56 protein-coding genes, 2 tRNA genes and 2 riboswitches (2 of these 60 cut by a window edge) are annotated in these 57671 nt (G+C 54.2%); of the genes, 30 read left to right on the top strand and 28 right to left on the bottom strand.

Annotation, left to right across the window (positions count from 1 at the left end; all coding sequences use genetic code 11):
* Together Z948_RS0108700 and Z948_RS0108690 are read right to left on the bottom strand one after the other, a co-directional pair.
* Positions 1 to 677, bottom strand: partial view of a hypothetical protein gene (locus Z948_RS0108700; protein WP_156023462.1) — the 5' portion only. The gene continues 64 nt to the left of window position 1, outside the view; 677 of the gene's 741 nt are visible here — the first part of the coding sequence; the start codon lies at positions 675 to 677; its stop codon lies beyond the left edge, outside the window.
* Between the two features lie 259 nt (positions 678 to 936).
* A complete protein-coding gene (locus Z948_RS0108690; protein ID WP_025059176.1) occupies positions 937 to 2031 on the bottom strand; it encodes a tyrosine-type recombinase/integrase in 1095 nt (364 codons plus the stop codon).
* Between the two features lie 365 nt (positions 2032 to 2396).
* On the opposite strand from Z948_RS0108690, the gene Z948_RS0108685 reads away from it, so the two are divergent.
* The 6 genes from Z948_RS0108685 (at position 2397) to Z948_RS0108655 (ending at position 10879) form a co-directional block, all read left to right on the top strand.
* Positions 2397 to 2819, top strand: coding sequence for a helix-turn-helix domain-containing protein (locus Z948_RS0108685; protein ID WP_025059175.1), 423 nt, complete (start codon positions 2397 to 2399; stop codon positions 2817 to 2819).
* 330 nt (positions 2820 to 3149) lie between these two features.
* Positions 3150 to 4235, top strand: coding sequence for an SH3 domain-containing protein (locus Z948_RS19330; RefSeq protein WP_081784041.1), 1086 nt, complete (start codon positions 3150 to 3152; stop codon positions 4233 to 4235).
* Between the two features lie 71 nt (positions 4236 to 4306).
* A complete protein-coding gene (locus Z948_RS0108670) occupies positions 4307 to 7246 on the top strand; it encodes a hypothetical protein (RefSeq protein WP_162171775.1) in 2940 nt (979 codons plus the stop codon).
* Positions 7243 to 7689, top strand: a complete 447-nt coding sequence (locus tag Z948_RS0108665) for a response regulator (RefSeq protein WP_025059171.1) — start codon at positions 7243 to 7245, stop codon at positions 7687 to 7689. Before Z948_RS0108670 ends, Z948_RS0108665 begins: the two co-directional genes overlap by 4 nt.
* Complete coding sequence (locus Z948_RS0108660; protein ID WP_025059170.1) at positions 7686 to 8840, top strand: phosphorylase family protein; 1155 nt, start codon at positions 7686 to 7688, stop codon at positions 8838 to 8840. Before Z948_RS0108665 ends, Z948_RS0108660 begins: the two co-directional genes overlap by 4 nt.
* A 65-nt stretch (positions 8841 to 8905) precedes the next feature.
* On the top strand, positions 8906 to 10879 hold the full coding sequence (locus tag Z948_RS0108655) for a DUF2075 domain-containing protein (RefSeq protein WP_025059169.1): 1974 nt from the start codon (positions 8906 to 8908) through the stop codon (positions 10877 to 10879).
* On the opposite strand, the gene Z948_RS0108650 is transcribed toward Z948_RS0108655, so the two are convergent.
* From Z948_RS0108650 to Z948_RS0108630, 5 genes are all read right to left on the bottom strand, one after another.
* Positions 10872 to 11174: a hypothetical protein gene (locus Z948_RS0108650; protein WP_025059168.1), complete on the bottom strand. Its 303-nt coding sequence runs from the start codon at positions 11172 to 11174 to the stop codon at positions 10872 to 10874. The two genes, Z948_RS0108655 and Z948_RS0108650, sit on opposite strands and share 8 nt — an antisense overlap.
* Before the next feature lie 29 nt (positions 11175 to 11203).
* On the bottom strand, positions 11204 to 12772 hold the full coding sequence (locus Z948_RS0108645; RefSeq protein WP_025059167.1) for a relaxase family protein: 1569 nt from the start codon (positions 12770 to 12772) through the stop codon (positions 11204 to 11206).
* Positions 12769 to 13239, bottom strand: a complete 471-nt coding sequence (locus Z948_RS19200) for a plasmid mobilization protein (protein WP_245604566.1) — start codon at positions 13237 to 13239, stop codon at positions 12769 to 12771. The genes Z948_RS0108645 and Z948_RS19200 overlap by 4 nt, the downstream gene beginning before the upstream one ends.
* Positions 13236 to 14093, bottom strand: coding sequence for a hypothetical protein (locus tag Z948_RS0108635; RefSeq protein WP_025059165.1), 858 nt, complete (start codon positions 14091 to 14093; stop codon positions 13236 to 13238). Before Z948_RS0108635 ends, Z948_RS19200 begins: the two co-directional genes overlap by 4 nt.
* Positions 14094 to 14248: 155 nt before the next feature.
* A tRNA-Arg gene (locus tag Z948_RS0108630) sits at positions 14249 to 14325 on the bottom strand.
* A 333-nt stretch (positions 14326 to 14658) separates the two neighbouring features.
* On the opposite strand from Z948_RS0108630, the gene Z948_RS0108625 reads away from it, so the two are divergent.
* The 7 genes from Z948_RS0108625 to Z948_RS0108595 all read left to right on the top strand — a co-directional run bounded on the left by Z948_RS0108625 (position 14659) and on the right by Z948_RS0108595 (position 22228).
* The gene (locus Z948_RS0108625) at positions 14659 to 15687 is read left to right on the top strand and encodes a LacI family DNA-binding transcriptional regulator (RefSeq protein WP_425427151.1); all 1029 of its coding nucleotides are present in this window, start codon (positions 14659 to 14661) and stop codon (positions 15685 to 15687) included.
* Positions 15684 to 16910, top strand: a complete 1227-nt coding sequence (locus tag Z948_RS0108620) for a winged helix-turn-helix domain-containing protein (protein WP_025059163.1) — start codon at positions 15684 to 15686, stop codon at positions 16908 to 16910. Before Z948_RS0108625 ends, Z948_RS0108620 begins: the two co-directional genes overlap by 4 nt.
* 153 nt (positions 16911 to 17063) lie before the next feature.
* On the top strand, positions 17064 to 18665 hold the full coding sequence (locus Z948_RS0108615; RefSeq protein WP_025059162.1) for a GMC family oxidoreductase: 1602 nt from the start codon (positions 17064 to 17066) through the stop codon (positions 18663 to 18665).
* Between the two features lie 324 nt (positions 18666 to 18989).
* Positions 18990 to 19706 (top strand): hypothetical protein, encoded by a 717-nt coding sequence (locus Z948_RS0108610; protein ID WP_245604565.1) that lies wholly within the window; start codon positions 18990 to 18992, stop codon positions 19704 to 19706.
* Positions 19696 to 20436, top strand: a complete 741-nt coding sequence (locus tag Z948_RS0108605; RefSeq protein WP_025059160.1) for a 5-oxoprolinase subunit B family protein — start codon at positions 19696 to 19698, stop codon at positions 20434 to 20436. Before Z948_RS0108610 ends, Z948_RS0108605 begins: the two co-directional genes overlap by 11 nt.
* Positions 20433 to 21461 carry a 5-oxoprolinase subunit C family protein gene (locus Z948_RS0108600; RefSeq protein WP_025059159.1) on the top strand — a complete coding sequence of 343 codons (1029 nt, stop codon included), beginning with the start codon at positions 20433 to 20435 and terminating at the stop codon, positions 21459 to 21461. Before Z948_RS0108605 ends, Z948_RS0108600 begins: the two co-directional genes overlap by 4 nt.
* Positions 21461 to 22228 (top strand): LamB/YcsF family protein, encoded by a 768-nt coding sequence (locus tag Z948_RS0108595; RefSeq protein WP_025059158.1) that lies wholly within the window; start codon positions 21461 to 21463, stop codon positions 22226 to 22228. Before Z948_RS0108600 ends, Z948_RS0108595 begins: the two co-directional genes overlap by 1 nt.
* Positions 22229 to 22278: 50 nt before the next feature.
* Here Z948_RS0108595 and Z948_RS0108590 read toward each other — a convergent pair whose 3' ends face one another.
* From Z948_RS0108590 to Z948_RS0108565, 6 genes are all read right to left on the bottom strand, one after another.
* Positions 22279 to 23991, bottom strand: a complete 1713-nt coding sequence (locus Z948_RS0108590) for a SulP family inorganic anion transporter (RefSeq protein WP_037951411.1) — start codon at positions 23989 to 23991, stop codon at positions 22279 to 22281.
* 53 nt (positions 23992 to 24044) lie between these two features.
* On the bottom strand, positions 24045 to 25718 hold the full coding sequence (locus Z948_RS0108585; RefSeq protein ID WP_025059156.1) for a bifunctional protein tyrosine phosphatase family protein/NAD(P)/FAD-dependent oxidoreductase: 1674 nt from the start codon (positions 25716 to 25718) through the stop codon (positions 24045 to 24047).
* Between the two features lie 15 nt (positions 25719 to 25733).
* Positions 25734 to 26615: an MBL fold metallo-hydrolase gene (locus tag Z948_RS0108580; protein WP_025059155.1), complete on the bottom strand. Its 882-nt coding sequence runs from the start codon at positions 26613 to 26615 to the stop codon at positions 25734 to 25736.
* A 223-nt stretch (positions 26616 to 26838) separates the two neighbouring features.
* A complete protein-coding gene (locus Z948_RS0108575) occupies positions 26839 to 27051 on the bottom strand; it encodes a YgaP family membrane protein (protein ID WP_025059154.1) in 213 nt (70 codons plus the stop codon).
* An 87-nt stretch (positions 27052 to 27138) separates the two neighbouring features.
* Complete coding sequence (locus Z948_RS0108570; RefSeq protein ID WP_025059153.1) at positions 27139 to 27810, bottom strand: Crp/Fnr family transcriptional regulator; 672 nt, start codon at positions 27808 to 27810, stop codon at positions 27139 to 27141.
* The gene (locus tag Z948_RS0108565) at positions 27807 to 28271 is read right to left on the bottom strand and encodes an RrF2 family transcriptional regulator (protein WP_025059152.1); all 465 of its coding nucleotides are present in this window, start codon (positions 28269 to 28271) and stop codon (positions 27807 to 27809) included. The genes Z948_RS0108570 and Z948_RS0108565 overlap by 4 nt, the downstream gene beginning before the upstream one ends.
* A gap of 103 nt (positions 28272 to 28374) precedes the next feature.
* Between Z948_RS0108565 and Z948_RS0108560 the strand changes: the two genes are divergently transcribed.
* The 6 genes from Z948_RS0108560 to Z948_RS0108535 all read left to right on the top strand — a co-directional run bounded on the left by Z948_RS0108560 (position 28375) and on the right by Z948_RS0108535 (position 33757).
* The gene (locus tag Z948_RS0108560; protein WP_025059151.1) at positions 28375 to 29001 is read left to right on the top strand and encodes a peroxiredoxin; all 627 of its coding nucleotides are present in this window, start codon (positions 28375 to 28377) and stop codon (positions 28999 to 29001) included.
* A gap of 43 nt (positions 29002 to 29044) precedes the next feature.
* Entirely contained in the window at positions 29045 to 30460 is a 1416-nt protein-coding gene (locus Z948_RS0108555) for a cytochrome ubiquinol oxidase subunit I (protein ID WP_025059150.1), read from the top strand.
* Positions 30453 to 31454, top strand: a complete 1002-nt coding sequence (gene cydB / locus Z948_RS0108550; RefSeq protein WP_025059149.1) for a cytochrome d ubiquinol oxidase subunit II — start codon at positions 30453 to 30455, stop codon at positions 31452 to 31454. The genes Z948_RS0108555 and cydB overlap by 8 nt, the downstream gene beginning before the upstream one ends.
* Positions 31454 to 31564, top strand: coding sequence for a DUF2474 family protein (locus Z948_RS18725; protein WP_081784040.1), 111 nt, complete (start codon positions 31454 to 31456; stop codon positions 31562 to 31564). Before cydB ends, Z948_RS18725 begins: the two co-directional genes overlap by 1 nt.
* 103 nt (positions 31565 to 31667) lie before the next feature.
* Positions 31668 to 32669, top strand: coding sequence for a sterol desaturase family protein (locus Z948_RS18425; RefSeq protein ID WP_025059148.1), 1002 nt, complete (start codon positions 31668 to 31670; stop codon positions 32667 to 32669).
* Positions 32666 to 33757, top strand: coding sequence for an acyltransferase family protein (locus Z948_RS0108535; protein ID WP_025059147.1), 1092 nt, complete (start codon positions 32666 to 32668; stop codon positions 33755 to 33757). Before Z948_RS18425 ends, Z948_RS0108535 begins: the two co-directional genes overlap by 4 nt.
* Before the next feature lie 70 nt (positions 33758 to 33827).
* Here Z948_RS0108535 and Z948_RS0108530 read toward each other — a convergent pair.
* Positions 33828 to 33903, bottom strand: a tRNA-Lys gene (locus Z948_RS0108530).
* A gap of 106 nt (positions 33904 to 34009) precedes the next feature.
* Between Z948_RS0108530 and dapF the strand changes: the two genes are divergently transcribed.
* Positions 34010 to 34843, top strand: coding sequence for a diaminopimelate epimerase (gene dapF / locus Z948_RS0108525; protein ID WP_156023460.1), 834 nt, complete (start codon positions 34010 to 34012; stop codon positions 34841 to 34843).
* Positions 34840 to 36093 (top strand): tRNA (N(6)-L-threonylcarbamoyladenosine(37)-C(2))-methylthiotransferase MtaB, encoded by a 1254-nt coding sequence (mtaB, locus tag Z948_RS0108520; protein ID WP_025059145.1) that lies wholly within the window; start codon positions 34840 to 34842, stop codon positions 36091 to 36093. The genes dapF and mtaB overlap by 4 nt, the downstream gene beginning before the upstream one ends.
* Before the next feature lie 77 nt (positions 36094 to 36170).
* On the opposite strand, the gene Z948_RS0108515 is transcribed toward mtaB, so the two are convergent.
* From Z948_RS0108515 to Z948_RS0108495, 5 genes are all read right to left on the bottom strand, one after another.
* Positions 36171 to 36953, bottom strand: coding sequence for a cytochrome c1 (locus Z948_RS0108515; protein WP_025059144.1), 783 nt, complete (start codon positions 36951 to 36953; stop codon positions 36171 to 36173).
* 12 nt (positions 36954 to 36965) lie between these two features.
* Positions 36966 to 38309, bottom strand: a complete 1344-nt coding sequence (gene petB / locus Z948_RS0108510) for a cytochrome b (RefSeq protein WP_025059143.1) — start codon at positions 38307 to 38309, stop codon at positions 36966 to 36968.
* A gap of 12 nt (positions 38310 to 38321) precedes the next feature.
* Positions 38322 to 38909: a ubiquinol-cytochrome c reductase iron-sulfur subunit gene (petA, locus tag Z948_RS0108505; protein ID WP_025059142.1), complete on the bottom strand. Its 588-nt coding sequence runs from the start codon at positions 38907 to 38909 to the stop codon at positions 38322 to 38324.
* Between the two features lie 181 nt (positions 38910 to 39090).
* Positions 39091 to 39702 carry a glutathione S-transferase gene (locus Z948_RS0108500; RefSeq protein ID WP_025059141.1) on the bottom strand — a complete coding sequence of 204 codons (612 nt, stop codon included), beginning with the start codon at positions 39700 to 39702 and terminating at the stop codon, positions 39091 to 39093.
* A gap of 69 nt (positions 39703 to 39771) precedes the next feature.
* Entirely contained in the window at positions 39772 to 40395 is a 624-nt protein-coding gene (locus tag Z948_RS0108495) for an FMN-binding negative transcriptional regulator (RefSeq protein WP_025059140.1), read from the bottom strand.
* A 64-nt stretch (positions 40396 to 40459) separates the two neighbouring features.
* Positions 40460 to 40616, top strand: a riboswitch (FMN riboswitch).
* Between the two features lie 81 nt (positions 40617 to 40697).
* On the opposite strand from Z948_RS0108495, the gene Z948_RS0108490 reads away from it, so the two are divergent.
* Complete coding sequence (locus tag Z948_RS0108490; RefSeq protein ID WP_025059139.1) at positions 40698 to 41120, top strand: 6,7-dimethyl-8-ribityllumazine synthase; 423 nt, start codon at positions 40698 to 40700, stop codon at positions 41118 to 41120.
* Here Z948_RS0108490 and Z948_RS0108485 read toward each other — a convergent pair.
* The 3 genes from Z948_RS0108485 to Z948_RS0108475 are packed head-to-tail and all read right to left on the bottom strand — an operon-like array spanning position 41117 to position 44311.
* The gene (locus Z948_RS0108485) at positions 41117 to 41809 is read right to left on the bottom strand and encodes a thiamine ABC transporter ATP-binding protein (protein WP_025059138.1); all 693 of its coding nucleotides are present in this window, start codon (positions 41807 to 41809) and stop codon (positions 41117 to 41119) included. The genes Z948_RS0108490 and Z948_RS0108485 overlap by 4 nt on opposite strands.
* Positions 41796 to 43352 (bottom strand): thiamine/thiamine pyrophosphate ABC transporter permease ThiP, encoded by a 1557-nt coding sequence (locus Z948_RS0108480; RefSeq protein WP_025059137.1) that lies wholly within the window; start codon positions 43350 to 43352, stop codon positions 41796 to 41798. Before Z948_RS0108480 ends, Z948_RS0108485 begins: the two co-directional genes overlap by 14 nt.
* On the bottom strand, positions 43328 to 44311 hold the full coding sequence (locus Z948_RS0108475) for a thiamine ABC transporter substrate-binding protein (RefSeq protein ID WP_025059136.1): 984 nt from the start codon (positions 44309 to 44311) through the stop codon (positions 43328 to 43330). The genes Z948_RS0108480 and Z948_RS0108475 overlap by 25 nt, the downstream gene beginning before the upstream one ends.
* A 32-nt stretch (positions 44312 to 44343) precedes the next feature.
* Positions 44344 to 44443: riboswitch (TPP riboswitch) on the bottom strand.
* A 92-nt stretch (positions 44444 to 44535) separates the two neighbouring features.
* On the opposite strand from Z948_RS0108475, the gene aroC reads away from it, so the two are divergent.
* The 3 genes from aroC (at position 44536) to cobO (ending at position 47298) form a co-directional block, all read left to right on the top strand.
* Positions 44536 to 45639 carry a chorismate synthase gene (aroC, locus tag Z948_RS0108470; RefSeq protein ID WP_025059135.1) on the top strand — a complete coding sequence of 368 codons (1104 nt, stop codon included), beginning with the start codon at positions 44536 to 44538 and terminating at the stop codon, positions 45637 to 45639.
* 81 nt (positions 45640 to 45720) lie between these two features.
* Positions 45721 to 46695: a DMT family transporter gene (locus Z948_RS0108465; RefSeq protein ID WP_025059134.1), complete on the top strand. Its 975-nt coding sequence runs from the start codon at positions 45721 to 45723 to the stop codon at positions 46693 to 46695.
* 9 nt (positions 46696 to 46704) lie between these two features.
* Complete coding sequence (cobO, locus tag Z948_RS0108460; RefSeq protein ID WP_211250470.1) at positions 46705 to 47298, top strand: cob(I)yrinic acid a,c-diamide adenosyltransferase; 594 nt, start codon at positions 46705 to 46707, stop codon at positions 47296 to 47298.
* Between the two features lie 82 nt (positions 47299 to 47380).
* On the opposite strand, the gene Z948_RS0108455 is transcribed toward cobO, so the two are convergent.
* Positions 47381 to 48250 (bottom strand): branched-chain amino acid aminotransferase, encoded by an 870-nt coding sequence (locus Z948_RS0108455; protein WP_025059132.1) that lies wholly within the window; start codon positions 48248 to 48250, stop codon positions 47381 to 47383.
* A gap of 162 nt (positions 48251 to 48412) precedes the next feature.
* Between Z948_RS0108455 and Z948_RS0108450 the strand changes: the two genes are divergently transcribed.
* From Z948_RS0108450 to dxs, 5 genes are all read left to right on the top strand, one after another.
* Positions 48413 to 48922 carry a MarR family winged helix-turn-helix transcriptional regulator gene (locus Z948_RS0108450; RefSeq protein ID WP_025059131.1) on the top strand — a complete coding sequence of 170 codons (510 nt, stop codon included), beginning with the start codon at positions 48413 to 48415 and terminating at the stop codon, positions 48920 to 48922.
* Positions 48919 to 49620 (top strand): response regulator, encoded by a 702-nt coding sequence (locus Z948_RS0108445; RefSeq protein WP_025059130.1) that lies wholly within the window; start codon positions 48919 to 48921, stop codon positions 49618 to 49620. The genes Z948_RS0108450 and Z948_RS0108445 overlap by 4 nt, the downstream gene beginning before the upstream one ends.
* Before the next feature lie 118 nt (positions 49621 to 49738).
* Entirely contained in the window at positions 49739 to 49981 is a 243-nt protein-coding gene (locus Z948_RS0108440; protein ID WP_025059129.1) for an exodeoxyribonuclease VII small subunit, read from the top strand.
* A 2-nt stretch (positions 49982 to 49983) separates the two neighbouring features.
* Complete coding sequence (locus tag Z948_RS0108435) at positions 49984 to 50850, top strand: polyprenyl synthetase family protein (protein ID WP_025059128.1); 867 nt, start codon at positions 49984 to 49986, stop codon at positions 50848 to 50850.
* Positions 50851 to 50860: 10 nt separating this feature from the next.
* On the top strand, positions 50861 to 52789 hold the full coding sequence (gene dxs / locus Z948_RS0108430) for a 1-deoxy-D-xylulose-5-phosphate synthase (RefSeq protein WP_025059127.1): 1929 nt from the start codon (positions 50861 to 50863) through the stop codon (positions 52787 to 52789).
* Here dxs and Z948_RS0108425 read toward each other — a convergent pair.
* The 5 genes from Z948_RS0108425 to Z948_RS0108405 form a co-directional block, all read right to left on the bottom strand.
* Positions 52786 to 53574, bottom strand: a complete 789-nt coding sequence (locus Z948_RS0108425) for an ion transporter (RefSeq protein WP_025059126.1) — start codon at positions 53572 to 53574, stop codon at positions 52786 to 52788. The two genes, dxs and Z948_RS0108425, sit on opposite strands and share 4 nt — an antisense overlap.
* A gap of 66 nt (positions 53575 to 53640) precedes the next feature.
* The gene (locus Z948_RS0108420) at positions 53641 to 54495 is read right to left on the bottom strand and encodes an SDR family oxidoreductase (RefSeq protein WP_025059125.1); all 855 of its coding nucleotides are present in this window, start codon (positions 54493 to 54495) and stop codon (positions 53641 to 53643) included.
* A gap of 89 nt (positions 54496 to 54584) precedes the next feature.
* On the bottom strand, positions 54585 to 54827 hold the full coding sequence (locus Z948_RS0108415; RefSeq protein WP_025059124.1) for a hypothetical protein: 243 nt from the start codon (positions 54825 to 54827) through the stop codon (positions 54585 to 54587).
* Between the two features lie 142 nt (positions 54828 to 54969).
* Entirely contained in the window at positions 54970 to 55674 is a 705-nt protein-coding gene (locus Z948_RS0108410) for a YjbF family lipoprotein (protein WP_025059123.1), read from the bottom strand.
* Positions 55671 to 57671: the 3' portion of a YjbH domain-containing protein gene (locus Z948_RS0108405; RefSeq protein ID WP_052033044.1), read on the bottom strand. It continues 165 nt past the right edge of the window; only the last 2001 of its 2166 coding nucleotides appear in the window; its start codon lies beyond the right edge, outside the window; its stop codon occupies positions 55671 to 55673. Before Z948_RS0108405 ends, Z948_RS0108410 begins: the two co-directional genes overlap by 4 nt.

Below are 57671 nucleotides of genomic sequence, written 5' to 3'. Positions count from 1 at the left end.
TCGGGTTTCCTAACCTTCATAATTGTGCCCAGCGGTCCTTCGTCCGGCCCAGCCTGTTTCGGCGCTGCCATCGGAAGCGCATCTGGGCGATGGATCTCCAGCATCCTTTGATCAACACCGTCGGCGAACTTGAAGTATGCGCGTGCAATCGACACCCCCGTCCCGCTAAGGTGACATGCAATGAAAAACAACAGCCGATCTGGCGCCTCCACATCGTATTCAAGCAAAAGCGGCTGCTGTTCGATGTCACAAACAGCTACGTCCGATTTCGCGAACTGATGCTTTTTCTTGGTTGTGCCGCCGCGCGGCCCGGAAAGGTGAAGCTCTAAGCTGACTTTATAAGTACTTCCGGCAATTTCGATCTCACCCGACAACTTGTTGCACTGCCCGTTTCGGCAATAGGTCACCTCAAGGTCTTGATCACCCAAACCTGCCGCAAGGGATGCGCTTGGAAGAGCACAATTCAAAACCGATCCAACCGCTCTTGGGCAGCTAATATCCACGTGAGGCGTCCCTGCGAGAGATGAGAGTGATTTTTCCAACTCTTCAATAAGCCCCCACACTGGGGCCTCAAGTTGCTCACGGGTAGCTTGCAATGCAGCGTCACGGTTCAATTTTGATTCGCCTTTTATCCAGTGCCTCAAGATGGTTATGGCAGGTATAGGAACGAGTTGCAAGAAATATTCAAAAAATATTCAACTCTTGAATATTTTCCTCTCTTAATGCGTAGAGGCGCTGTGATGGCAGCGGTCAGGCGATCATAGGCGTCACATGCGATCGGGAATTTGAACCGTTTTAGAAAGTTCGCGGAGCCAAGTTTTCCTGCGCTCGAACCGTTCACAGTTTTGGAAATTGGCAAGGCAGACAGTGAGAAATGGCGACTCCGGCAGGACTTGAACCTGCAACCTATCCCTTAGGAGGGATGCGTTCATAGCGCTATTCCTTTTGTGATTTCTTACTGTTGGGTGTTTGTACAGTGTCCGTCTGTACGTGGTTTGTACGAAAACGGGCCCTAATGTCGGCCTCATCGGTTTCTGCGTGGGCATAAATGCGCATGGGCAAATTGGGGTCTGACCAGCGCCCCGCCTTGGCTGCCGTGACTGGATCTACGCCTTGGCGCACAACAAGCTCCGTGAAGAACCCGTGCCGCCCTGCTGGGTGGGCTGAAAGATACGGTATGCCCGCGCGCTTGCAGATCGTCTTCCAGCGCGTGTTGTACCCTGTCGAGCTGCCATAGCCGAAGATGCGGGCTTTCATCAGCTTGCCGGTCTTGCGGTTCTTGGGGCGTTTGGGCGGCAACGCGAGAAGCTCGTCCATCATCTGAGGTGAGATAGCGATCCATCTCTCTGGGTGGCCCTTCTGCGCCTTCACTCGGACTTTGTTCTCGTGCGGCCGAAGGTCATCCGGCTCCAGCGATACGGCCTGATCAATCCGTGCAGCCGTCTCAAACATGAAACGGACCAGCGCGGCGTTGTACGGATCGGCGACACGGCAAAACGCCTCGATCCATTCCTTGTCGGCTGGCGTGCGCTCTACGCGGCTGAGCTTCCCACGCCGCTTGTCCTGAGCGATCCGCTCGAACTTGTCGTAGGGCTTCACGCGGATCAGAGGCGTCCCCTTCAGCTCGTGGGCGTTGTTGATCACAGCACAAGCGGGTGTCACGATTTCTCTCCACCAGGTATCGGTCGACGCCTTGGGTTTCAGCTTTGGCCCAAGGCTCTTCAATAGTGCACCAGAAATTGCGCCCAGCGACAGGTCGCCGATTGCTTCGACAATCGGGATCAACTGCTTCGCTGCTTTTGGGGACGCGTTGTAGAGCATAATTGCATCGGAGAACGTCTTGCTCGGTTCGTCGCCCACGACATAGCGACGGATCTGCCGTTCGGTCTCATGGTTTATCCAGTCCCGTGCGCCCTCTTCTGTAGATGCCTTAGTGCTTCGCCGGTATGGGCCGGCGATTGGCCTGCCGTTGTATTCAATCCACCCCTTGGCCCAGTAGACACGGCCCCTCTTGTAAATTTGGAGCGGCATGACTGGCCTCCTTCAAAAATCGTATCAATCTGCGCGGGCGTGATGAGCATTGTCCGACCAAGGCGATAGAATGCGCCCGTCTCATTAGCGCGTTCGCGCAATGTACGTTCTGAAATATCGATCCCCATCCCGGCCATGACTTCGACCCATTGAGCGGGCGTCTTTCCAAGCCCCAGGATCTGTGAGCTGTCTGAATAGTTGGTCTCTGCCATTTCAGTCGTCCTTGTCCGCTTAAGTTGAATCGGCGACACGCATGGAATCGCTTGTTCTGCACCTTCTGACGTGGTCAGATGGGATTAATTGGAATTTTATGTCATATTGTGCAGTTTCGCGCAATTTGACAGTCACGTCAATGGGAACCTTGCATGGCGCGGGATTTGAAGGCTGTCTTCTCGGCAATGGGTGCGCGTCTTGCGATCGCGCGCAACGAAGTCGGCTTGACGCAAACCGCTATGGCGGACGCCATCGGCGTCTCACACCGCGCATATCACAGCTACGAAAAAGGCCAGCGCGGCCTTCCTGTTGAGGCCTTGGTCGCGATTGCCGACAAGTTCGAAGTAGACGCAGCATGGATACTCTTGGGCACAAAGTCCGTCAGAGCTGCGCATGATTTCGAGGCGCTAAAGCGGATCGAGATTTCGCTGGATCAACACCTCACTGAAGAAAACATCAAAATTAAGAGCGAGAAACGCGGAGCAATCGTAGCTCGTTGGTATCAGTCACACGTCGAAGGCCGTGAAGTCAGTGACGATGATGTGCACACGTGGATTGAATTGGTAAGGGATTAAGATTGTGAAGCATGCGAGCAAAAATTGGCGCCAAGTCAGACGTGCTACGTTGGAACGGACGCAAAGAAGCATTGTCCACCCTTTGCTGTCTATCCAGACCGCCTTTTTGGTTGCTATCTCAATTTATTTCGGCGGGCTTCTTCGCTTCTCAATCTTTTACACTGGCCCTTCCGAGTTTTTCTTGTTCGATGTTTTTCAGGCTGTCACTTTGGTGGCTGCTTCGATCGCAATCATGCTTTTGCTCGGTCCCGTCGTTATTCTAGGTATGCTTTCTCGACGCTTTGAGCGCCTTCTCGGGGAACAGTAGGATCCGCAAAAAGCACGTCTCAGATGCCATTCTCAAAAGAGCGAACAGAACTCATACTGTCCCGCATTAGGGGCAAGCTAGACTCAGATTCAGTAAATGATTGGGAACAATCATTCCTTCAAAACATGGAGGCGCTGTTCTTGCGGCATGGGCCCAAGACCAATCTGAGCAAGGCGCAATTCTCGAAGCTCCACAAAATTCTGAAGCTGGAACGCCCAAAGAGCGACGACAAATCCACTGCTGCAACGCCTCAACAGGTTGGGAAACCAAACGACCCTTCGGCGCAAATGCCAGCTGTTAGAACCGTACAACAACGATCTCGGCCACGGAAACGGACTGAGTCACCGGCCCAAATCATCTATGCGCCCAAACGGGCAATTCGTAGAGCCCAACGAAAGCTGTTTTTCCCCGTCATCCTCGTTATGGGGATTTTGGGCCTGCTAAGCGCATTGTTTGATAGTGGGTCATCCAGCGTTCAAACTCGCCCAGCCGATAGTTCGACATACGCGATTGTAACCGGGAGCAGCGTCAATCAACGTGAAGGCCCTTCAACCAACAATCGGGTGATGGGCCAGCTGGCAGAGGGCGCAAGAGTACGTGTTCTCACCGATCAGAACGGCTGGTCGCAGATCACCTCTCCACTCGGGACGGGCTGGATGTCATCCAACTACCTAGCTGCATCAGGAAGACGCGTTCCCGCGCCAACAAATAATCCAAGCAGCAGAACGGTCAGCGCATCTGAAGTTCGCGTCATTGACGGCGATACCGTAGCAATAAGAGGTCAGCAGGCAAACGTTCGGTTGGTTGGGTTTAATGCCCCAGAAACCGGCTCTCCTGCATGCAACGCTGAGCTCCAGCGCGGGCGGCAGGCGACAAATCGTTTGCGAATCCTATTACAGGAAGCTGGATCTATTCAATTCCAAAGGGTGGCTTGTGCTTGCCGCCCCGGGACTGAAGGAACTCGTGATTGCAACTATGGAAGGCAATGTGGTTTGCTTTCCGTTGATGGCATGGATGTGGGAAGAATTCTGATTGGTGAAGGCCTAGCTGTCCCTTACCGTTGCGGCGCTACAAGCTGCCCGCCGCGGCCAGGAAATTGGTGTAGATAATCGGCATAAGGATAGAAATTGAAGAATTTTCAGTGGGAATACCTGCAGTGGGCGTGAAGAAAGACCGGAAAATGGAAAGTGATATTGGTATCGGGATTGCCCCCACAAAAAAGGCAAAAAACTTACTTCGGGGTCTTTTGGATCGAAAGATACAAGAGGATCGCCCAGGCGTTTTCCCTTCAGTGATTTCAAAGATCTACAAATCTAAGGATACGGAAGCCATACGCTGGTCCGATTTTCAACTTCGATACAACAACCAGTACTCACATGTGCAAATACCTAGAGATTTTCCGCACTCACCAGACCCGTTTCGTGAGACAATTCTACTTAAAATGACGAACCCAACAGTTCGTGCACGTACAATAGTTGACCGTGGAAATCGAAACGCATCAAAAGTTGTTCGATCCTTTAAGAAGCTAAAAGATATCAATCGCGCAATCGCCGACCACAACCACACCCAAATACTAGCCAATATGACGGAGTACCTAGATGAGTTTGGGTTCTCCCATATTTTGCTGCGGAAAGCGGCATTTATCGCGTCCACGACCAATGAGAAGGATCGATCCGAAGAGTTCAAATCACTGATTGATAGACTCGAATTTTCAAAGCGCGATGTGATCAGACCAAGCCTTCTAGATGCCTACAACCGAAAAAGGCAGTATTTGGGTGTGGTTTCGAACATCATGAATATTTCAGGTCAAAGTGAGCGGAGCAGTTTTAGAAAGGCTATTTCAAAATTCACTGTTAGACCAATTTGCTACAGCGAAAGAGAATTTAGCGAAACCTTAGAGGCTTTTTCAAACTATTCGCTTGTAGACGCTCTTCACTTTCTCTCACTTCACATCGAAACACAGACCGATCTCAATATTTGGCCTGAGCTATCAAGGATTTGGTCGGATCTTGATGATGAAGTTCGGGACGTAATGTTTTGCGACTTGGTCAATCAAGAAACTTTGCAACCCTTTTACGCCGACACGGACGAAGAAGGGGAAAAAACTGATATATCAAGCTATCGCCACCTTTCAGCGTTTCTTGAGTGTCAAAGTCACGTCAAATTGCGCGCTGTCGGAGACTTCTATTTCGCATACAAACCGGAAACATCTAGTGAACCCTCGTTTGTTGGTATGCTGAGAGAAGAACGTTACGGGCAGGCAATTTCGTGGCAAGGCTTAACTTGTAAGGAAACGACTAAAGGGACACTACTAGTAGGCCAGGCGTCAGGCAGCCTGAGCACGCTCGAACGAACGCTAGCGATGGCGATATTCTTCGCTAGGCAACCCCTGCCAGAAAGTACTGGCGCAGACGAAATACTATGTTTGATGAACGAAACTACATTTGCGGATCGAGTAATTTCCAAGAGAGTGTTGAACCAACTTTACGATCAAGCTCGAGCTTCCGGCGACCAATTGTTTCAGATAATTCCTCTTTGCCTACTTGCTGTCGATCCACAAAACACTCGGGATGAGTTTCGATTGAGGCGTGTTTTGCAAGACTATGTGCGTGAAAACTTTGCTTCTGACTATGTCAGCTTCATTGACGACGTACATGAGCAAGCGCCTCAGGTTGGTATCTATCTATATCAAGTCTCAACAGATGAGTTTTTATTACAATTTTATCATTTGTTCGACGAGTCCTCCCAGGCAGTTGAATGCCGTGCGAAACTTCACGAACTAATGTACAAACACTACGGAGACCGGCGGTTCCAAGATCTCGCCGATAGCCTAAGGTTGTCTGCAAAAATTTCTAAAGCACGAGAAGAGCTTGATGACTCGCGTATATATGTCGACTTAACCAGGTTTGGAAATTGGCTTAAGGACCATCAACTCGAACGGATGTTGACACTAATTCGTTCTGGCGCCCTGCAGAAAGATACTCTTGAGAGCCTCAATATTTCAACGATTAACAGCTCCCAGGGCAATGAGTCCGAATTCATGAAAATACTTGGGGAATGCTATAGGGAGTTTTGTGAAAATCGCATCTTTGGGATTGCGTCCTTTCTTGGGCGGCGCATCCGGCATGGAACACTTAGAGGGACGCTATTGCAAGACTTTGAACGTTCAGTCGATGAGCGCTTTCCACAATTCTTTCGCACCGAACCATGCAGGGAGTATTTCGACCAATGGAAAGACGACTTCGAAAGATACATCAAAAAAATTGGATCAGATTACTTTCATATTAGGTCTCAGCAAAAAACTAAGGGAATGATAAACCCAGAGATTACTGAGGGGCGAAAATTCGGATACCTAAAAGCAGGCGCCAATTCGATCCTGGATGCCTTTGAAGACTACGAAGACCCAGAGTATTTTATACGTATAATAAGCGAAACCTGCTGGCAAATAGCCACTACGGACCTGCAAAATGCGCAACAAGTTATTGCGTCTTGCAAGGCAACCAGGCGGATTGTGTCTATACCTGAGCCCGCGAAGGCTGGACTCGGCCCCAACCATGTTGAGTTTATTAAGCATATGAACGCAAAACTCGACGAGAAGTTTGGTCTTATTGCATCATGGTTCAACCGGCCGCGAATTACTGTTCCTAGTGTGGATTTACCCACGCTTCTTCGAGTGGTTCAAAGCGAAGTAAGTGAAGAGTTTAACAGCTACGAAGGTGCAACTACTGATGAGAGCCAAACAAGAATAGAGTTGACCGGATCCTCCTACCACATAGTGTACGATTTCCTGTTTGTGACCCTAAAGAATGCAGCAGAACATGGGAAGCCCGGAGGAAACGTAAGCATCGACGTTAGTGCTGCTTTTCAGGATGCCATGGTCACGCAACTCGTGCTGAAAATTTCTTCCGAGTACAAAGAACAAGAGGACGCATCGACAGTGAATGAGCAGGTAAATCTCTGCCGCTTGGATGCTTTGGACCTCGCTTACGTCGAGGAGGGCAAGAGTGGGTTGCGTAAGATAAAACGACTAGAGAGGGATTGGAATGAAGTATCTGAAGTGTCCATAGATGCCGCCGAGGATGGGTTTCATGTGACGATGACGCTGGATTTGATACGTTGAATATACTGATAGTTGAAGACGATGAGTTCAAGTTGAACGCACTACAACGGCTTGTAACTGACGTACGCGATGACATAAAAATCGAGATCTGCAAAAGTGTAAAAGCAGCCGTCAAAGCCGTTTCAGAGCGAGATCACGACCTCTTAGTCTTAGATATGTCGCTCCCCTCTCATGACTTGGAACTAGCTGAAGGCTTGGGCATACCTCGACTGTCTGGGGGCATCGAAGTTCTCTTTGAGGTGCAGTATCAGGCAAAGAAAATGCCGACCATTATAGTTACTCAATATCCTGAGATTGAGCTGGAAAACCGGATGGTGCCGATTTCTGAAGTAAGAAAATACTTGATTGACGCATTCGAAATTGAAGTCGACACATGTCTATTTTTTGACCTGGAAGACATGACTTGGTCAGAAGAACTTAGAAGGGTTTTAGCCGCGAGATGAAGATACTTATTGTCGAAGATTCGATTGAAAAATTTGAAGAAATTCGCTCGGTAATCACCGATAATTTTGACTGGTGTTCAATTGAGTTTCACTGTGCTGGAAGTGTTCATGAGTATTGCAAGGTGATCAATTCTCAAAAGTTTGATCTGATTATCTTGGACATCCTTCTACCCCGGAGGTCCGGTGAGGACGCGATTGATGTTTCCAACGAACTTATGCAAGAGCGCGTGGGTACACTCAATCAAGAATCCTTTGCTGTAGCCTTAACGGCAATGACATCACCAGAGTATGATACGCTGCTGTGCTTCAATGAGTGCTCAGTACCTGTCCTGATGCATGGACACTCAGATTCCGCATGGAAACCCCAGCTCTCAAAAATCGTAAACGGCCTATCCGATGTCTCGATGCTCGATTTTGCAATATGTTGTGCACTCGAAAAAGAAGCCGACGCTTTCGAAGAAACTGATGCCACGCTTAAACCATGGAAATCTGATTTAGGTGCCCTGAGGTGGCGGCCAATTCAAGTAGGGGATCAGAAGGGGGCGATTTTTGTCTTTCCACAGATGGGTGTTACACAGTCCGCCCTGTACACATCCAGAGTGCTAGAGGCATTTCAGCCAAAAGTAGTCGCTATGTCTGGAATATGTGCCGGTCTTAAAGATGAATGCAATTTGGCGGACATCGTCGTCGCCACCATGGCGTGGGACCATCAGGTAGGCAAGATGACTGACGAAGGCTTCAAGCAAGAGATTAATTTGGAAAATGTGGATCCGGATGTAATTGGTCGACTAAAGCACGTACAGAAGACGCGCCCAACGACTTTCAATCTCCTCGCCAATGGAGAGCATTCGACCAAGAACTACTCTCCAAAAATCGTTTTCGGACCGGTCGCATCTGGCTCTGTGGTAGTTGCAAGCACAAAGGAAATTGCGCGTATTGAGGCGCAGCAGCGCAAGGTAGTCGGAGTCGAAATGGAAATAGCGGCCTTCCTTGCTGCATGCAGCTACAGCCGTGTTAAACCCAAAGCCTTTGCTGCGAAATCAGTTGTCGATTTCGCCGACGCAGATAAAGATGATGACGTTCATAGCATTGCATCAATAGCATCTGCTCAATATGTGGTAAGCGTGTTGCCGGACATCTGCACAATGTAGTCTGGCAATACGATACACATCGGGAGCCTTTGGAATTCCTAGAACAATCAGAAACAGAGCGCACCTTGGAAAAAGCTTACTACCAAGAAAAATTTGCAGCGTTCTGCTGTGAAAATGGTTCCTCAGTTCTGGGAATCTTGACTGCTCACCATCGGCATGACCTAGAACACTTGCAACGCAATGCCTGGATCGAGCAAATCCAATATCTAAAGGGCTCTCTGCCTCCTACTTCGCCAGGCATGTTGTTCTTCGAGTTCATCATACCTCGCATGGGCAAGCGCGCCGATTGCATTCTCGTTACAGGAGGGATCGTCTTTGTTATTGAATTCAAAGTTGGCTCGTCGACCTTCGATCGGCATGCCATCGAACAAGTCCATGACTATGCCTTGGACCTAAAGAACTTTCATGAAGGTAGCCACGCCTCCACAATCATTCCTGTTTTGATTGCCACGAAATCTGACAAAAGCGAATTCGTTCTGGACCTTGGCCCAGATGGGGTAGCAGCTCCAATCTGCATAGGACGGTCAGGCCTCGACGACCTTCTCGCTCAAGCTTCTGGCATACCGCGTGAGCAATCTGTTTCATCACCCAGTTGGGAGGCATCCGGATACAAACCGACACCGACCATAATCGAGGCCGCACAGGCTCTCTACAAATCGCACGATGTCACCGAAATTTCCCGTTCAGACGCGAGCGCTAAGAACCTGAAGGCGACCTCTGACCGCATCGCGGAAATCATCGAAACTTCCAAACGAGAACACAAGAAATCAATTTGCTTCGTAACTGGTGTACCGGGCGCCGGCAAAACGCTCGCAGGGCTAAACATCGCGGCAAGTCGTGCTGAAAGGCATGAGAACGAAAACGCAGTTTTCCTATCTGGCAACGGTCCTTTGGTCACAGTATTGCGAGAAGCTTTGGCTCGGGACAAGGTTGAGCAAGGAAAGGTAAGCGGTGAAAAGATCTCAAAGAAGGATGCTGAGCGGGAAGTAAGCCTCTTTGTTCAGAATATTCACCACTTTAGAGACCACTACCTAAACGATCCAGACGAACCTTTTGAGCATGTGGTCGTCTTTGATGAGGCCCAACGCGCATGGACAACAGATCAAGCCTCAAAATTCATGCAAGCAAAGCGGGGGGTGGCGGACTTCGATCAATCTGAGCCAGAATTCTTGATTGGAGTCATGGATCGCCACTCCGAATGGTGCACGATCGTTTGCCTTATCGGTGGTGGCCAGGAGATCAATACTGGCGAAGCAGGCCTTGGAGAATGGTTGAGAGCGGTCGAGAACCGCTTCTCTGATTGGGAAGTGCACGCGTCGACCCTCTTGGACGATCCACACTATACGGTTTCTCAGGATGCTGTAGAGCTTCTGCGCTCGCCGAAGATTTCAAAGCACGAAGATCTCCATTTGTCGGTTTCGATGCGATCATTTCGCGCGGAAAAACTTTCTTCTTTTGTGTCATCTGTATTGGATGGCGATGTATCGTCGGCCTCTGAGGCTCTGGCTAGCTTGGGCGACAGGTACCCGATACTCCTTACGCGTGACCTTGCCTCTGCCAAGAATTGGTTGAACGGCATGGCGCGCGGGAGTGAGCGGACAGGCCTGGTGGCATCTTCAGGCGCCCATCGTCTGCGCCCCGAAGGGATACATATCAAGTCTGCGATTGATCCCAAAAGCTGGTTCCTGAACGACAGCCAAGACGTGAGATCCTCTTACTATTTGGAAGATGTCGCAACAGAATTTGACATCCAAGGCCTTGAGCTGGATTGGGCAGGCATGTGCTGGGATGCAGATCTCAGAATGGTGGATGGCTCCTGGCAATTCAATGCATTCAAAGGAAGCAAGTGGCAGTCTGTGAATTCTTCAACGCGGCAGGTGTATTTGCTCAATGCCTACCGGGTTCTTCTGACAAGAGCCCGCCAAGGCATGATCATTTTTGTCCCGAATGGCGATGCTAAGGATCCAACTCGCCCACCGGCTTTTTATGATCAAACCTATGATTTCTTGCGTGGGTGTGGAATTCCTGAACTCATGTAGAACGACAGTCTTTAAGTACGACAAGCACCTGCCCGACCTGTAACTCCTTTGCGTTCAAATCTAGCTCACGGATCACGTACCGGCCGGCACGGCCTGAAATGTGGCGGCGGTAGGTTTGACCATCCGGATCAATGAACAGACAGCGTATGTCGCTGTAGTCGCCCCAGACACCTGCGATGGCCATTAGCGGGATGCCTTCGGGCAAGCGATCGACTTTTTGATAGTCGCGATAGTCGATGCCGTGATCTAAGGCTTGGCGGAAACCGAGCGTGAATTGAATGTGTTCGAACTGCATGTGTTGCCTTTCTGCGGCTTGGAAACTCGTCAAAGCGAGTGACCGGAGCTGCGGTGACTGTCTCTCCCGTCTAGCTCTCGTTCAGCCGTTTCTCGGCGTCTTTCGCTAGTTTCCAGCTGTTCTCTAATCCCGCCTGAAGCGTGTCGTAATTCTGCTCCTCGCGCAGCAAGGCGGCCAATGTGGTGACGGACGTGAGATGTGATTTCATCAATAGCGCCACGCAATGCGCCAAGCCATTCACCTTGAATTCGATCCTGCTGGTCGAGCGTTTCTCCAAGGCGTGCAATTCCTTGGCTGAGCTCTCGCAGGCCGTCACCAACCGTTCGACGGATGCGAGCAATTCGCGCTCCAATGCTGTCAGGGGTGTTGTCGGTGGAATGGTCATCTAAGGCTCCTTGATCTCGATGCAGCTGATGGGCGTACCCGCCATCGTGCAGGTCTTCAACTCGGTCCGGTCGGGGTCCAGCGTCACCCATATCTGACCGCCCTGTTCGATCCGCGTCAGACCCAGCTCCTTCAATTCCGAGCGCGTGATCAAACCCATCCAGAACCAACTCGCCAGCAGCACCGTCACGACCCAGGCTGAGATCATTCCCACGATCACCCAGGGCGAGATCGTCAGCCAACGCCTGATCGTCTCGCTGCGCCTCTCCAACTCGCTCTTGCTGTCGCTCAGAAGGAACCTGATATCTGTCTCGATTGTATGCAGCGCGCTGGTCGCAATTTTGCTGAAATCGCTCCTGAAGCTCTCCAGTTGAGATGCCATCAAGGCGGCGTGGTCGCTCCGGATCGCCTCCAGGTCCGCGTTCAATTTCTCGGCGAGGCGGTTCGGCTTGCCAGTCGTCATGGAAAATCTCTCCTTTCAATCGCCAGCGCTCGCCGGTGTCGGGGTCTTGGGCAGTGATGTAATTCTTGCTGGCACGGGGGATCTCGAATCCCGCGTCAGTCAGTGCGTGGCTCATGCTGGCACGGTCAGTGATGATGCCGATGCTGATCTGATCCAGGATCCAGTCGTGAAGCGCTTCGCGACCTTGCGCCCGCGTCGGCGCTTCAATCGTCGCCCTCACTTCGCGGGCGCGTTCTGGATCTAAAGGGTCTGCCCAACCGTGCGTCTTGTTCAAAAGATCGCGCAGGCTGGCAAAGGCGTTCTCATGCCCTGGCGGTGCGATGTTCAACGCCTTGCCCGTGCTCAGCTCAAGGCGTGGCGCGCAGAAGTGCAGTTCGACGTTGCCCTCGTGCGTATGGCGCACCCAAAGGCAGTCGTATTGATCCCTGTCCAGCCCAGCAAAGGCCAGAGCCTCAAATAGCTCAATGGCCTCTTGCTGTGCGTCGGGACTGGGATCATCGCTGTCGGCAAAGCTGATGACGCCTGCCGTGTAGCTCCACTTGTTGGGGCTTGCATCGATCAGGTCGCGGGTCTGGTTTGGGTTTCCGTGCAGCACCTCGGGCAGCGGGTCGCGGATCTTGGTTTGCGGCTGGCCGTTGTCGTCGCGGATCAGATTACGGTTCTCGTCATAGGCCAGAACTTCGCGCGCGGTCAGGTAGTCAACGGGGGCCGTACCGCCGCCGGTGCCAGTGGAGAAGAACGAGATGATCAAGCGTCACCGCCTGCGTGTGCCGCCACGATCTGCGCTAACTGCCGTTCGATGACCACTAGCTGCGTCGCGACCTTGAGCGCATCGATCTGGCTTGCACGACCAGATTTGACCGCGCCGTTGATCCAGCGGGAGAGCTGGTTGAGGTTGCCGCCGACACGGGCAATCGCAAAGGTCAGCTTCGGGTCAACTCGGGGGACGGGCTTGCGCCGACGTGCCTCAGTCAGCCCCAAGGCCTCGCGCATCAACGTGGCATTGGGCAGACCAGCGGCGTGCGCTTTGGCCACAAGCGCGGCCTTTTCCGACGGGCTGCATCGAAAGATCACGCTCTCGGAAAGGCCCTCTTTGACGCCGCTTGCGTGCGTCTGGTTGGGGTTTGAAGGGGAGGCTGGCCGCCCCTCACAAGTCCCGCCGATGTAATCGGTGGGTAACCTTGCTCTCTGCTCTTTGGCGGGACCAGTTGCATTCATGATCGGAGCCCCGCCGCCTCGATTTCAGCAGGGCTGACCAGGTTTGCGGCCAGCAAAGCGGTTACTTGGCCGGGCGTGATATGGCGGCATAATGGATGGCGGTTCGTGACCCAGTCGGCCAAACCTTTCAGCAATTCAGCCTCTTTGGCTCTGCCCGCTTCTCGCGCCTCCTCAACCTCGTGAAGGTATTTCAACCAACGGCCAGAGGAGAACCAATTGTCGGAGAAGCACACCTTGGAGCGGGTGAAACCTTCACTCTCGGTCGCATAGGCCCGCACGGCGTCCTCAAGGTCTTTGGCATCCACTCCGTTGGCCAGCGCTTGGCGGATTTGCGAGAGACAAACCGCTTTGCTGCGAATCCGATCCTCCGGATAAGCGGACAAAATCTTTTTAGAAACTTCATCCTCCACCGCCGCCTTCGCGTGCGAAGGATTTGGTTTTTGATATGGTTTATATCTGTTCTTATAGGATTTGCCCTCTGGGGCAGATGGCTTGCCCTCAGGGGCAAATGCATCATCTTCCCTTTCGGTCGGATCGATTTGCCCATTTGGGCAAATGGAGTTGCCCAAGGCATACCAACAGGTCCGATCATAACGATCATCGCTAAAATTGCCCTTGATGATCAGCTCCGCGCTGACCAGTTTTTCAAGCGCTGTGCGGATCTGCTTTTCGCTCAGATAGGGGAACAACTCACCAAAGGCCGAGATCGAATTGTAGGTCCAATACCGCCCGTCTCGAAGGTTGCGGCGATTGGCTTGGTTCTTCTCGATCCAGAAGGTGATGTTCTGAAAAATCACCGCTGCATTGAGACCTACACGCCCGGCGATTTCGGGGTCAAAGCTATGGCGGCTCATGATTGCCCCCCGAAATACGCACAAACGTGCGAATTTTGTACAGGTTTTGTACGAGAAATTGGCCGTTTCAGCTGATTTCGGCCTGAAAGCTCACGGGCCTTTCTGCAAGCTTCCGCACAACGTACTGAAAATAAGCCATATTTTTCAGGTGTTTTTGGCGACCCCGGCAGGATTCGAACCTGCAACCTGCCCCTTAGGAGGGGATTGCTCTATCCAGTTGAGCCACGGAGCCTTGTAACCACTTTCTTACGGTTCGGAAAACGGTTCGCGCAAGCTTGCCACTTTCCTAGCGTGTTGTCTTCCCATCTCTTTCCGGTCCCGGACCCTCCGCTTAGGAGGGGGCTGCTCTATCCAGTTGAGCCACGGGGCCATATTGTTCAGATACCGCAATCCCCACCCCTACGCTAGAGTCTCTGCACGGTCGTTCCCCTGATTTAGCAGACAAAGATTTGGAATAGCATTGCAGCTTCGGCCGCTCTGTTTGATATCCTTGATTGCCTGTCCCTCTTCGACCTACTACGTTGGTCCTAACAACAGCAAATGCAGGAATTCCGCCTTGTCACAACTGCCGAAACGCCCCCTCACATTACGCGATGTATCCGAAGCATGCGGTGTTTCCGAAATGACCGTCAGTCGGGTCTTGAGGAAAAGTGGCGATGTTTCAGCGACAACGCGGGAACGGGTTTTGGCGGCCGCCAAGGAACTGGGATACGTCCCAAACCAAATCGCAGGGTCGCTTGCCTCTCAGCGGGTGAACCTGGTTGCTGTCATTATTCCTTCGCTGAGCAATATGGTTTTTCCCGAAGTCCTGAACGGTATCAATGCAGGGTTGGACGACACGCCCTTACAACCCGTTGTTGGTGTGACGGGCTATCGCCCAGAAAAGGAAGAACAGGTTCTCTATGAGATGCTGTCGTGGCGCCCGTCTGGCGTAATCATTGCGGGGCTTGAACATTCCGAAGCGACGCGCGCGATGTTGCTGAACGCAGGTATCCCAGTTGTTGAGATTATGGACACCGATGGCAATCCGGTTGATGCGATGGTGGGCATCTCTCATAGGCAAGCAGGCCGCGACATGGCCCGCGAAATTCTGCGCGAGGGGTATGAACGGATTGGCTTTTTGGGCACCAAGATGCCGCTGGATCACCGTGCAAGAAAACGGTTTGAAGGGTTTACCGAAGCGCTTGCCAAAGAAGGCATCGAAATCGAGGACCGTGCATTCTATTCTGGCGGCTCTGCCCTATTGAAAGGGCGCGAGATGACAAGGGATATGCTGGAGCGTTCACCTGATTTGGATTTTCTCTACTTCTCGAACGACATGATCGGCGCAGGCGGTCTGCTGCACCTTTTGGACGAAGGAATTGACGTTCCCGGACAGATCGGTCTCGCGGGTTTTAACGGGGTTGAGTTGCTGGCAGGGCTACCCCGCCAGCTGGCCACCATGGATGCCTGCCGTCGTGAAATTGGCGAAGAGGCGGCAAAGATAATCCTAAATGCGTCAAGCAGCGAACCAGACGCTGATTTGCCCAAGACAGTCATCATGAATCCTACTTTGTCAGTCGGTGATACGCTTCGCCGCAAAAAGCGCGGATGAACCTGCCACGTCTGGAAAACTCGGCCGCACGGCGAATTTTTCTGGATCGGCATGCTTTACTTGAATCCCCTCAAGGTCCAGCAAATAGTGACGCTCTTATCGCGTTGATCGAGCGGCTTGGATTTGTGCAGCTAGACAGCATCAACACCGTGGCGCGGGCGCATGACCTTATCCTGTTTGCCCGAAAGCAGCGTTATCGAACAAACGACCTAAAGCGCCTTTACGAAAAGGACAAAGGGCTGTTTGAACACTGGACCCATGATGCCGCGGTGATCCCGCTATCCTACTACCCCCACTGGCAGATGCGAAGGGATCGCGATGCAGCAAAGCTGCGTAAGCAATGGCGCAACTGGCGGCGGGACGGGTTCGAAGACCAACTGCAGTGCGTTTTAGACTTTATCCGCGAAAACGGGGCCTGCGGATCATCCGATGTCGGTCAGGGAGAAAAGCGGGGCTCTGGTGGCTGGTGGGATTGGCACCCCTCCAAAACAGCTCTTGAATACCTCTGGCGCAGCGGCGCGTTGCATGTTGTAGGGCGGCAGAATTTCCAGAAACGCTATGATTTAGCCGAGCGAGCATTGGACCAACAGTTTACAGCGCCGCAGAACCCACCCACAGATGGGGATACAATTGACTGGTGCTGTTCCGGTGCCTTGGACCGGTTAGGCTTTGCCACTTCTGGTGAGATTGCGGCGTTCTGGGCCCATGTGACTGCTGCGGAAGCCAAAGCATGGTGCGCAAAATCACTAACCGCAGGCGATATCGAAGAGTTGGAGATCGTAGGCGCCGACAAAACTTGCAAACGTGTTTTTGCACGGCCCAACCTTTTTGCTGACGCCGCGATCACCCAACAAGCACCACAGCGGATCAGGGCCCTTAGCCCGTTTGATCCAGCGCTACGCGACCGCAAGCGCGCAAAATTCCTTTTTGGTTTTGACTACCGTATTGAGGTCTTTGTCCCCGAGGCGAAACGGATTTACGGTTACTACGTCTTTCCTCTCTTACAGGGGGAACGGCTGGTTGGTCGCGTAGACATGAAGGCATTCCGTTCCGAAGATACGCTGCGCATTCGCGCTCTGTGGCCGGAAAGGGGTGTTGCATGGGGCAAAGGGCGCCAAGCCGCATTTGAAGCCGAGCTAGATCGCCTAAAACGTCTGGCAGGTGTAAACAACATCGAATTTGAAGCCGATTGGCTCAAACCATCTGCCGATCACCAGTTCTGATTGCGCGTGTGTTGCGTTCTACAGGTGTGGCAATTGCTCTTTTAGATCAGCCATTCAAACCTCTTTTAGCTTGTCCTATCGCCCCCCTTCTTTTCCTTCGGCTTTACATCAGCACTGTATAGAGTTTTGCTGAGCGCCTCGGAGGGTTCCAGTATGGACGCGGATTTTATTGTTGTAGGTGCAGGCTCGGCTGGTTGCGTTTTGGCCAACCGGTTAAGCGCAAATCCACGAAACAAAGTTGTTCTTCTTGAAGCAGGCGGGCGGGATTGGAACCCGTGGATTCACATCCCTGTTGGCTATTTCAAAACGATCCATAATCCTGCGGTGGACTGGTGTTACAAAACCGAACCTGATCCGGGGTTGAACGGCCGTTCTCTGGAATGGCCACGCGGCAAAGTGTTGGGGGGCTCATCCTCCTTAAACGGTTTGCTTTATGTGCGCGGACAGCCCCAAGACTATGATCGCTGGCGCCAGATGGGAAATGCAGGATGGGGATGGGATGATGTTCTGCCCCTCTTCAAACGCGCCGAGAAAAATGAACGTGGCGCAGATGAATTTCATGGAGACCAAGGCCCGCTTTCTGTTTCCGACATGCGTGTTCAACGCCCCATCACCGATGCATGGGTGGCTGCGGCACAGGCTGCTGGATACCATTTCAACCCCGATTATAACGGCGCGGATCAAGAAGGCGTCGGGTTCTTCCAGCTCACCGCACGCAATGGTCGGCGTTGCTCTGCCGCCGTTGCCTATCTGAATCCCGCACGCCAGCGCGGCAACCTTGAAATCATCACCCATGCGCAGGTCGAAAAGATCGTGCTAGAGGGTCAGCGCGCAGTCGCGGTGCAATACAAAGACAAATCAGGTGCCGTACACACAGTGCGTGCAGGTAAGGAAATCATCCTGTCCGGTGGCACGATCAATTCTCCTCAACTGCTGATGCTGTCAGGGATTGGCGAAGCTGAACAGCTTCAGGAGCACGGCATCGACGTAAAGGCTGACCTGAAAGGTGTTGGCAAAAACATGCAGGACCACTTGCAGGCACGATTGGTCTATAAAACGCATGAACCGACCCTAAACAACGAGGTTTCGAGCTTGCTAGGACGGGCCAAAATCGGGTTGAAATATATGCTGAACCGCTCAGGTCCAATGACCATGGCGGCCAGCCTCGCGACTGGCTTTCTGAAAACCCGACCAGAAATGGAAACCCCTGATATCCAATTCCATGTTCAACCCCTTTCGGCCGAGAACCCGGGAAAAGGGGCCGACAAATTCTCTGCGTTTACCATGTCTGTTTGCCAATTACGCCCAGAGAGCAAAGGCGAGATCAGGCTCGCGTCATCAGATGGCGCGGTCTATCCCCGCATCATCCCCAATTACCTTTCGACAGAAACAGATTGCCGAACGGTGGTTGAGGGGGTGAACATTGCGCGACGCATTGCACGTCACGCGCCGCTCACCTCAAAAATCTCAACCGAGTTCCGCCCAAGCCCTGATTTGGACATCGAAGATTACGATGCAACTTTGGATTGGGCCCGTAACAACACCGCATCCATCTATCACCCAACGGGTACCTGTAAGATGGGTGATGACCCATCCGCTGTTGTAGATGCCCGCCTGCGCGTTCACGGGATTGCAGGGCTGCGCGTTGCTGATTGCTCGATCATGCCTGAAATCGTCTCAGGGAATACCAATGCGCCAGCAATTATGATCGGCGAAAAGGCAAGTGATCTGGTGCTAGCGGATAACCCACTCTAATCCTTTCGGATCAGAGCAAAAAGCATTGCGAACCCCCACCCTCTCTGCTCTGTCTGATCGGCAGGAGGCTGCGATGCACCAGTTTGTTCCGAAATGCCATTCATGATGACCAGAGCGTTAGAGAGCATATCTCAAAACGCGCGTATCTGCCTGATAATCGGGCTAGCTGCCGGCGTTTTCTGGCCTGAGCTGGCCAACGCCTTGGCCTATTGGATGCCCGTTCTGGTTGCCGTTCTACTAACCGTCACGGCATTGAGGATCGGGCATGTGGCGGTCTCCAGTGCTGCTGCAGATCTCAGATGGGGGTTTGGAGCGGTTGCGGTTTTGCAGCTTGCGGTTCCCTTGATTATTTTCTGCATCCTAACGCTGTTGGGCGTCGCCCATACGCCTGCCGCTCTCGCGATGGTATTGGTCACCTCTGCGCCTGCTCTTTCTGGCAGCACCAATTTGGCTCTTTTGCTGGGGTTAGATGCGGGAAAGATGATGCAAATTATGGTTTTGGGAACTGCGACCTTTCCCATAACGGTATTGCCAATCCTTTATTTGTCTCCCCAAATCGGAACCTTTTCAGATGTATTGCAGTCATCAGCTTTAGTTTTAACAGTCATTCTATGCGCAACGCTGGTCGGGTTTGGCCTGCGCGCTGCGCTGCTTCCACGCCCAACACAAAAACAAATTAGCGCATTGGATGGCGCTTCGGTATTGGTATTCTGCATCCTCGCCGTCGCGTTGATGGCCCCCCTCAACGCCGCCATTCGCGCCGATGCAATGCAGGTAGTTCTATGGGCTGTTCTTGCCTTTGGGATCAGCTACGGACTACAGATAATAACATTAATGGTGCTTCGGCGTTCTGCGCTGCGATCTGTTGCTGGGCCGCTTGCTATCGGGGCAGGAAATCGAAACATCGCCTTGTTCCTAGTCGCTCTTCCGTCAGAAACTTTGGCGCCCCTTCTTGTTTTTATTGGCTGTTGGCAGCTTCCTATGTATCTCACTCCAATCTTACTTCCTTCACTCTATCGAAAGGCATTGCATGACGGCTGACTACCCTCGCATTCGTCGTGTTGGGCTGGCTGGATTGCTTGTGCAATTCGGTGAGGGCATGAGCGAACCCGCTAACCGAGCGGCCATCGCCTTTCGCGCGGCAGTAGAGGCGCAGCATTGGCCAGAGGTCTGGGAAACTTCCACCTCTCTGGTTTCTACCTTTGTCAGCGCCGACCTCATATCATCCGCGCCAAACGCACTGTCGGAGAAACTGCAAGGCCTTCTAGAGCAATCAGACTGGTACGCCGCCCCCTTGCCTGCTGGCAGAACCCTTTGGGAAATCCCCACGCTTTACGGCACCGACGCGGCCCCGCAACTAGAAGAGGCCGCGACAGCTGCGGGCGTCACCCCCGAACAAGCGATTCACGAGCTTTCATCGGCGCGGGTCCGTGTATTGACCATCGGCTTTGCCCCCGGCCAACCCTACACAGGAGAGCTGCCCCCCCATTGGGACATCCCGCGCCAGCAAACGCTAACGCGGTCCGTTCCCAGTGGCGCGTTGGTTGTGGCTATTCGGCAATTGATCGTTTTCACCAATGCCTCGCCCACAGGGTGGCGCCACATTGGGCAAACGGCCTTTCGAACATTTCGCCCGACCGGTGTCGAACCAATTGCCCTCACCCCTGGTGATGAACTTTCTTTCCCGTCTGTTTCCCAAGCGGAGTATGAGAAAATCTGCAAAAGTGACCAGTCAGGCGATGGCGGCGCGCAACGGAGCGCTCTACCATGAGCCGCAACCTCACAATCCTATCATGCGGCCCCGCCATGACCATCCAAGACAAAGGGCGGCGCGGTTATCTGGCCCAAGGGCTAACACGTGGCGGAGCGGCGGACATGACCGCCCTTCACGAAGGGGCTGCCCTGCTAGGGCAATCACCTGACCTCGCCGCGATAGAGATGGTCGGGATGGGCGGGCAGTTTCGCGCGGATGCCGACATTCGCATTGCGCTGACAGGCGCACCAATGAGCGCAAAACTGGACGACGAGCCTTTGGTTTGGAATGCCAGTCACCTGCTGCCAGCAGGTTCTGTGCTATCCATCGGTGGTGCGCACAGCGGAACCTATGGATACCTGCATCTGGGTGGGGGCATAGACACACCCGTAATGATGGGGGCACGGTCTGCCCATCTGAGCGGCGGGATCGGCGCGGCCTTACAGGCCAATGAAACACTGCCAATCGGAAATGACAAAGGCACCACAACGGGCATGACCTTGCCTGTTAAAAACCGGTTTGAAGGGGGGCTCATCCGTATCACCTCCTCCATGCAGACAGAGCAATTCGATCGCCAGACGATCACCCGCTTCACCTCGACCGAATTCAAAAGAGACCCGAGAGGCAACCGCATGGGCGTTCGGATGGACCACCAAGGTGATCCGTTCCACGCCGCCGACCAACTCACGATTTTGTCCGACGTTATCGCAACGGGTGATATTCAGGTCGCAGGTGATGGCGCACCATTTGTGCTGATGTGTGAATGTCAGACGACAGGGGGATACCCCCGCATCGGTACGGTCCTGCCTTCTGATATGGCCCGTGTCGCGCAGGCACCTGCTGGTGCCGCGATCTCGTTTCAATTTGTCGAACTCGAAGAAGCCCGCGCAATCGAGCAACGGGCACAAACCGCACTGGCAACATTAGCAGGTTCGCTCACTCCCTTGTTGCGCGACCCTGCTACCATCCGCGACCTACTCTCCTATCAATTGATCAGCGGCGTTGTTTCTGGCACCTCTGACCCAACCCAATTTGAGGAATAATCATGCGCGTAGATCTAAATGCTGACATGGGCGAAAGCTTTGCCGCTTGGACGATGGGCGACGATGCCGCTTTGCTGAAAACCGTGACCTCGGCCAACATCGCCTGTGGCGGCCATGCTGGTGATCCAGATGTTATGGCCAAGACGATGACCATGGCACATGCCAATAACGTAGGCATCGGCGCCCACCCGGGCTTTATGGATTTGGCGGGTTTCGGCAGAAACCGCATGTCAGTTCCCAGATCCACATTGCAAAACCAAATCCGCTATCAGGTGGCGGCCAGCATCGGAATGGCCCGCAGTGTTGGCGCCAAGGTGCGCCACCTAAAACTGCACGGCGCGCTGTCGAATATGGCCTCCGAAGACCCCGTATTAGCCCGCGACCTTTACGAGGCGGCGCTGTCAGTTGCCCCTGACCTGATTGTCATGATCCTTGCCCAAACCGCGCATCAACAAGCGGTCGAGGAACTGGGGTGTGAATGGGCCGGAGAGATCTTTGCCGATCGCGCCTATAATGATGATGCAACCTTGGTTGATCGCAGCATAAAAGGCGCGGTGATCCATGATCCTGAGATAGCAGGCAAACGCATGGTCGAGATGGTGAAAGCTGGCGCAATCATCACCGATAGCGGCAAACATATCCCTGCATCAATCGACACGATCTGCCTGCACGGTGATACGCCAACCGCCGTTCAAATCGCAGCCTCCGTTCGCGCGGCTCTGGAAGACAACGACGTTACCGTCCAAACCTTTGAAGGTCATCGCTGATAACAACGAAAGAGGGGCAGACCCTATCGGGAGCTCTGCCCCTCTGTCTTTCAGGTCTTTTCGCTTACGGTTTTTGCCGCCTCATACTGCGTCAGGAAAATTTCACCTGTCATCTCTTGTAAGAAATGCTGTTCCTTCAGGCGGTCCATCACAGGGCCTTTCACTTCGGACAGATGCAGCTTTACATCCATCTCGTGCAGGCGGTTGTTGATCATCTCAAGAGATTCCAACGCGCTCAGATCGATCTCGTTTATGGCAGAGCATTGCAAGATGACATGCCGGATTTCTTTGTCACCTGCCACGCGGTTGTAAACCTTGTCCTCTAGGAAACGCGCGTTGGCAAAATACAGGCTTTCATCCACACGCAAGGTCACCACGCTTGGCTCTGTGATAACAACGTGGCGCAAGATGTTTCTATAGTGCTCAGTGCCCGGCACCTGGCCAACTTCGGCAACGTGGGGTTTTGAAGACTTATAAAGGTGCAACAAAATCGACAGGCCCACACCTGCGGAAACGCCAATTTCAACCCCCACAATCAAAGTAAGCAGAATCGTCACAAGCACGGCAGCAAAATCTGCTTTCGAATAATCCCAGCTTCGTTTCAGGATCGAGAAATCAACCAAACTCAACACCGCGACAATGATCGTCGCGGCCAAAGTGGCCTTGGGCAGGAAGTAGATGAGGGGCGTCAGCGCCAAAGCGGCAATCGCCAAACCAACCGCTGTAAACGCACCCGCCGCTGGCGTTTCGGCACCCGCATCGAAATTCACAACCGAACGCGAGAAACCACCCGTCACCGGAAAACCACCCGTTAGCGACGCCCCGATATTCGCCGCACCCAGACCAATCAATTCTTGGTCTGGGTCAATCCGCTGGCGCTTTTTCGCGGCAAGAGTTTGCGCCACCGAGATCGATTCAACGAAGCCGATGATAGATATCAAAAACGCTGGAAGCAAAAGCTGGCCCAGTAGATCGGGCGAAAAGGAAGGGATCGTAAAGGGCGGCAAGCTTTGCGGTACTTCGCCCACAATCTTTACCCCACGATCAGCCAAACCAAAGACCCAAACAGCGAATGTTGTGAGCACAACGACAGCAACAGGTCCGGTTTTCACCAACACACCTGTGAGGGTTTCGCCTAGCCCCAAACCTTCCAACATGGGTTTAAGACCCTTGCGCACCCAGAATAGAAAGCCAGTTGCCAAAACGCCGATAACAGCCGTGATCCAGTTTATATCTGACAGATGCGCGGCCAATGACAGGACCAGATCCAACAAGTTATGACCATGAGCATCGACACCAAAGATATGCTTGAGCTGGCTCGCGGCGATGATGATCCCCGAGGCGGTGATGAACCCCGCGATAACAGGGTGGGACAGGAAGTTTGCGATAAAGCCAAGGCGGAACAACCCCATCGCCAACAGCATGACACCCGACAACCCCGCCAAAGACAAGGCCGCGACGGCATAGCCCATCGTACCTTGTTCAACGATATTGCTCAGCGCGGCGGCGGTCATCAAGGAAACCACTGCAACCGGACCAACAGCCAATGCACGGCTGGTCCCGAACATCGAATAAAGAATGATCGGCACAATAGACGCATACAGACCCGCCTCTGGTGGGAGGCCCGCCAATAGCGCATAGGCAAGGGATTGCGGGATCAACATGATCGTTACAATCAACGCCGCCATCAGGTCATTTGACAAAGCGGAACGATCGTATTGCCGCCCCCACGTGAGAACGGGCAGGTAGTTGGAAAGGGTCATACTGATCTCGGAAATTGGGGCTGCTCCTATTTAGAACAGAAGCAGCCTAGAAGTTACTTAACGGTGACTTTTTCAGGTTTGGCCATCCACTCGCGGCCCTTGAGCATGCCCATCCAGTAAACTGGCGGCAGCATCTTTTCCTTCAGGAACCACGCCGCGCGGGATGGTTTTGTACCATCTACGATGAACTTGGGGAAACTTGGCAACATGGTGCCGCCATAACCGAATTCGGCCAAAACAATCTTACCGCGCTCAACAGTGAGCGGACAAGAACCATAGCCGTTGTACTGGGCCGCTGGTGCCTTGCCGTCGATATCCGCCACGATGTTTTCGGCGACAACTGGTGCCTGAATACGCGCCGCAGCCGCAGTTTTGGCGTTAGGTGCGTTCATGACATCCCCCAATGACCAAACATTGTCATAGGTTTTATGGCGCAGGGTTGCCTGATCAACATCCACCCAACCCGCTGCATCTGCCAAAGGCGAGACACGGATAAAGTCAGGCGCAGATTGCGGTGGGCAGACATGCATCATGTCAAACTCCATCTCAACCCGTTCGACCGGTGCATCAGGCTTTGCAACGTCGAACCATGCTTTCTTTGCAGGGCCGTCCACAGCAACAAGGTTGTGGAAGAAATTCAGGTTCGCGTCGTATTTCTGGACGTATTCCATCAAGGCTGGAACGTAGTCTTTGACACCAAACAGGACACCACCCGCATTGTTAAACTGGATATCGATATCCTTTAGGACACCACGGCGGAACCATGCATCGCCGGATAGATACATCGCCTTTTGCGGCGCACCTGCGCATTTGATCGGCATCGGCGGCTGGGTAAAGATCGCACGACCTTCTTTCATGCCGTTGACCAATTCCCACGTGTAAGGGGCAAGGTCATAGCGATAGTTCGAGGTCACGCCATTGTGGCCTAGCGTCTCAACCAGACCTTCGATCTTGTTCCAATCCAGTTTCAAACCCGGACAAACGATGAGCCGCCCGTATTTCACGACGCGGCAACCATCCAGAACAACGGCGTTGTTTTCAGGCTCAAATGCGGCAACCGCAGATTTGATCCAGTGAACACCACGCGGAATCAAAGACCCCATCGTGCGGGAGGTTTGCTGTGGTTCAAAAATGCCACCGCCAACCATGGTCCAACCCGGTTGGTAATAGTGAACATCAGCTGGGTCGATTACAGCAATTTTGAGGTTAGGCTTACGCCCCTTCAAGCTTGCAGCGGCGGCAATACCGCCCGCGCCCGCGCCAACAATGACAACATCAAAGCTGGCGTCACCGGTATCCGTTGGCGTCTTGCCGCCATTCACAATACGCCGAACAACACCGCCCATATCATAGCCAGCGGCCTTGGTCGCAGCCAGAATGTCCGCAACGCTTTTTTGACCTGCTTGCCCTAACGACCACAGAGTTGCCGAACGGGTTCCTGTCCGGCAATAGGCCAATGTCGGGCCTGGTTGTTCGGTCAAGATTTTATTGAAATCGGTCGCGTTGTCATCAGTCACTTTACCAGCGACGATAGGAAGATACGCAACCTCGATGCCATGTTTTGCCGCCTCTTTGGCGATCTCATCGCATGTCGGCTGGTCTGCACCTTCGCCATCGGGACGGTTACAGATGATCGAACGGAAACCCGCATCCTTGATCGCCTGCATATCGCTGGGCAAAATCTGTTCGCTAACGGACAGACCTGCTGTCAGTGATCTAATCTTCATTCTGTTTCTCCTAGATCAGATGCCGTTTACCGGCACCTTCAACATCTGGTTCCCGTCTTTGTCTGTCGGGACTTCTCCAGCGCGCATGTTTACCTGCAGCGAAGGGATGATAAGTTTTGGCATGGACAGCTGTGCATCACGCTCGGTGCGGAATTTCACAAACTCTTCGCGGGTTTTGCCGCCGCCAACATGAATGTTGTCGACCTTTTGCTCTGCCACTGTGGTTTCCCACTGAATCGCACGGCCATTCGGGCCGTAATCGTGGCACATGAACAAACGTGTCTCATCCGGCAGGGCAAGGACCTTTTGAATGCTGTCATACAGCTCTTCTGCGGACCCACCGGGGAAGTCACAACGCGCCGAGCCACCATCCGGCATGAACAACGTATCGCCAGCAAATGCAGCGTCACCCAGCACGTGAACCATGCAAGCAGGTGTGTGACCCGGCGTATACATCGCAAAACCTTGCATCTCACCCACCATATAGGTGTCGCCATCTTTGAACAGCGCATCGAATTGCGATCCATCGCGCTGGAATTCAGTGCCTTCGTTGAAAACTTTGCCAAAGGTTTCCTGAACGATCAAAATCTTTTCACCAACACCGATTTTGCCACCCAGTTTTTGTTGAATATAGGGCGCCGCGCTTAGGTGATCTGCGTGGACATGCGTCTCGATAATCCAGTCAAGGGTCAGGCCGCGTTCTTGAATTTCCGCAATCAGTTTATCCGCGTGATCATAAGTAATGCGGCCCGCGGCATAGTCGATGTCCATAACGCTATCGATGATAGCGCAGTGGTTGCTGGCTGGATCCTTGACGATATACGTGATCGTATTTGTCGCCTCATCGAAATGCGCAGACACATCGGGCTTTACGGCCATATTGACTGGATAGTTCATTTTATGTCCTCCTGTATTCAGGCTATCGAAAGGGTGGCATCGGTTTCTTTGCCAACCACCCCAAACTAAAAATTCTTTTGGTCAGCTAAAAATCGGCGACCATACGTTTTTGTGATCTGGCGCTAGGCCTTAGCCCAATCACCGCAACGAAAAATGCAGCGGCAAATCCCCCTAAAAGGGTCCGCCGCTGCAACCATTTTATAACGAGTCGTTTACGACAAGGTTACATTTTGCAGGTGCGGATACCGAACACGCGGTAAAGCGGGCAAAAGCGCATGCCTGATGTCACGATGGCGATCAACCCAGCGATAATTGCAACAGCCGTTGCAAGGCCTGAGTCGAAAACTGCCCAACCGGACATGAACGGCAAAGCCAACAATACAACGCCCAGAATGATGCGGATGATGCGATCGATAGTACCTAGATTAGCAGTCATTTTAATTTCTCCCATTAAAGCTGGCCTCAGAATATATGTTTGCGATTCTGCGTTCAGTGACATTGTCACCAAAGGGCAAAAAGCTTCTCATGTGTTATGATCTGCCAGCTGTTCGAGGTGGGTTCGGTCCAGCAAAACAACCTTGCCACGGCTTTGCTCGACCCATCCCCGCCGTTGAAACTCTTGTAACTGGCGCGACACCACTTCACGGGCTGTACCCAGCTCGACAGATAGTTTTTGATGAGTGGTGGTGACGATGTCGCCTTCTTTGGACAGTTCGATTAACTTATGCGCCAGCCGCACATCCAGACGCTGGAATGCTACCTCGTCAATCATCAGAAACAGGTCCGTGATCCGTTTAGAAAACGCGGCAAAAACGAAATCGCGAAATGATTTGGATTGCGCCACCAAATCATCAAACACTGCGCGGGGCACCGCAGCGGCGCGCACCGCGCTTTCGGTAATCCCCTCGGCGGAATAATCGTCATAGGCCAGCAAACAGGCAGTGGTCAAAACACAGCTTTGACCCGCATGAATCCGGTATAAAACAATCTCGTGCCCCGTCTCGGAAACCTGTTGAACGCGCACCGTACCATCCAGCAAAAACAACATATTCTCAGGCGAATTTCCCGGCCCGAAAATCGTCACGCCTTCCGGCACCGAAATCACAGCACTGCGCGCAAGCAAAAGCTCTTTGATCGGGGATTCCAGCCGCGACAAACCGGGAAAGCGTTCAACCCATTCTTCTGTTTGCGTCATACCTTTGCCTCTTCCGTTTGAGGATTTTCCAACGGCGCAAGCCGCGCCATCAATTCCCCTCGGTTCGCAGCGATATCTGCAACAGTCAAATCATCCAGAACAGCCATGAATGCGTTCGTCGCCTCCTGCATCTTGTTCGAAAGCACGCAGACCCCCATGAGAGGGCATGTGTTTTTCTCGGAGTTAAAACACTCGACCACATCCAGCGGTCCTTCGGTGATGCGCACCACCTCACCGACAACTATTTCCTCGGCTGGACGCGCCAATCGAAACCCGCCACCTCGACCGCGTACCGTTTCCAAATAACCTGCCCTGCCTAACTCATGCACAATTTTCATGATGTGCGGGCGGGAAAGGTTGTGAACACGGGCTACATCTTCGATCCGGACCAAATCCGGCGCCTTTAATGCAGCTAACTGCAATGAGCGCATCGCATAGTTTGAGTAATTGGTGAGTTTCATGGTGCATCCTGTTGTCGCACCCAAAGATATATTCAAACTATTGCTTTTGTAAATACGTCTGACTAAATCAAACAAAGAATCATTCTAAATATAGGAAAAAATCATGAGCCTCAGAATCGGCGACACAGCCCCAAATTTTGACGCGGAAACCACTACAGGCCCGATCAACTTTCACGATTGGATCGGTTCCCAGTGGGCGTTCTTTTTCAGCCACCCAGCTGATTTCACACCTGTCTGCACAACCGAGATGGGCCGCACTGCACAGCTGGCGGAACAATTTGCTGCGCGGAATGTCAAACCAATTGGCCTATCCACTGACACCGTAGCCGAGCACGTAAAGTGGATCGACGACGTAAACGATACGCAAAACACAACGTTGCGCTTTCCTATCGTCGCGGACGCTGATCTAAAAATCGCAAAACTCTACGACATGATCCACCCCAGCGAGAGCGAAACCGCCGCCGTGCGTTCGGTGTTCATCATTGATCCTGACAAGAAAGTCCGTCTGACAATGACCTATCCAATGAGCGTGGGTCGCAACTTTGACGAAATCTTGCGCGTTTGCGATGCACTGCAAACAGGTGATGCAAACAAAATCGCGACCCCTGCCGATTGGGTCCCTGGCCAAGATGTTATCATTCCACCATCCGTTACAGACGAAGAAGCAAAAGCCGCATTCCCACAAGGATTCGAAACATTGCGCCCTTACCTTCGCAAAGTAAAACTGTAACAGTCTAAATCAGAACCCTGACCAGCCCAGAAACGGATCCCCCATGTTTGACGGCTTCACAGCAGAGACCTTAGCGCGGATGCAATTTGCATTCACAGTGTCGTTCCACATCATCTTTCCAGCCTTCTCGATCGGGCTGGCGAGCTACCTGACGGTCCTGAATGCCTTATGGCTCAGGACAAGGGACGAAACATATCTGACTCTATTCGGGTATTGGAAAAAGATCTTTGCTGTGGCCTTTGGCATGGGTGTCGTTTCTGGCATCGTGATGTCCTATCAATTCGGGACAAACTGGTCGGTATTTGCGGATAAAACGGGCCCTGTGCTGGGGCCCCTAATGGCCTATGAGGTCCTCTCGGCCTTCTTCCTCGAGGCTGGATTTTTAGGAATTATGTTGTTTGGTCGCGAACGGGTTGGTGATGGCCTTCATATGTTTGCAACTGCTATGGTCTCATTTGGTACGCTTATGTCTGCCACATGGATCCTGTCGGTGAATTCTTGGATGCAGACGCCTGTTGGCTACGGGATCAACGAGCTGGGCCAGTTCGTGCCCGAAGACTGGTGGCAGATCGTCTTTAACCCGTCCTTCCCCTACCGTCTGGTTCACATGGTTCTTGCCGCCTATCTGACAACCGCCTTGGTTGTCGGGGGCGTTGGCGGGTTGCACCTGCTACGCGACCGCAAAGATGCCCCTGCGCGGCGGATGTTTTCCATGGCCATGTGGATGCTGGTCGTTGTTGCGCCTTTGCAAATTCTGGCAGGCGATGCGCATGGTCTAAACACGCTTGAGCATCAGCCCGCCAAAGTCATGGCGATGGAAGGCCACTATGACAGCCACCCGCACGGCGCACCTTTGATTCTGTTCGGCATTCCAAACGCCGAGGAACGCCGTATCGACTATGCCGTGCAAATCCCCAAGCTTTCGAGCCTCATCCTGAAGCACCACCTCGACGCGCCTCTTGATGGGCTCGACACGATACCAGACGAAGACGAGCCCCCCGTGGCAATACTGTTCTGGAGCTTTCGGATCATGGTGGGTCTTGGATTTGCGATGCTGGGCCTTGGCGCGTGGAGCCTGTGGCGTCGCCTAAAAGGCACCCTGTATGACGATCAATGGCTGCACCGAAGCGCCATCATCATGGGCCCAACTGGGTTTGTCGCCGTCCTTGCTGGCTGGATCACAACCGAAGTCGGCAGACAGCCCTTCACCGTTTACGGATTGCTGCGCACCAGTGACAGCCTTGCGCCTGTGGCGGCGCCCGCTGTCGCGGCCTCGTTGATTGCCTTTATCATCGTTTACTTTTTCATCTTTGGCGCGGGCACGTTTTACCTACTGCGGATGATGAACAGCCCAGCAGGGTCAAAACAGACCAACCTCACGGACGGCCCCATCCGAACCGCTGGTGCCAATGTTATCGCCTCGATCGATTCTGCTGATAAGGAAAACGGCCATGTTTGAACTCTCGTTTATCTGGGCTGGCATCATCGCCTTTGCCGTGTTGACCTATGTGATCCTTGATGGCTTTGACCTAGGTGTGGGCATCCTGTTCCCCTTTGCCGAAGGGGAACGTGAAAAGGCCACGATGATGAACTCAATCGCGCCAATCTGGGACGGCAATGAAACATGGCTGGTCATGGGCGGTGGCGGTTTGTTTGCGGTTTTCCCGCTGGCCTATGCCGTGATTATGCCCGCGCTTTATATACCAATCACCATCATGCTGTTGGCACTGATCTTTCGCGGGGTCGCGTTTGAATACCGCTGGCGGACAGAGCGCTGGAAACCCGTTTGGGATGCCGCGTTTTTCGGCGGCTCGATCGTTGCCGCCTTTATGCAAGGCATCTCACTGGGCGCTTTGGTTCAGGGTATCGAGGTCGCTGACCGCGCCTATGCTGGCGGCTGGTGGGATTGGCTCAGCCTGTTTTCGGTCCTCACCGGATTGGCCGTTATCGTTGGCTATGCCTTGCTGGGCGCGACGTGGATTATCCTAAAAACCGAAGGCAGCTTGCAACGCCAGATGCAAGGCTACGCATGGTGGCTTGCCGCTGGCACGCTCGGCTTTGTCGGGTTCGTGAGCATCCTCACCCCGTTTCAGGATCCGATCTATTTTCAGCGCTGGTTCAACCTACCTGGAAGCATCTTTAGCGTTCTCATGCCGGGTGCCGTTTTGGCAGCTGCATGGGCATTATTCGCAGGGCTAAACGCGGGCAAAGATGCTCAGCCGTTCCTTGCTGCCCTCTGCCTGTTTATCCTGTGCTTTATCGGCATCGGCATCAGCTTTTACCCCAATATGGTCCCCCCCAGCCTGACAATCGCCGAAGCCGCCGCACCTGATGAAAGTCTCTGGTTTGCTTTGGTCGGCACATTGGTTCTGGTGCCGATGATCCTTGCCTATACGGCCTATACCTATTGGGTCTTCCGTGGAAAGGTTGACCCCGAAGAAGGCTATCACTGATGCTGTCACCTTCGGCCAAAAAGGTCGCATGGTTCATCGCAATCTGGCTGATGAGTGTGGCTGCCCTTGGCGTCGTCGCCTATGCGATCAGGCTGGCTATTCACGCCTGACAAAGACAAAGAGGGCACCGATTTGCTAAACTTTTAGCACTTGGTGGCCTCTTTACTGCCCCAATAAGCCTGCACCTTAAAAGAAAAATCTTTTGAGGCCAGCATGGAACTTTTGTCACAAATATACGCGACGTTTATCAGGACCTTCACCGATCTTGAATCACGTTTGGCGGTTTTTTACCTCTGCATAACGATCCTGATCGTCGCGATCCTCTGGGTGGTTCGCGGGCGCCCAACCAGCTTTGTTTCGTATCTGTTGCCCAAAGAAGTTTACCTGCACAAATCCAATATCGTGGACATCAAGATATTCCTGTTCAACTCGATCCTTTCTGCAGGTGGTCTGTTTGCCGCTGTGACGATGACCCCCGTGATGACCGTGACCGTCCTGAACGCCCTTGGATCACTAACAGGCGCCAGCCCCGCGCCGGTTGATCTGACTTTGGGGAAAATGGCCCTTGCGACACTGATCATGATCCTAACGTTGGATTTCTGCAAATACTGGGCGCACCGTTTGCACCATGAAACAATGATCCTGTGGCCATTCCACGCGCTGCACCACTCGGCCGAGATCATGACCCCGCTGACAGCAAACCGGAACCACCCTGTCTTCCTCATCCTACGCGCGCTCATTTACACCGTTATTGTTGGCTCTGTTCAGGCATTGATGTTGTTCTTGCTGATGGGCAAAATCGAAATCCTCGCGATTGGCTCTGTGAACGCTGGCTATTTCATGTTTAACGCCCTTGGTTCCAATCTGCGTCACAGCCACGTTTGGCTCAGCTATGGACCAGTGATGGAGCACATCTTTATCTCCCCTGCCCAGCACCATGTGCATCACTCAATCGACCCTAAACACTACAACAAAAACTACGGTGAGGTGTTTGCGATTTGGGATTTGATGTTTGGCTCCCTCTACGTTTTGCGCAGCCATGAAAAGATCGAATACGGACTCGCCGACAAACATGGCGAACGGATCGAACAGCCCTATCCAAACCTTCGCACTGCGCTGCTGGACCCCTTTGCTGACAGCTGGCGTGCGCTTTGGAAAGGGACATCTCGCGATCCCAAAATCATTGCGGCCACCAAGGAAAGCACCGCATCATGAACCGCGGTCTCTCGATCTGGCTTGATGCGCTTCGCGTTTGGGCAACCATCATGGTTGTCTTTTCGCACGTGGCCTACCCACGCTTTACGCGTGGCGATTACATTTTTCTGCGTGAGCTAAACTTGGGCAGCGACAGCGTGATCGTGTTTTTTGTCATCTCTGGCATGGTGATTGCCTATGCCGCTGGGCGCGACGCAAAACTATCCACCTACGCCTTTAATCGCCTGACGCGCCTTTTATCTGTCTTGCTCCCTGCTCTTTTGCTGACCTTTGCGTTTGATCAAATCGGCCGCAGCATCGGGCCTGAGGCCTATGGCAGCTTTTACAACCCTCTCCCCTTTGGCGAACTCATGTTGCGCGGGCTATCTATGTCAAACGAATGGGGCGCGTTTGAACGCGTTCGCTTGGGGACAAATGGGCCACTTTGGTCTCTTAGCTACGAAGCAGGGTATTACATTTTGTTTGCCGCTGCGTTCTTCCTAACCGGATTGCGCCGTGTCGTGGTCCTCCCGCTTCTGGCGTTCTTCGTCGGTCCCCGTGTTCTCCTCCTGATGCCAGCATGGCTCATCGGTGTTTGGCTGTGGAATTGGGTCGCGTCAGGAGGGGCCGAGCGCCTCTCAATCCCCATCGCACGCCTAATGGCGTGGGGTGGTCCGGTTGGTTATGTCTTCTGCCTTTGGGCCGGTATTCCTGACGTATTGGCGGCCCTCACGGCCGACGCACTCGCTCCACAGAATCATCGCATCATCCTTGCCTTTTCCGATGAATGCATCTGGAATGCCCTGCTGGGGGCCATAACAGCGGTTCATATCATGGGAATGGCAAAGTTATTGCAGGGCTACCAAGGCACCCACCCAAGGATTCGCTGGTGGGCTGGGGCAAGCTTTTCCATTTATGTCACCCATTACCCCGCCCTACATCTGATCGATGCGTTGTTTCCTGCCGAAACATTGGCACGGGACGGTTTGCTCGTCGTGGGGTCAATCGCTGTCGGACTGGTATTCGCCCAAATCTTCGAGCGGAAAATTAATAACTTTCGCAACGGGTTACTACTCGTCCGGAACAAAAAATCCCTGCGAAACATCTAAAAACATCCGACCGTTTAGTCGAATTTTTGGCGCCTAACGCCAACACCATTTTTCCCATCGAAAGAAAAAGTGGTGAGCCCTGATGGGTTCGAACCATCGACCTACTGATTAAAAGTCAGTTGCTCTACCAACTGAGCTAAGGGCCCACTGGAGCGCTGTTTAGAAACCTGCACCGTTAGGGTCAACCCCCATAACGCATGAATTTTCGTTGGACTGCTGGAATATGCGATAGGCTGGCGTTATATGGCCAGAATGAACCAGAAAACCGCCCCCTCTTTGCCCTTCATGAAGATGCATGGCCTTGGAAACGACTTTGTTGTCGTCGATGCCCGCAGTCATGCCCGCTCCTTGCCTGAAAAATTGGTGCGGGGAATCGCTCATCGGCAGATGGGAATCGGTTTTGATCAGCTTACAGTGATCGAAAATGGCAGCGGTGACGCCCATTTGACGTTTTATAACGCCGATGGCTCAACCTCAGCGGCTTGCGGTAATGCCACCCGCTGCATCGCGCGGTATCTCATGGATGAGTCGGGCAAGGATGCACTGCATTTAACCACTGATCGCGGCGACCTATATGCGCAAGACGCAGGAAACCGAATCACATCGGTGAACATGGGGCAGCCGCAATTGAATTGGAACGAAATCCCCCTGCGCGAAGAGATGGATACGCTGTCCCTTCCGATTGAGGGCGCCCCCACCGCGACAGGAATGGGAAATCCCCATTGCACGTTCTTTGTCGACGATGTTTCCAGCATTGATTTAGCCGCTTTTGGCGCGGCCCATGAACATCACCCGCTTTACCCCGAACGAACCAATGTTCAGGTCGCACAGATCATCGGCCCCGATCACATCCGCATGCGGGTGTGGGAGCGCGGCGTAGGCATCACGCTGGCCTCTGGGTCGTCTTCCTGCGCTACAGCCGTTGCAGCGGCCCGTAGGGGCCTTACAGGACGCGCTGTGAGCATTGATCTGGATGGGGGCACCCTTCACGTTGACTGGCGCGATGACGGCGTCTGGATGAGCGGCCCAACCATGCATGTAGCTGACGGAACATTCACCGCCGAATTTTTGGCCAGCTGTTCATGAGCGCCCCCATTTTCTCAAACCACGGCTGTCGGCTGAACCAATATGAATTGGAAGCTATGAAGGAACTCGCCGATGACGCGGGGCTGAAAGATGCTGTGGTCATCAACACCTGCGCCGTCACTGCCGAAGCCGTTCGCAAAGCCCGCCAAGACATCCGTAAACTGCGCAAGGCTAACCCGAACGCCCGCCTCATCGTTACAGGCTGCGCAGCACAAACCGAACCCGCAACATTCACCGAGATGGACGAAGTAGATGCGGTAATCGGGAATACCGAAAAAATGTTGGGCGACACCTGGCGTGGTCTGGCTGCTGATTTCATCGGTGAAACCGAAGCCCTGCAGGTGGATGACATCATGTCAGTCACCGAAACCGCAGGCCACCTGATTGACGGGTTCGGCACGCGCAGCCGTGCCTATGTTCAGGTCCAGAACGGCTGCGACCATCGCTGTACCTTCTGCATCATCCCCTATGGCCGCGGCAACTCGCGCTCGGTGCCAGCTGGTGTTGTTGTTGATCAGATCAAGCGGCTTGTCGACAAAGGCTTTAACGAGGTGGTCCTCACAGGTGTGGACCTGACCTCATGGGGGGCCGACCTACCTGCCGCACCTAAATTGGGTGATCTAGTGATGCGCATCCTGCGCCTTGTGCCAGATTTACCGCGCCTCAGGATCAGCTCGATTGATTCCATTGAGGTGGACGAAAACCTGATGCAGGCCATCGCGACCGAGCCACGGCTGATGCCCCATCTTCATCTATCACTGCAACATGGCGACGACATGATCCTCAAACGGATGAAGCGGCGCCACTTGCGCGATGATGCCATCAATTTCTGTACCGAAGCGCGGAAACTGCGCCCTGACATGACCTTTGGCGCGGATATCATCGCAGGGTTTCCAACGGAAACGGACGCGATGTTTCAAAACTCGCTAAAGCTGATCACTGAATGCGACCTGACGTGGATGCATGTCTTTCCCTATTCCGCCCGTGAAGGCACGCCAGCAGCGCGTATGCCTGCCGTAAACGGCGCTGTCATCAAAGCCCGCGCGGCCCAGCTGCGCGCAGCAGGAGAAGAGCAGGTAGCGCGCCACCTGAACGCTCAGGTTGGGAAAACACATCAGGTTCTTATGGAAAACCCCCATATGGGGCGCACAGCGCAATTCGCCGAGGTCACCTTTGACGCAGCTCAACAAGAAGGCGCTATTGTTCCCGCGAAAATTCTGGGCCGACAAGAAACCCAACTGATCGCCTAACCCGCCTAATTCCAGACCCCGAAACGCAAAACGCCCGCGGAGATTATCCGCGGGCGTTTGTGTTTATGTCGCGTCTATTAGGCTTTGCGCTTGGCAGTGGCCCAGATGCGTTTGTTGGTCAGATACAGCATCACCGACAGAATCGTCAGGAAGATCACTGCAGCAAAACCGGCCTGCTTACGCGCGCCCAGTTTAGGCTCAGCGGTCCACATCAGGAATGCAGCAACGTCATGCGCCATATCCTCAACCGAGTTGGAGTGACCGTCAGCGAATTCAACCGCTTCATCATAGAGAGGTGGCGCCATAGAGATCCACCCACCAGGGAAGTAGTGGTTTTCGTAGAAAGTTACGCCAGCTTGCTCTTTCTCTTCGCCTGTATAGCCGTGCATCAACGCCGAGATATATTCAGCACCACCGGTACCTTTCATCAACTGGTTGATACCCAAACCGTAAGGGCCGTGGAACGCAGCACGCTTTTTCGCCATCAAAGACAGGTCAGGTGCGGTATCCAGTGCCGAAGCAGGAAAGTGGTCAACCGGCGTCGCGGCGCGGAAATCATCCAGATCAGCATCGAATACTTCGAACTGCTTGGAATATTCGATCACTTGTTCTTCGGGCAGGTGTGGACCGCCTTCATCACCAAGTGTGCGAAGCGGAACAAACTTGAGCCCGTGACACGCGGCACAAACTTCGGTGTAGATCTGAAGACCACGCTGAAGCTGGTTTACGTCATAGGAACCAAACGGACCGTCGAATGAGAAATCTACGTTTTCGACCGCGTGGCTGCCGCCGCCACCCGCCGCAAATGCGACAGGTGCAGTCAGTGCCAATACAGCAGAGAGGAGTGTTGCTTTGATCATGTTCATCTCAATTTACTCCGCAGATTTTACGGGTGTGGACGCATCGCCAGTTTTTGGCGGGTAGTGCGCGTCAAAGTCCGCTTCGATCGTTTCAGGAATTGCATCTGGTTTCTCGATCACGCCAAGCAAAGGCAAGATCACAAAGAAATATGCAAACCAGTAGGTAGAAGCGATCAACGAGAAGCTCGCATAAGGCTCTTCAGCAGGCATCGCACCCAGCCACATCAGGGCGAAGAAGTCGATAACCAGCAGCCAGAACCACCACTTGAACATCGGACGGTAACGGCCCGAACGAACGCGGCTTGTGTCCAGCCAAGGCGCGGCAGCCATTGCGGCAATCGCACCAAACATCGCCATCACACCAAAGAATTTTGCGTCGATGATGCCACCGGACAGTGTCTCGGCGATGATCACAACCCATACTTCGGAAGTGAAAGCACGCAAGATCGCGTAGAACGGCAAGAAGTACCATTCAGGAACGATGTGTGCAGGTGTCGCAAGCGGGTTCGCTTCGATGTAGTTGTCAGGGTGACCAAGGTAGTTTGGCATAAAGCCAACAACCGCAAAGAACACCACAAGGATCACGGCCAATGCGAACAGGTCTTTGATCACAAAGTAAGGCCAGAACGGCAGCGTGTCTTTTTCAGCGTCTTCTTTGGATGTGCGACGTACTTCAACACCCGTTGGGTTGTTGTTACCTGTCGAGTGGAACGCCCAGATGTGAAGGATCACAAGACCGGCAATAACAAACGGCAGCAAGTAGTGCAGCGAGAAGAAACGGTTCAGCGTGGCGTTATCCACGGCAGGACCACCCAACAGCAAAGTTTGGATCGGTTCACCGATCAACGGGATCGCGCCAAACAGGCCAGTGATAACTGTCGCACCCCAGAAGGACATCTGCCCCCATGGAAGAACGTAACCCATAAACGCAGTACCCATCATCAAAAGATAGATCAGCATGCCGATCACCCACGTAATCTCACGTGGGGCTTTGTATGAACCATAGTACAGACCACGGAAGATGTGGGCGTAAACAGCAATAAAGAACAAGGAGGCGCCGTTTGCGTGCAGGTAACGCAGCATGTAGCCGCCGTTTACGTTACGCATAATGTGCTCAACACTCGCGAACGCCTGATCGACGTGCGGTGTATAGTGCATCGCAAGAACGATACCGGTGACGATTTGAAGCGCCAGACAGAACGTCAGAACGATGCCCCAGATCCACATCCAGTTCAGGTTCTTCGGCGTGGGGATCATCAATGTGTCATACATGAGTCCGACAACTGGCAGACGGCTGTGAAGCCACTTCTCGCCTTTGGTCTTTGGCTCATAATGGTCGTGAGGAATTCCAGACATGTGTTGCTTCCTTTAACCGAGTTTAATCGTTGTTGCGTCTGTCCATTCCGCTGGCGGAATAGGCAGGTTCTCTGGCGCGGGTCCCTTACGGATACGACCGGAAAGGTCATAGTGCGAACCGTGACAAGGGCAGAACCAGCCACCAAAGTCACCGGCATCGGCCAATGGAACACAACCAAGGTGCGTGCAAACACCCATCTGAACAATCCATGCACCCGGTGCTTCACCCTCAGGCGAAGGCATCACACGGTTTTCGTCGATCGCCGACGCTTCTGGGTCAGACAGGTTCGCGTTACGTGCGTTTGTATCGGGCAAGGAACCAACCGCAGCTTCATCTTGCGCTTTTGCTTCCTGAATCTCTGCACCGGTACGGTGGCGGATAAATACAGGTTTGCCCAACCATTTCACAGTCAGCTGTGTACCAGGCTCAACGCCGCTCACATCCACACGGATGGAGGACAGGGCGCGAACATCTGCAGAAGGGTTCATCTGGTTGACCAGTGGCCAAACAGCAGCACCTACAGCAACGGCACCTGTGCCTGCGGTCGCATAGTAGAGGAAGTCCCTCCGATTGCCTTCGGTATCATCAGCATGTGACACGTTGGTATCTCCGTATTTTGGGCCCCAAAAAGGCCAACAGGTATTAAGACGCACTTGTCCTAAGGCGCCGGATATTGCTGCGGTATCTAACTTGCGGTGTGCCAGTCGTCCAGATGGTTTAGACGCGCAAAGGGTCGCAGTGCAAAAAAATCACTGGTGATTTGATCTTCTTTTGTCAAATTTAGCCCATTGGAGGGGCTGTCTTAACCATCGACTCACGCGATTCGAACTCTTTGAACCATGCCGCCAGCCCATCATTCCCCCTGCGCCACTCGCGAGAGCCATGCCGAAAATCGACATAGGCTAGCGCACAAGCCACGCCAATTTGGCCCATATCCAACGGCCCTTGCAGATTGCTCATCCAGCGGGTGTTCAGTGTCGCTATTGCCCGCTCGATTTTAGACCATTGGCCTTCCACCCACTCTGGCATCTGCTTTTCCTCAGGGCGAAGACGGGCCTCATAAGTCATCAAAACCGCCGCCTCCATAATCCCGTCTGCGGTTGCCTCCAAAGTCAAAGTATCCCAGCGGCGCGCACCGGAAGGATAAAGCTGATCACCACCGCGCGCATCCAGATAGGCAGCAATCACGCGGCTATCATACAATGTTGGCCCGTCTGGCCGCTCTAACGCCGGAATTTTTGCCAACGGATTCGCCGCCAGCAATTTTGGGTCTGCGGCCAGAGGGGTTGTGGCGACATTAATCAATTCAACATCGGCCTCCTGCCCTGTCTCTTTGACGAGAATCATAATTTTTCTGACGTAGGGCGATGTGGGGGCGTAATACAGTTTCATTTGTTTTCCCTAATAGTGGCAGCCGCAAGCGTCACTTTTTACGCCAAAACCAATCTTGGCAACCGTTGTCTAACGGTGATCCAGATTTCGCATCATCTCGGCCAAGGCAGCAACCTCGGTGCCGATTCCCTTTTCGGCCATCTGACCCGCGGCATCAACGCGTGCCTGTTCCACCTTGTTCTGGCCCAACTTCCATGTGCCATCTACACCCGTCACCGTGAAGCGAAACGGAACAATCATCCGCATCATCTTTTCCAATGCCTCCGGTGTCATCTTCGCCGCTGCCCACGGCGGTTTTGGCAACAACTGCTTTTCAAAATTTTCCGACAATCGATCCAGAACATCGCGCAGCTTTTCCTGAGATAGCTTTTCGAGCTGGCCTGTTAGATGAACGGCAATATAGTTCCACGTGGGCACTTGATCGGGCAGACCATACCAATCCGGAGAAACATAACTATCAGATCCGGAAACCACGATCTTGGCCGGCAGCGGCCCTTCCCCCATCCGCGCGATGGGGTTTGATCGCACCAAATGCAGCTCTGCGGTGCTCGCATCTTCGTTCAAAAGAAATGGCACATGGCTGATGCTTGGGCCCTCTTCGCCATTCACCGCAAGAACACCAAAGGCACGCTGACGGGCAAAGGCAATGTTACGCGCTTTATCTACGTCATGGAAAATCGGATTCGGATGCACGGTGCTCTCCTGTGGATTTGCTACGATAAGCTATTGCAGAGGATCGCGCGACTTGGCAATCTATCTCTATTCTCAGGGCGGGGCGAAATTCCCCACCGGCGGTATGGGGGCGCGCCCCCGAGCCCGCGAGCGCTGCCAACCTCCATTCCAGAGGCGGCAGGTCAGCAGATCTGGTGAGATGCCAGAGCCGACGGTCATAGTCCGGATGGAAGAGAATACAGGGTTTGGGTGTGCCTCACGGGGCGCGGCCTTTGGCCTGTAATCGCCTTGGGTGGACGTGTTTGAACCTAAAGGAGATACCCATGACAGACACCCCCGCCCGCTTCGCCTTTGTCAAAGCACAATGGCATGCAGATATTGTGGACCGCGCCTATGACGGCTTCACCGAAGTCGCGGCAGACGCCCAGACAGACAGCTTCGACGTGCCCGGCGCGTTTGAGATGCCGCTCAAGGCGCAACAACTGGCCAAAACCGGAAAATATGACGCAGTAATCTGTGCCGCCCTTGTGGTGGATGGTGGCATCTACCGCCATGATTTTGTCGCCGCGGCTGTGGTTGACGGGCTGATGCGCGTGGGGCTCGACACAGGCGTGCCGGTTCTGTCGGTTTCCCTGACGCCGCACCACTATCAAGAAACCGATCACCACAATGAAATCTACCGCGCCCATTTCGTCGAAAAAGGCCGCGAGGCCGCCCGCGCGGCCCTTTCCATTACCGCCGCCTAACCCAAATAGGCGCGCAGCTCGGGCGGCGGATTTTCCATTAGATCCGCCGCTGGGCGTGGCGCATGCGCGCGGCCACTTTCCACAAAAATCACCTCATCTGCGATCCGGTGCACATCGTCCGGCGCATGGGTCACCATGACCAAAGCAGCCCCCGTTTGCGCGACCAAATCCTGCACCAGATCCAACATTTCATTGCGCAGCGCGGGCCCTAGGGCGGCAAAAGGTTCATCCAGCAACACCACGGGCCGCGCCTGTACCAGCACCCGCGCCAAGGCAACACGGCTTTGCTGGCCGCCAGACAGGTTGGCGGGTTTGCTTTGCTCATAGGCGGCAAGCTCAACACGGGCCAAGGCCTGCGCCACTTGCTGCTTTTGCGCGACCGTCAGCCGCAGATCAGGGCGCAGCCCCAACCCGACATTCTGCATGACGGTCAGATGGGGGAACAGGTTGTTATCTTGGAACAGCATCGTCATATCACGCGCATCAGGGGCTGTATCGGTGATGTCTTGGCCGCGCCAAACCATCCTGCCTTCCGCCAGCGGCACAAACCCACACATCGCAGACAGCAGCGTCGATTTACCCGCCCCCGACGGACCGATCACCGCATATTTGCGCCCCGCCTCCAGCGTGAAATCCGCACGCATCGCAAAGTCACCCTGCGCAATCAGCGCTTTCTCAAGCTTCAGCACGCCAGCGCCCTCCTTTGTCACACAGCCAGAATATCCCAAGGCTCAGCGCCAGCAAAACCAATGCCGCCCCCGCCGCCGCGTCCAAACGATAGGCGCTCATCAACCGCACCATTTGCAACGGCAAAGTGACGCGCTCGGGGTCCGCGAACAGCGCAATTACACCCAAGTCCCCCATCGACAGCGCTCCTGTCAGCCCAGCCGCAAAGCCAATCTGCGCGCGCAGACGCGGGATCAACACAACCCGCCAAAGGCTCCAACCACGCAGCCCTAGAACCGCGCTTAGCCGGCCATAGGTCCGCAACGCATCGCGCATCGGCGGCACCAAAATCCGCAAGGCAAAGGGCAGCGACATCATCGCATTCACAAACACCGTGACGGCCAAGGCAAAATCCGCAGGGTTGGCATGGGGGTTGATCACAATGAACCAGCCCGTGCCAATCATCAGCGGCGATGCAGATAACCCCAACAGGCCCACGGCCTCCACCCCGCCACGGGGGCGCCCTGCGATCCACCCCGCCATGGGCAAGGCCAGCACCAGCAAAAGAACAATGCTGCCCAGCGCGACCGAGATTGAAGCCCAAGCCGCGTGGTACACTGTTGTTGGCATCGACTGCAGGCCAAAGACACCGCGCAAAACCACCGCAAACAGAGGAACCAACAAAAACGCCGCTGCAAAGGTAATGCTGCCAATATCCAAAGCGCGTTGCAGCCCACCACGTGCATCCCAGCGCGGCAACAGGCGATCCAACCCGCCCCCCACTGACATGGCAGGCACCAACCGTAACGCCATCAGGGCTGTTCCGCCTGCCAGCACCAGCTGTACAAGTGACAGCATCGCAGCGCGGCCCAAATCAAAATCCGTGCGGAAGGCCTCGTAGATCGCCAGCTCAATCGTGGTGGCACGTGGCCCCCCACCAAGGGTCAATGCGACGGCAAAACTGGTCAAACATATCACAAAAATCAAAGCCAATGCGCCGGGCACCACTGCGCGCAGCATCGGCATTTCAATTGCACGAAATATCGCAATTGGCGTCATGCGCAGCTGCGCAGACAGGCGAAACCGCTCTGCCGGAATATCATGCCAACCTTGCAGCATTAGCCGCGTCGCCAGCGGTAAGTTGAAAAAAACATGTGCAATGACGACCCCATGCACCCCGTAAATCGAGATTTCAGGCAGCCCCACAGCACCCAGAACAACATTCGCCCAGCCGCTGCGGCCAAACACCGTCAGTAGGCCAAACACCGCAACAATCACTGGTAAAATGAATGGCGCACCCAAAAGCGTGATCAACACTCCGCGCCCGAAAAACCGTCGCCGCGCCAAGGCGCGGGCAACGGGAATGGCCAACACCACGGAAAACAACGCCGATAAACCAGCCTGCCACACCGTGAACCGCAACGCGGCCCAATCGCCAGCCGTGAGGGACATCTGGCTGTCCATCCGTGTGGCAATGCCAAAGGCAGCAGCCATAATGACCGCCACCAAAACGGCAGCGGCCATCATGCCTGCTTTTTTAGTTACTGCGTCAGGCCGATGCGCCATGCTTCAACCGCTTTGTCGCGCAGCGCCTCTGCTTCAGATTCATCGTAGAACAGAACCTTTTCAGGCAAGGGCAGATCGGACCAACCCTCAGGCCACTGCGCCTGAGGCAAAGCAGAAGGCAGCGACCAATTGGCCGTCGGGATCAACGTCTGGAACGCGTCCGACATCACATATGCCAAGAACGAATCGGCCAGCTCGGGCACATCGGTTTTGGTGACTTTGGCGACGGTTTCGACCATGAAGTAATGCCCCTCAGGGAAGAGAGCGGCCTTCTTGGTGAAATCCTCTTCGGCGAACATGTGGTAGGCGGGGGATGTTGTATAGCTCAGCACCATGTCGGCTTCGCCATCGGTGAACATGCCATAGCTAGAGGACCAGTCCTTGGTCACCGTCAGGATTTTTGGCGCCAGTTTGGCCCAAACATCCTGCGCCTTGTCGCCGTAGACGGCCTCAACCCACAAAACCAGCGCCAGACCCGAAATCGAGGTGCGCGGGTCTTGGACCACGATGCGCAGATCGTCAGGCATCTCTAGCAGCGCGTCAAAGCTGGCTGGCGGCGTGTCCATGCGGCTGGTGTCATAGATGAACGCCGTGTGGCCATAGTTGAACGGCAAGAACGTGTCATCGGTCCAGTCAATCGGCAGCGTCAATGCGCTGTTGTCTTGCCCGTGTGGCGCCAGCAACCCCGTCGCGCGGGCTTTGGCCGTCACATCCGAGGTCAGCCCCATCACGATATCCGCCTCGATGCGGTCGCCTTCCAGCAACAAACGCGGCAGAAGATCACCGGTCGAGAAAACCAGATCGCAATCGCAGATTGCCTCGAATTCCTTTTCAATGATCGGGCCAGGGCCCCATTCAGACGTGAAATAATCCCCTGCATAAACTGTCAAAACAGGGGTGTCCGCAGCGGCTGCTGTCGCGGCGATAAATGTTGTAGCAGCAAGTGTAAGAGCCTTCATGGCATCCTCCAAAATGCGGCGACGAGAAGATGGAGTTTTGCCCATACCTTCCCTCCGCCGGTGTTAACCGGTTCAGGTTCAACGGGTCAGCTTTCGCAATCTCAGCACTTTCGTGCCCCCCGAGGTAGACACAGGCCTAGGAGGTCAACATCCCTTTGGCAAGCCGAAACCCCTTGAGACACCGCGCCACCCCCGTTAAATGCAAAGAACAAAGGAGCCCCATCATGTCGATCAACAGCTTTGGCCATCTCTTCCGCGTGACAACTTGGGGCGAAAGCCACGGACCTGCCTTGGGCGCCACCGTCGACGGCTGCCCTCCTGGGGTCACCATCACCCCCGAGATGATCCAGCACTGGCTGGACAAACGCAAACCGGGCCAGAACAAATACACCACCCAGCGCCGTGAGGCCGATGAGGTGCGGATCCTGTCCGGCACGTTTGAAGGCGTGACTACAGGCACGCCGATCCAGCTGATGATCGAAAACACCGATCAACGCTCCAAAGACTACGGCGACATCAAAGAAAAATTCCGCCCCGGTCACGCCGACATCACCTATTTCCAGAAATACGGCATCCGCGACTATCGCGGTGGCGGGCGGTCATCGGCGCGCGAAACCGCGTCTCGCGTTGCGGCGGGCGGTCTTGCCCGTGAGGCGATCAAACAGATTGCCCCCAACGTGGAAATCACCGGTTACATGGTGCAGATGGGCCCGAATAAAATTGACCGCGACGCGTTTGATTGGGAGCAAATCGAACAGAACCCTTTCTGGGTACCAGATGCCAAGGCAGCTACCGACTGGGCCGAATATCTTGACGGTCTGCGCAAATCGGGATCTTCCGTTGGCGCGATCATCGAGGTGACCGCCCGCAACGTTCCCGCCGGCATCGGCGCGCCGGTTTACGGCAAACTCGACACAGATCTTACCGCCGCGATGATGAGCATCAATGCCGTCAAAGGTGTGGAAATCGGCGAAGGCATGTCCGCCGCGATGCTCACAGGAGAGCTGAACGCAGATGAAATCTTCATCGGCGAAGACGGCCAGCCCGAATACTCCTCCAACCATTCAGGCGGCATCTTGGGCGGCATCAGCACGGGCCAAGACATCGTTGTGCGCTTTGCGGTTAAACCGACCTCCTCCATCCTGACCACCCGCAAAACCATCACCAAATCAGGTGAGGAAACCGAGATCATCACCAAAGGCCGCCACGATCCTTGCGTCGGCATCCGCGCAGTCCCCGTGGGCGAAGCCATGATGGCCTGTGTGATCTTGGACCACCTGCTGTTGCACCGCGGCCAGATCGGCCAGAACCGCGGCACAATAGGCTGAGCCTATACAGCCAATCGGGTTCAACAGGACCGATTGTTTTGCCACCTTGTAACTTCGCCGCCTCAGGCGCATTAGTGCCCCATGGCCAAATCAATGACGCAGAACAATCCCGCCCGCGCGATCACCTTAAAGGTCGGTGCGATATTTCTGTTCACCGTGATGGCCGCGCTCATCAAAATTGTTTCCGAAGAAATGCCCACAGGCCAAGCCGTGTTCTTCCGGTCTTCCTTTGCAATGCCGCCGATTGTCTTTTGGTTATGGCAGCAAGGTCACCTGCATGACGGCTTCAAAGCGAACAACATGCTGGGCCATGTCTGGCGCGGATTGATCGGCACCTCAGCGATGATCATGACCTTTGGCGGCCTGTCATTACTGCCCCTGCCCGAGGTCACCGCGATCGGCTATGCAACACCGATTTTCACCGTCATCTTCGCCGCCCTTTTGCTGGGTGAACGCGTACGCTTGTTTCGCTTTTGTGCCGTGGCCCTTGGGCTGATCGGAGTGCTGATTGTCATCGCGCCACGGCTGTCTTTTGACGAAGGCTATTCTAGCCTTGCAACCATCGGGGCGCTGATGATTCTCACCGCCTCTATTTTGCGGGCTTTGGTGCAGATCCACCTGCGCCGCCTTGTGCAAACCGAAAGCACCTCTGCCATCGTGTTTTATTTTTCGCTTACCGCAACGATTTTGTCCCTGTTGACCCTGCCGCTGGGATGGGTCTTCCCCAGCCCTGCCCTGTCATGGACCACCCCTAGCCTCGTCGCGCTTGCGCTGATCATCACCGCAGGCACCGTTGCGGGGTTTGCGCAGATCATGGTCACCGCCAGCTACCGCTTTGGGTCGGCTTCGATGCTTGCGCCCTTTGACTATTCCTCAATGATCTTTGCGACCCTCATCGGGTGGTTTATTTTTGCCGAAATCCCAACTTCTGCAATTTTGATCGGCGCAACCCTTGTCATTATCGGCGGCGTCCTGATCATATGGCGCGAACGGCAGCTTGGGGTGGATCGCAGCAAATCCAAACCCAGCATCGCCCCCTCAGGCACTGCAAACTAGGAAATTTCCATGTCAGACGATCACAAGAAAAAGATGCAAGAACGCCAGACCGAGCAGCGCAAGCGCGTGGCCGAACTGCAAGACCCCGAAAAAGGACTGGTTCTGGTTCATACAGGGGCTGGCAAGGGCAAAACCTCCTCTGCATTCGGCGTGGTCGTGCGCGCACTGGGATGGAAGCAAAAGGTCGGCGTTGTTCAATTCATCAAAGGCAAATGGAAAACCGGCGAACGGCTGTTCTTTGAACGCCTCGACGAGGTGACATGGCACACAATGGGCGAAGGTTTCACGTGGGACACCCAAGACAAAGAACGCGATATCGCCGCCGCCCAAGCCGCCTTTGCCAAGGCCCGCGCGATGATGGAGAGCGGCGACTATGACCTTGTCGTGCTGGACGAAATCAACATCGCCATGCGTTATGAATACCTGTCGGTGCAAGATGTCATCGCAGGGCTGGAGGCCCGCGACAAACGTACAGGCGTGATCCTGACAGGGCGTGACGCCAAACCCGAACTGCGCGAATACGCCGATCTGGTGACCGAAATGACCGAAGAAAAGCACCCCTTCAAAGCAGGCATCAAAGCCCAGCGCGGCGTGGATTTCTAAATCCTGATCTAGTCCTAGATCAAAACAAAAATGGCCAGCCAAAGGGCTCTCTCTGGCTGGCCACTCCAATTCTACTCAATGCTTATTCGCGGACCAGCTTTTCATAGCTTTCGGCGATATCGCGGGTCAGTTCGCCCACTTCAAACGTATAGTCGCCGATCTGGCCAACTGGCGTGACTTCGGCAGCGGTACCCGTCAACCAGCACTGCTCAAACCCGTCCAGCTCTTCGGGCATGATGTGGCGTTCGTGAACGGTGATGCCGCGATCCTTTAGCATCCCCACAACCGTCTGGCGCGTAATCCCGTTCAAAAAGCAATCCGGCAGGGGCGTGTGTACTTCGCCGTCTTTCACGAAAAAGATATTCGCACCAGTCGCCTCGGCCACATAGCCGCGGTAATCGTACATCATCGCATCCGAACAGCCGTTCGCCTCGGCCGCATGTTTGGACATGGTGCAAATCATATACAGACCCGCCGCTTTGGCGTGGCTGGGGATTGTCTCAGGACTAGGGCGTTTCCATTTGGAAATATCCAGCTTGGCGCCCTTCATTTTGGCGTCACCGTAATAGGCGCCCCATTCCCACGCGGCGATTGCAACGCGCACAGGGTTTTTCGCAGAGGCCACGCCCATGTCCTCACCCGCACCACGCCATGCAATTGCACGCACATAGGCGTCTTGCAGACCAGATGCTTTCAGAACTTCAGCCTTTGCCGCCTCTAGTTCATCAACAGAATATGGGATCACAAAATCAATCATCTCGGCCGAACGTTTCAGACGCTCGGAGTGCTCGCGGCTTTTGAAAATCTTGCCGTTATAGGCCCGCTCGCCCTCAAAAACCGAAGACGCATAATGCATGGCATGGGTCAGAATGTGCACATTGGCTTCACGCCACGGAACCATCTCTCCATCCATCCAGATGAAACCATCGCGGTCATCATATCCACCAGCCATTGCATTTCCTTTTCGTGAACACATAATATTTCAAATATTGCGTCAAAATGCCCAACGCCGACATAAAATTACGCAAAACCTTGCATTTCGTAGCCTTTCATGGTTGGAGTGTCAACAACACTGACATAAACTACCCCGCAAAATACCTACGGGAGACGACCCATGGACAGGCGCGCATCCAGCCCCTCTCACGGAGAGGCATTGCTGTTTCTCACCGACGAACAGCTAAGACAGGGCATCGAGGCGATGTTCTTTGCCTATCGGGGCTTTACGGCTGATCCAGATCGCATTCTGGCCGATATGGCCTATGGCCGCGCCCATCACCGCGCGATCCACTTTATCGGGCGCGCCCCTGGCACCACAGTTAATAACCTGTTGAACATCCTTGGGGTAACAAAACAGTCGCTGAACCGTGTATTGCGTACCCTCATCTCAGATGGTCTGGTAGAAAGCAAAGTTGGCCGTATAGATAAGCGTGAACGCCATCTGAATCTCACACAGGCAGGACAGAAATTGGAACAAACCCTCTCAGACGCTCAACGGGCAAGAATGCGGTCCGCGTTTCGGGATGCTGGCCCTGACGCCGTGGCAGGGTTCCGCACAGTTCTAGAGGCGATGATGGATTCGGAAATGCGCAACAGCTATACCCGCCTAAAGGATAACGCATCATGAGCATTCCCGACGCACACCTACTGATCGTTGATGACGACGAACGCATTCGCACCCTGCTGCAAAAATTCCTGATGCGGCACGGTTTTCTGGTCACCGCTGCCCGCGACGCGGCCCATGCGCGCCGCGTTTTATCGGGGCTTGAGTTCGATATGATCATCCTCGATGTCATGATGCCGGGCGAAGACGGGCTTAGCCTTACACGCTCCTTGCGCGAAACTTTGGAAACGCCTGTTCTTTTGCTTACCGCGAAAGGTGAAACCGATAACCGTATCGAAGGTTTGGAAGCAGGCGCCGACGACTATCTTGCCAAACCCTTTGAACCAAAAGAGCTGCTGCTTCGGATCAATGCAATCCTGCGCCGGATGCCCGAAACCCAAGCAGAGGACACCGCCCCCAAAGTGCTGAGCCTTGGCCCCATCCGCTATGACATCGAACGCGGCGAGATGTGGCAAGGGGATGAACTGGTGCGTCTAACCGCGACAGAAGTCCAACTGATGAAAATCTTTGCCGCCAAACCAGGCGAAGCATTAAGCCGCTCAAATCTGGTGGAAGAGCTGGGCCGCGACCGTGGACAGGCCCAAGAGCGCGCTGTTGATGTCCAGATCACGCGCCTGCGTCGCAAAATCGAAACAGACCCCAAACAACCCCGCTATCTACAAACCGTTCGCGGAGCGGGATACATGCTGGACCCCGATTAACACGCCCAGCCTAACCACATTTAGCAGATGATTTTTTGACCATTCACAGCCGTGCTTCGGCTGGTCATATACGGGCAGGAACAGTATGGTCCCTCAACCCGAATTGAGAGAGATTCCAATGACCGACACACCTGTCTCCGAGATGAGCTTTGAAGCGGCAATGGCCGAACTGGAAACCGTTCTGGGCAAACTGGAACGCGGCGATGTGGCGCTGGATGAAAGCATCACGCTGTACGAACGCGGCGCCCTGCTGAAAGCCCGCTGCGAGGCCAAGCTGAAAGAAGCCGAAGAAAAAGTCGCCGCAATCACCTTGGATGCGGATGGAAACCCTGCTGGATTAAAACACGTCGAAGGCCTGTAACAGTGAACAGCTTTGCAAAGGCCCTAAAAGACGCAGGTGTCTTAGCTTCTTCGCATATCATCAAATCACTGGACGGCACCACGGGGCCGATGCGTGACGCGATGCTATACGCAACCACGGGCGGTAAGGGTCTGCGCGCCTTTTTGGTGATCGAAAGCGCACGTTTGCACGGGATCACACCCGCCATTGCCACCCCAGCCGCTGCGGGGATCGAGGCACTGCACGCCTATTCCCTAGTGCATGACGATCTGCCCTGTATGGATGATGACGATCTGCGCCGTGGCCAACCAACCGTGCACCGCAAATGGGATGAAGCAACCGCCGTTCTGGCAGGCGATGCGCTTCAAACGCTTGCGTTTGAAATGACCGCCCAGACCGAATGCCCCGATGCTGCACGCCTGCACCTTGTCACGACATTGGCACAGGCCGCAGGTGTGCGGGGAATGGTCGGGGGCCAAGCGCTCGACATCGCCGCCGAGACGGCAAAGACGCCTCTTACATTGGACGAAATCACCACCCTTCAGGCTGGCAAAACAGGCGCGCTAATCGAATGGTCTGCAACCGCTGGCCCGATCATGGCACAGGCAGATACCAGTGCACTGGGGCAATATGCCCGTGATCTGGGGCTCGCCTTTCAAATTGCGGATGATATCCTTGATGTTGAAGGCGATGCAGAAACCGTCGGCAAAGCCGTTGGAAAAGATGCTGACGCTGGCAAAGCCACATTCGTGTCCCTTCTGGGTCTTGATGATGCCAAGGCCCGCGCGCACGATTTAATGACCTCCGCTTGCGACGTTCTATCCGTCTATGGCAACGATGCAGAGACCCTACGCCAAGCCGCAAAATTTGTGGTCACCCGCAAAAGCTAGGAACGACCAGATGACCGATACGCCAAACACGCCCTTGCTGGACAAGATCAACCGCCCTGCGGATATGAAAACACTCTCCGACCCCCAGCTGACCCAGCTGGCGGATGAGCTGCGTAATGAAACCGTTTCCGCTGTTTCGGTCACCGGCGGCCACTTGGGCGCTGGCCTCGGCGTGGTCGAGCTCACCGTGGCACTGCACGCCGTGTTTGACACCCCGCGTGACAAAATCATCTGGGACGTGGGCCACCAATGCTACCCCCACAAAATCCTGACCGAACGCCGTGACCGCATCCGCACGCTGCGCATGGAAAACGGCCTCAGCGGATTCACCAAACGCTCCGAAAGCCCCTATGACCCCTTCGGCGCGGCCCATAGCTCTACCTCGATCTCGGCCGCCTTGGGCTTTGCCGTTGCCCGTGATCTGGGCGGTGTGGTCCCCGAAGGGCTGGGCGATGCGATTGCCGTGATCGGCGATGGCTCTATGTCCGCTGGCATGGCCTATGAGGCGATGAACAACGCGGGTCATTTGAAAAAGCGGATGATCGTCATCCTCAACGACAATGAGATGAGCATCGCGCCCCCCGTTGGCGCCATGTCCGCCTACCTGAGCCGCCTCTATGCCGAAGAACCGTTTCAAGAACTGAAATCCGCCGCAAAAGGCGCGGTCAGCCTGCTGCCCCCGCCCTTCCGCGAAGGCGCAAAGCGCGCCAAGGAAATGCTGAAAGGCATGGCCGTTGGCGGCACCTTGTTCGAAGAGCTGGGCTTTAGCTATGTTGGCCCGATTGATGGCCACGACATGGACCAGCTGCTGCCCGTCCTACGCACGGTCAAATCGCGCGCAACAGGCCCGATCCTGATCCACGTACTGACCAAAAAGGGCAAAGGCTATGCGCCCGCCGAAGCCGCCCGTGACAAAGGCCATGCAACCGCCAAATTCAATGTTATCACGGGCGAGCAGAAAAAAGCGCCCAGCAACGCACCCAGCTACACCAACGTCTTCGCAGACAGCCTGCTGCAGGAAGCCGCCGATGACGACAAAATCTGCGCCGTCACAGCAGCCATGCCCGATGGTACCGGCCTGAACCTGTTTATGGAGCGCTACCCCTCGCGCTGCTTTGATGTGGGCATCGCCGAACAACACGGCGTCACCTTCTCTGCCGCGCTGGCCGCTGGTGGGTTGAAACCGTTCTGCGCGATGTATTCCACGTTCCTGCAACGCGGTTATGATCAGGTTGTCCACGATGTCGCGATCCAACGCTTGCCTGTGCGCTTTGCGATTGATCGCGCGGGCCTTGTTGGTGCCGACGGGGCCACACATGCAGGTTCATTCGATGTGGCCTTTCTGGCCAACCTGCCTGGATTTGTGGTCATGGCCGCTGCGGATGAGGCCGAGCTAAAGCATATGGTCGCCACCGCCGCCGCCTATGACGATGGCCCGATCGCCTTTCGCTTTCCGCGCGGCGAAGGGCGCAGCGTGGATATGCCCGAACGGGGAATCCCACTGGAAATCGGCAAGGGCCGCTTGATCGCTGAGGGCAGCCGCGTGGCGATCCTGTCCTTTGGCACCCGTCTGGAAGAGGTCGAAAAGGCCGCGGAGGCGCTGAAGGCCAAAGGCATCACGCCCACCATCGCTGACGCCCGTTTTGCAAAGCCGTTGGATCAGGACATGATCCTGTCGCTGGCCCAAAACCACGAGGCCCTGATCACCGTCGAAGAAGGCGCCGTGGGCGGCTTTGGCAGCCATGTGGCACAACTACTCGCGGATAATGGCGTGTTCGACAACGGCCTCAAATACCGCTCCATGGTGCTGCCTGATACCTTTATCGATCAGGCAAGCCCCGCAGACATGTACGCTATCGCTGGTATGAACGCCGAGCAGATCGAGGCAAAAGTTCTCGACACCCTTGGCATCGCAACTCTTGGCGCAGCGCGCGCCTAGTCCTTTTGCGCGGCGATCAGCTGATCCAGCTTGGCTTCTAGCGCGGCTAGCTTTTCGTTCACCTCAGCACGGTAGGCATCTGTGCTGGCCACTGATTCCTCTTGGTGCGCGTCCTGCATTGAGTTCACGATCAAACCCACCAACAGGTTCACCACAGCAAATGTAGTGACCAAGATGAACGGCACAAAGAACATCCACGCATAGGGGTAAACCTCCATCACAGGGCGCACGATCCCCATCGACCAGCTTTCCAGCGTCATGATCTGGAACAGCGAATACCCCGATTGCCCCAAGGTGCCGAACCACTGCTCAAACGACCCTCCAAATAGCTTGGTCGCCATGACTGCCGCGATGTAGAAAATCAGCGCCATTAGGATGAACACCGACGCCATCCCTGGCAATGCGGTCACAAACCCCTCAACCACACGCCGCAGCCGCGGCGCCACAGACACCACGCGCAATACCCGCAAAATCCGCAATGCCCGCAGCGCAGAGAAACCCTGTGCCGCCGGAACCAACGAAATCCCAACAATCGCAAAGTCAAAAATGTTCCACCCATCGCGGAAAAATCGCGTTCGATATGCTACCAGCTTTGCCGCGAGTTCGGCGACAAACACCGCAAGGCAGGCACGATCCAAGAACGTGATCAAACCACCCACCTGCGCCATGATCGACTTGGAAGTCTCTAGCCCCAGAATGATCGCATTGAACAGGATCACCACAAGGATCGCATTGCGCACCCGATCCGCCTCTAGGTAGGAAGTTAGCTTTTCGGTAAAGGTCATCGGGGCTCCATCATTCGCATTCTTGGGGGGTTATATGGAGCGTCAGAAAGCCATCAACAAGGTGTCTTACCCTGACTGCTCCAACAATGCCGTCAAACCGCTTTGATATGTTGGATACTTGGGCTTCCAGCCGAGTTCCGCTTTGATACGCTTGTTGCTGACCCGCTTGCTCTCGGCGTAGAAACTGCGCGCCATTGGCGTCATTTCAGCCGCGTCAAACGGAACCGCCTCGGGCACAGGAACACCCAATAGCTCCGCCGCATAACCGATAACATCCTGTGGCGGCGCAGGGATGTCATCGCATAGGTTATAAATCGCTCCAGCGTTTGGCGCCTCCAAGGATAGCTCCAGCGCAGAGGCAATATCCTCAACATGGATGCGGCTAAACACCTGCCCCTCTTTGATGATGCGCCGCGCGGTACCAGCCCGCACTTTTGCAAAGGGCCCACGCCCCGGGCCATAGATACCCGCCAGCCGAAAGATATGCAGCGGAAGGTCAGGAATAGACTGCCAATCGGCTTCTGCCTGAACCCGTGCCGCACCACGTTTGGTACTGGGCGTTAGGGCAGTGGTTTCATCCACCCAGCCTCCCATGTGATTCCCATATACGCCAGTGGTCGAAAGGTACCCGACCCAATGCTTGGAGGCAGCAGAACTGGTGACAACACCCCGCAGCGCATTCAATACCGGATCCCCATCCACAGACGGCCCCGCCGAGATGAGCATATTCGGGAACTCTTCAATCAGGACCTCAAGATCAGTTCCAGGCCACAGGACTGGCTCGACGCCTGTTGCCGCTATCTCATCCATCTTGGCTTCGTGGCGCGTTGTGCCAACAATATGCCAGCCTTCCGGAACAAGACGAGCAGCCAGCGCCCGTGCGCTATAACCATGACCTAATGACAGTAACCGATTATCCAAAAAAGCCCCCGCAACCTTACAAGATGCCCAAAAAAAAGCGGCCTCTCCGCAAAGGAAAGGCCGCTAATTCGTAAATAACTTAAAGACGCTTAGTCTGTAGTGCCGTGGCCGTCTACGGAACCGTCGTCGTCGTCATCGCTGTCGGATACGAGAGCTGCGATTGCAACTGCTGCCAGTACGCCGCCGATGATTGCTGGGGCGCCGATGCCGGAACCGCCTGCTGGAACGAATGCTGTTACGTCATCTTTTTCTTCTGGCTGAGCCAAGGAACCCGCGAAAGAAGTGGTTGCTGCGAATGCTACGATTGTAGCCAAAGAAATAGTTTTCAACATTTTAGTCATCCTGTTTTAGATTAAACCTGCGGGGGAAATCCCCTTTGAAAAAACGAATAGCCGAAAGGGAATAAGTTCTCAATGGTAATATGTGCCTATGATTACATTGTTGGCCACCTTCTGCCAAGTGTTGCATCCGCGCTTAGTTTTTAAGCAGCAATATCTCAAAATACCCCACCGCAGGGCTAATCCATTGGCGGGATTTACGGATCAAACCCGTTGATCGTTGAACCCAGTAATCATTACGCAATTCACTGTTTCCAGCAGGGCCGCCAGTACAATTCTCGCTTAGGTGGTCTACTGTAATCGATTGATTTGCAATGGAAATATTTTCAACCCCCACGTTTCTGATTTCACAACGATACCGCACATTTTGGCTCGTTACATCACCATCCGAAACAATAAAGGAGCGAATTCCGCTTGCTCCGCGACGGTTTTGAACAGCACGAACTGTCATATTTGCGTCTGCAGCAATTATGTCACGGCCAACTCCGCGAGTCCCCACAACAACCCCATTTCTCAAGAAGATCTGAGCATTATCCGACGATTTCCAAACTTCCACAGTCCCCGGATTCGAATCGCGCCGCGTTGCGGCGCGCTGCAAAAAGTCGCTTCCGCCGGATGATTCTGGGTTCACCTGCAGCAAAGGAACATTGATTTTTGCGAAATCTTCCGCCGATACAACGACCTTCTGTGGTGGGCCACCCCGCCGCGATTCAACCACACCTTTTGCAGAGGTCACTAACAGCTGCGTCAGTGTAATTTCCTGACTATCTTCAGAACTACAGGCACTTAAAAGACCCGCTATCAATCCGGCACAAACAACTCGTGATACAAATCTGATCATTCCCAAACTCCTGACCAGTTTCCAACTAATGCATTACGATGACCGGATCGAACCTGCTCATACAAGCGACCCGGAACGTTCAAACGTGCGCCGCCATCCCGACTGAACGGACGGATCGTTGTCGACCGAACCCGCGTATCGGGGCGGCCTAACAACCATTCTGCCGGGATTGTAATCTTTACACCTTTGTCAAAGGATCCAGCCCCGAATTCTTCTGCCGTTGCATCCGTTAGGGTAAAGAACCCACCAAGGCGCCAACCATTCGCAAATTCACGTTCTAACGTGAATGTCGCCCCCACATCCCCTGCAAGGTAGCGACCCACGTCAATCTGCGCGGTATAGCCCCTGTTGAATTCATAATAGGCTGACGCATGTCCTGTCGCGATGCTATAGTCCTGAAAACCCAGAAGATCATCAAAAGCACGCTGTTTCACATAGTTCGCTTCAACACCAAAAGCCAATCTGCTGGATGCTGGTTTCCACAAAGCTTCTGCTGAAACACCCCCGAACATCCGTTCCAAATACCCTGCGGATACCCGTGCATAAATATCCGATCCCGCCTTCCACTGCCGGCTGACGTATAGCTGCGGAATGGATGTGTCTCCACCTTGGTCATATTCAACCGCGTCAGATCGTACATGTGGGAGAAAAGAGTGGTTTTGCCTGAAAATATCAGAGTTATTCCCCACCAAACGGTGCTGAATCTGACCCGCGATTTTCCAGCCAGGTGCTGGCTTGTAGGATAGGTTCAACGCAATACCCGCATCCAGGCGAATAGGTTCATTTGGATCAAAATAGCGCTGTGTCAAATACGGGCCAATTGACCAATTGAACTTGGGAAACAGGGCTTCGTTGCGCGCGCTACCAGCCAAAACCGGATTGGCATCTTCGAAACCAGTAAGCGCCAACAAGGCATCTGGTGAGTTTGGTGAAAACTCCAACGCCTCCAAATCTGAACGACGCAAAATAACAGCAGACTGTGCCAAGTTGTTCACGACAGGCACGATGCGGAACGTCTCTACCGACGCAGGAAGCAAGCGGGCCATAACCCGTGCGACCCGCCCGACGGAAACCGAAGTCGCGCCGTACCGGTCGTTAGAATACCGTACTTCGGTGGTAGAAGCGGTCGTTTTCACTTCAACCAACGTCAGGCCTTCGGCTTCCAACAGCGGAATGATCGCGTCTCGAACTTCGCCCGAGGCCGTCTCTTCCGAAGTAATCCAATCATCATCATACGCGGCCGGATCTGAGCTGCGGCTTGGCCGTACAGAATACGGACGGGGTGCGGGCAAACGAAGGCTGGAAACCGGCCGGTTTGGGTGCAGTTGAATTTGCAAATTCAATCCAACTTCCGAGCCATAAAGGTAATAGCCACCGAGCCGAACACCATCTGAAATCTGATATTCAACACCAAAGTTGAAACGTGATTTTCGATCAATCACATCCAAATTCGTTTCAGTGACATAACCATCAGAACTGTATTCTGCCTTCAGGCCCCACTTGTCATTGATTTGCCATTCAACACCGGCAAATGGGGCCACATCGCCACGAAACCACTGATCAACAGACAGCTCGCCGCCCGTATCACCAGATTGGAATGAAGGACGATCGCTCCCGAATGGCGCACCAATACTGCCAGAACTCCCAAGACGCCCCCAACCCAGACCAACAGTCGCCTTAACTGTACCCGGAAGAAAACCGCCAGAAAAATTCTTTGTGGCCGCAATAAATTCTCCCGCATAAATACCCGTGCCGGCAAAATCCTGAAGCCCCAAGGTAACTGCAGGCAGGTAACGACGTTCGCGATTTAGCAGAAAACGGACATCAAAGCTCCTGTCTCGATACGTGTCAAAACCGGAAATATTTGCGTCCTTGATCCCTGTATAGCGAAAACTGGCCTGAATACGCGGTGTCGCCTGAAAGGTTAGTGTCGTCCTTGTTGTTGCGCCAAACGTTGAAATTCCAACAGCCACTTGCCCATCGGGCAGATGCTCTGC

This window comes from Sulfitobacter donghicola DSW-25 = KCTC 12864 = JCM 14565 (genome assembly GCF_000622405.1).
GTDB lineage: Bacteria > Pseudomonadota > Alphaproteobacteria > Rhodobacterales > Rhodobacteraceae > Sulfitobacter > Sulfitobacter donghicola.
Note: the sequence above shows the minus strand (reverse complement) of the source record. Positions and strands in the feature narration are given on the sequence as shown.

Coding starts and splice junctions, on each gene's coding strand:
- Z948_RS0108690 (WP_025059176.1), bottom strand. CDS start 2,031: ATGCCGCTCCAAATTTACAAGAGGGGCCGTGTCTACTGGGCCAAGGGG.
- Z948_RS0108685 (WP_025059175.1), top strand. CDS start 2,397: ATGGCGCGGGATTTGAAGGCTGTCTTCTCGGCAATGGGTGCGCGTCTT.
- Z948_RS19330 (WP_081784041.1), top strand. CDS start 3,150: ATGCCATTCTCAAAAGAGCGAACAGAACTCATACTGTCCCGCATTAGG.
- Z948_RS0108670 (WP_162171775.1), top strand. CDS start 4,307: ATGGAAAGTGATATTGGTATCGGGATTGCCCCCACAAAAAAGGCAAAA.
- Z948_RS0108660 (WP_025059170.1), top strand. CDS start 7,686: ATGAAGATACTTATTGTCGAAGATTCGATTGAAAAATTTGAAGAAATT.
- Z948_RS0108650 (WP_025059168.1), bottom strand. CDS start 11,174: ATGCAGTTCGAACACATTCAATTCACGCTCGGTTTCCGCCAAGCCTTA.
- Z948_RS19200 (WP_245604566.1), bottom strand. CDS start 13,239: ATGAATGCAACTGGTCCCGCCAAAGAGCAGAGAGCAAGGTTACCCACC.
- Z948_RS0108635 (WP_025059165.1), bottom strand. CDS start 14,093: ATGAGCCGCCATAGCTTTGACCCCGAAATCGCCGGGCGTGTAGGTCTC.
- Z948_RS0108620 (WP_025059163.1), top strand. CDS start 15,684: ATGAACCTGCCACGTCTGGAAAACTCGGCCGCACGGCGAATTTTTCTG.
- Z948_RS0108615 (WP_025059162.1), top strand. CDS start 17,064: ATGGACGCGGATTTTATTGTTGTAGGTGCAGGCTCGGCTGGTTGCGTT.
- Z948_RS0108605 (WP_025059160.1), top strand. CDS start 19,696: ATGACGGCTGACTACCCTCGCATTCGTCGTGTTGGGCTGGCTGGATTG.
- Z948_RS0108600 (WP_025059159.1), top strand. CDS start 20,433: ATGAGCCGCAACCTCACAATCCTATCATGCGGCCCCGCCATGACCATC.
- Z948_RS0108590 (WP_037951411.1), bottom strand. CDS start 23,991: ATGACCCTTTCCAACTACCTGCCCGTTCTCACGTGGGGGCGGCAATAC.
- Z948_RS0108585 (WP_025059156.1), bottom strand. CDS start 25,718: ATGAAGATTAGATCACTGACAGCAGGTCTGTCCGTTAGCGAACAGATT.
- Z948_RS0108580 (WP_025059155.1), bottom strand. CDS start 26,615: ATGAACTATCCAGTCAATATGGCCGTAAAGCCCGATGTGTCTGCGCAT.
- Z948_RS0108575 (WP_025059154.1), bottom strand. CDS start 27,051: ATGACTGCTAATCTAGGTACTATCGATCGCATCATCCGCATCATTCTG.
- Z948_RS0108570 (WP_025059153.1), bottom strand. CDS start 27,810: ATGACGCAAACAGAAGAATGGGTTGAACGCTTTCCCGGTTTGTCGCGG.
- Z948_RS0108565 (WP_025059152.1), bottom strand. CDS start 28,271: ATGAAACTCACCAATTACTCAAACTATGCGATGCGCTCATTGCAGTTA.
- Z948_RS0108560 (WP_025059151.1), top strand. CDS start 28,375: ATGAGCCTCAGAATCGGCGACACAGCCCCAAATTTTGACGCGGAAACC.
- Z948_RS0108555 (WP_025059150.1), top strand. CDS start 29,045: ATGTTTGACGGCTTCACAGCAGAGACCTTAGCGCGGATGCAATTTGCA.
- cydB (WP_025059149.1), top strand. CDS start 30,453: ATGTTTGAACTCTCGTTTATCTGGGCTGGCATCATCGCCTTTGCCGTG.
- Z948_RS18725 (WP_081784040.1), top strand. CDS start 31,454: ATGCTGTCACCTTCGGCCAAAAAGGTCGCATGGTTCATCGCAATCTGG.
- Z948_RS18425 (WP_025059148.1), top strand. CDS start 31,668: ATGGAACTTTTGTCACAAATATACGCGACGTTTATCAGGACCTTCACC.
- Z948_RS0108535 (WP_025059147.1), top strand. CDS start 32,666: ATGAACCGCGGTCTCTCGATCTGGCTTGATGCGCTTCGCGTTTGGGCA.
- dapF (WP_156023460.1), top strand. CDS start 34,010: ATGAACCAGAAAACCGCCCCCTCTTTGCCCTTCATGAAGATGCATGGC.
- mtaB (WP_025059145.1), top strand. CDS start 34,840: ATGAGCGCCCCCATTTTCTCAAACCACGGCTGTCGGCTGAACCAATAT.
- Z948_RS0108515 (WP_025059144.1), bottom strand. CDS start 36,953: ATGATCAAAGCAACACTCCTCTCTGCTGTATTGGCACTGACTGCACCT.
- petB (WP_025059143.1), bottom strand. CDS start 38,309: ATGTCTGGAATTCCTCACGACCATTATGAGCCAAAGACCAAAGGCGAG.
- Z948_RS0108500 (WP_025059141.1), bottom strand. CDS start 39,702: ATGAAACTGTATTACGCCCCCACATCGCCCTACGTCAGAAAAATTATG.
- Z948_RS0108490 (WP_025059139.1), top strand. CDS start 40,698: ATGACAGACACCCCCGCCCGCTTCGCCTTTGTCAAAGCACAATGGCAT.
- Z948_RS0108480 (WP_025059137.1), bottom strand. CDS start 43,352: ATGGCGCATCGGCCTGACGCAGTAACTAAAAAAGCAGGCATGATGGCC.
- Z948_RS0108475 (WP_025059136.1), bottom strand. CDS start 44,311: ATGAAGGCTCTTACACTTGCTGCTACAACATTTATCGCCGCGACAGCA.
- aroC (WP_025059135.1), top strand. CDS start 44,536: ATGTCGATCAACAGCTTTGGCCATCTCTTCCGCGTGACAACTTGGGGC.
- Z948_RS0108465 (WP_025059134.1), top strand. CDS start 45,721: ATGGCCAAATCAATGACGCAGAACAATCCCGCCCGCGCGATCACCTTA.
- cobO (WP_211250470.1), top strand. CDS start 46,705: ATGTCAGACGATCACAAGAAAAAGATGCAAGAACGCCAGACCGAGCAG.
- Z948_RS0108455 (WP_025059132.1), bottom strand. CDS start 48,250: ATGGCTGGTGGATATGATGACCGCGATGGTTTCATCTGGATGGATGGA.
- Z948_RS0108450 (WP_025059131.1), top strand. CDS start 48,413: ATGGACAGGCGCGCATCCAGCCCCTCTCACGGAGAGGCATTGCTGTTT.
- Z948_RS0108445 (WP_025059130.1), top strand. CDS start 48,919: ATGAGCATTCCCGACGCACACCTACTGATCGTTGATGACGACGAACGC.
- Z948_RS0108440 (WP_025059129.1), top strand. CDS start 49,739: ATGACCGACACACCTGTCTCCGAGATGAGCTTTGAAGCGGCAATGGCC.
- dxs (WP_025059127.1), top strand. CDS start 50,861: ATGACCGATACGCCAAACACGCCCTTGCTGGACAAGATCAACCGCCCT.
- Z948_RS0108425 (WP_025059126.1), bottom strand. CDS start 53,574: ATGACCTTTACCGAAAAGCTAACTTCCTACCTAGAGGCGGATCGGGTG.
- Z948_RS0108415 (WP_025059124.1), bottom strand. CDS start 54,827: ATGTTGAAAACTATTTCTTTGGCTACAATCGTAGCATTCGCAGCAACC.
- Z948_RS0108410 (WP_025059123.1), bottom strand. CDS start 55,674: ATGATCAGATTTGTATCACGAGTTGTTTGTGCCGGATTGATAGCGGGT.